The 57,671-nt window shown below is 35.0% G+C and carries 57 protein-coding genes (1 of these 57 cut by a window edge); 31 read left to right on the forward strand and 26 right to left on the reverse strand.

All coding sequences use genetic code 11. From position 1 onward, the window contains the following. The 10 genes from ACI6PB_RS11650 to ACI6PB_RS11695 form a co-directional block, all read left to right on the forward strand. A protein-coding gene (locus tag ACI6PB_RS11650; RefSeq protein WP_051564303.1) for a tyrosine-protein phosphatase crosses the window boundary here: on the forward strand, positions 1-228 show its end. 525 nt of this gene lie to the left of the window's left edge; the window shows 228 of its 753 coding nt (coding positions 526-753); its start codon lies off the left edge, out of view; the stop codon is at positions 226-228. Positions 229-597: 369 nt separating this feature from the next. Next, positions 598-2,052, forward strand: a complete 1,455-nt coding sequence (locus tag ACI6PB_RS11655; protein ID WP_404327458.1) for a BglG family transcription antiterminator — start codon at positions 598-600, stop codon at positions 2,050-2,052. Then, positions 2,045-2,437: a PTS sugar transporter subunit IIA gene (locus tag ACI6PB_RS11660; RefSeq protein ID WP_025086087.1), complete on the forward strand. Its 393-nt coding sequence runs from the start codon at positions 2,045-2,047 to the stop codon at positions 2,435-2,437. The genes ACI6PB_RS11655 and ACI6PB_RS11660 overlap by 8 nt, the downstream gene beginning before the upstream one ends. 2 nt (positions 2,438-2,439) lie before the next feature. Beyond that, complete coding sequence (locus ACI6PB_RS11665; protein WP_025086088.1) at positions 2,440-2,886, forward strand: PTS sugar transporter subunit IIA; 447 nt, start codon at positions 2,440-2,442, stop codon at positions 2,884-2,886. Between the two features lie 35 nt (positions 2,887-2,921). Next, positions 2,922-4,262: a PTS galactitol transporter subunit IIC gene (locus tag ACI6PB_RS11670; protein ID WP_025086089.1), complete on the forward strand. Its 1,341-nt coding sequence runs from the start codon at positions 2,922-2,924 to the stop codon at positions 4,260-4,262. A 16-nt stretch (positions 4,263-4,278) separates the two neighbouring features. Then, positions 4,279-4,572, forward strand: a complete 294-nt coding sequence (locus ACI6PB_RS11675; RefSeq protein ID WP_025086090.1) for a PTS sugar transporter subunit IIB — start codon at positions 4,279-4,281, stop codon at positions 4,570-4,572. 252 nt (positions 4,573-4,824) lie between these two features. Beyond that, a complete protein-coding gene (locus ACI6PB_RS11680) occupies positions 4,825-6,132 on the forward strand; it encodes a zinc ribbon domain-containing protein (protein WP_056955795.1) in 1,308 nt (435 codons plus the stop codon). A 133-nt stretch (positions 6,133-6,265) separates the two neighbouring features. Continuing rightward, entirely contained in the window at positions 6,266-8,221 is a 1,956-nt protein-coding gene (locus ACI6PB_RS11685) for an Ig-like domain-containing protein (protein WP_309510673.1), read from the forward strand. A 263-nt stretch (positions 8,222-8,484) separates the two neighbouring features. Further along, positions 8,485-9,363 carry a hypothetical protein gene (locus ACI6PB_RS11690; RefSeq protein WP_404327459.1) on the forward strand — a complete coding sequence of 293 codons (879 nt, stop codon included), beginning with the start codon at positions 8,485-8,487 and terminating at the stop codon, positions 9,361-9,363. A gap of 279 nt (positions 9,364-9,642) precedes the next feature. Next, positions 9,643-10,338 (forward strand): hypothetical protein, encoded by a 696-nt coding sequence (locus ACI6PB_RS11695; RefSeq protein ID WP_404327460.1) that lies wholly within the window; start codon positions 9,643-9,645, stop codon positions 10,336-10,338. A 425-nt stretch (positions 10,339-10,763) separates the two neighbouring features. Here the strand turns inward: ACI6PB_RS11695 and ACI6PB_RS11700 are convergent, their stop codons facing one another. The 6 genes from ACI6PB_RS11700 to ACI6PB_RS11725 all read right to left on the reverse strand — a co-directional run bounded on the left by ACI6PB_RS11700 (position 10,764) and on the right by ACI6PB_RS11725 (position 17,918). Continuing rightward, the gene (locus ACI6PB_RS11700) at positions 10,764-11,507 is read right to left on the reverse strand and encodes a glycerophosphodiester phosphodiesterase family protein (RefSeq protein WP_025085848.1); all 744 of its coding nucleotides are present in this window, start codon (positions 11,505-11,507) and stop codon (positions 10,764-10,766) included. 273 nt (positions 11,508-11,780) lie between these two features. Further along, entirely contained in the window at positions 11,781-12,941 is a 1,161-nt protein-coding gene (gene nagA, locus ACI6PB_RS11705) for an N-acetylglucosamine-6-phosphate deacetylase (protein WP_025085849.1), read from the reverse strand. 92 nt (positions 12,942-13,033) lie between these two features. Then, positions 13,034-13,924 (reverse strand): DNA/RNA non-specific endonuclease, encoded by an 891-nt coding sequence (locus ACI6PB_RS11710; protein WP_025085850.1) that lies wholly within the window; start codon positions 13,922-13,924, stop codon positions 13,034-13,036. A 109-nt stretch (positions 13,925-14,033) separates the two neighbouring features. Further along, a complete protein-coding gene (locus tag ACI6PB_RS11715) occupies positions 14,034-14,945 on the reverse strand; it encodes an L-lactate dehydrogenase (protein WP_056955797.1) in 912 nt (303 codons plus the stop codon). Between the two features lie 153 nt (positions 14,946-15,098). Continuing rightward, the gene (locus ACI6PB_RS11720; RefSeq protein WP_025085851.1) at positions 15,099-16,154 is read right to left on the reverse strand and encodes a D-alanine--D-alanine ligase; all 1,056 of its coding nucleotides are present in this window, start codon (positions 16,152-16,154) and stop codon (positions 15,099-15,101) included. Between the two features lie 525 nt (positions 16,155-16,679). After that, on the reverse strand, positions 16,680-17,918 hold the full coding sequence (locus tag ACI6PB_RS11725; RefSeq protein ID WP_404327461.1) for a PTS sugar transporter subunit IIC: 1,239 nt from the start codon (positions 17,916-17,918) through the stop codon (positions 16,680-16,682). A 266-nt stretch (positions 17,919-18,184) separates the two neighbouring features. On the opposite strand from ACI6PB_RS11725, the gene ACI6PB_RS11730 reads away from it, so the two are divergent. Continuing rightward, positions 18,185-19,108, forward strand: a complete 924-nt coding sequence (locus tag ACI6PB_RS11730; RefSeq protein WP_373887547.1) for a DUF1002 domain-containing protein — start codon at positions 18,185-18,187, stop codon at positions 19,106-19,108. Between the two features lie 51 nt (positions 19,109-19,159). Here ACI6PB_RS11730 and ACI6PB_RS11735 read toward each other — a convergent pair whose 3' ends face one another. The 8 genes from ACI6PB_RS11735 to ACI6PB_RS11770 all read right to left on the reverse strand — a co-directional run bounded on the left by ACI6PB_RS11735 (position 19,160) and on the right by ACI6PB_RS11770 (position 27,161). Continuing rightward, a complete protein-coding gene (locus ACI6PB_RS11735) occupies positions 19,160-20,824 on the reverse strand; it encodes an alpha-glucosidase (protein ID WP_404327462.1) in 1,665 nt (554 codons plus the stop codon). Further along, on the reverse strand, positions 20,824-21,651 hold the full coding sequence (locus tag ACI6PB_RS11740) for a PTS system mannose/fructose/sorbose family transporter subunit IID (RefSeq protein WP_056954699.1): 828 nt from the start codon (positions 21,649-21,651) through the stop codon (positions 20,824-20,826). Before ACI6PB_RS11740 ends, ACI6PB_RS11735 begins: the two co-directional genes overlap by 1 nt. A gap of 19 nt (positions 21,652-21,670) precedes the next feature. Further along, positions 21,671-22,495, reverse strand: coding sequence for a PTS sugar transporter subunit IIC (locus ACI6PB_RS11745; protein ID WP_309510670.1), 825 nt, complete (start codon positions 22,493-22,495; stop codon positions 21,671-21,673). 28 nt (positions 22,496-22,523) lie between these two features. Next, complete coding sequence (locus ACI6PB_RS11750; protein WP_025086166.1) at positions 22,524-23,015, reverse strand: PTS sugar transporter subunit IIB; 492 nt, start codon at positions 23,013-23,015, stop codon at positions 22,524-22,526. A gap of 12 nt (positions 23,016-23,027) precedes the next feature. Then, the gene (locus ACI6PB_RS11755; protein ID WP_025086165.1) at positions 23,028-23,453 is read right to left on the reverse strand and encodes a PTS sugar transporter subunit IIA; all 426 of its coding nucleotides are present in this window, start codon (positions 23,451-23,453) and stop codon (positions 23,028-23,030) included. Between the two features lie 122 nt (positions 23,454-23,575). After that, positions 23,576-25,603 (reverse strand): PRD domain-containing protein, encoded by a 2,028-nt coding sequence (locus ACI6PB_RS11760; RefSeq protein ID WP_404327463.1) that lies wholly within the window; start codon positions 25,601-25,603, stop codon positions 23,576-23,578. Further along, on the reverse strand, positions 25,587-26,144 hold the full coding sequence (locus ACI6PB_RS11765) for a sigma 54-interacting transcriptional regulator (RefSeq protein WP_404327464.1): 558 nt from the start codon (positions 26,142-26,144) through the stop codon (positions 25,587-25,589). Before ACI6PB_RS11765 ends, ACI6PB_RS11760 begins: the two co-directional genes overlap by 17 nt. A gap of 315 nt (positions 26,145-26,459) precedes the next feature. Further along, positions 26,460-27,161, reverse strand: a complete 702-nt coding sequence (locus ACI6PB_RS11770) for a ribonuclease H family protein (RefSeq protein WP_025085742.1) — start codon at positions 27,159-27,161, stop codon at positions 26,460-26,462. A 62-nt stretch (positions 27,162-27,223) separates the two neighbouring features. Here ACI6PB_RS11770 and ACI6PB_RS11775 point away from each other — a divergent pair, with 62 nt between their 5' ends. From ACI6PB_RS11775 to pcp, 8 genes are all read left to right on the forward strand, one after another. After that, positions 27,224-27,979, forward strand: a complete 756-nt coding sequence (locus tag ACI6PB_RS11775) for an alpha/beta hydrolase (protein WP_056954711.1) — start codon at positions 27,224-27,226, stop codon at positions 27,977-27,979. 37 nt (positions 27,980-28,016) lie between these two features. Beyond that, on the forward strand, positions 28,017-30,776 hold the full coding sequence (locus ACI6PB_RS11780; RefSeq protein ID WP_309510668.1) for a YhgE/Pip domain-containing protein: 2,760 nt from the start codon (positions 28,017-28,019) through the stop codon (positions 30,774-30,776). Positions 30,777-31,121: 345 nt separating this feature from the next. Next, positions 31,122-31,571: a hypothetical protein gene (locus tag ACI6PB_RS11785; protein WP_309510667.1), complete on the forward strand. Its 450-nt coding sequence runs from the start codon at positions 31,122-31,124 to the stop codon at positions 31,569-31,571. Positions 31,572-31,577: 6 nt separating this feature from the next. Next, positions 31,578-32,273 (forward strand): zinc metallopeptidase, encoded by a 696-nt coding sequence (locus ACI6PB_RS11790; RefSeq protein WP_025085738.1) that lies wholly within the window; start codon positions 31,578-31,580, stop codon positions 32,271-32,273. Positions 32,274-32,385: 112 nt separating this feature from the next. After that, on the forward strand, positions 32,386-33,852 hold the full coding sequence (gene cls, locus ACI6PB_RS11795) for a cardiolipin synthase (protein ID WP_056954715.1): 1,467 nt from the start codon (positions 32,386-32,388) through the stop codon (positions 33,850-33,852). 135 nt (positions 33,853-33,987) lie between these two features. After that, positions 33,988-34,644, forward strand: a complete 657-nt coding sequence (locus ACI6PB_RS11800; protein ID WP_309510666.1) for a DUF969 domain-containing protein — start codon at positions 33,988-33,990, stop codon at positions 34,642-34,644. Positions 34,645-34,661: 17 nt separating this feature from the next. Continuing rightward, the gene (locus tag ACI6PB_RS11805; protein WP_404327465.1) at positions 34,662-35,579 is read left to right on the forward strand and encodes a DUF979 domain-containing protein; all 918 of its coding nucleotides are present in this window, start codon (positions 34,662-34,664) and stop codon (positions 35,577-35,579) included. A 15-nt stretch (positions 35,580-35,594) separates the two neighbouring features. Next, positions 35,595-36,242 carry a pyroglutamyl-peptidase I gene (gene pcp / locus ACI6PB_RS11810; protein WP_404327466.1) on the forward strand — a complete coding sequence of 216 codons (648 nt, stop codon included), beginning with the start codon at positions 35,595-35,597 and terminating at the stop codon, positions 36,240-36,242. A gap of 44 nt (positions 36,243-36,286) precedes the next feature. Here the strand turns inward: pcp and ACI6PB_RS11815 are convergent, their stop codons facing one another. Together ACI6PB_RS11815 and ACI6PB_RS11820 are read right to left on the reverse strand one after the other, a co-directional pair. Beyond that, positions 36,287-37,564, reverse strand: coding sequence for an MFS transporter (locus tag ACI6PB_RS11815; RefSeq protein WP_025085733.1), 1,278 nt, complete (start codon positions 37,562-37,564; stop codon positions 36,287-36,289). Positions 37,565-37,709: 145 nt separating this feature from the next. Further along, positions 37,710-37,988: a hypothetical protein gene (locus ACI6PB_RS11820; RefSeq protein ID WP_025085732.1), complete on the reverse strand. Its 279-nt coding sequence runs from the start codon at positions 37,986-37,988 to the stop codon at positions 37,710-37,712. A gap of 152 nt (positions 37,989-38,140) precedes the next feature. On the opposite strand from ACI6PB_RS11820, the gene ACI6PB_RS11825 reads away from it, so the two are divergent. Both ACI6PB_RS11825 and ACI6PB_RS11830 read left to right on the forward strand, forming a co-directional pair. Then, the gene (locus ACI6PB_RS11825; RefSeq protein WP_404327467.1) at positions 38,141-38,785 is read left to right on the forward strand and encodes an endonuclease III domain-containing protein; all 645 of its coding nucleotides are present in this window, start codon (positions 38,141-38,143) and stop codon (positions 38,783-38,785) included. Positions 38,786-38,876: 91 nt separating this feature from the next. After that, entirely contained in the window at positions 38,877-39,875 is a 999-nt protein-coding gene (locus ACI6PB_RS11830; RefSeq protein WP_404327468.1) for an aldo/keto reductase, read from the forward strand. Positions 39,876-40,610: 735 nt separating this feature from the next. On the opposite strand, the gene ACI6PB_RS11835 is transcribed toward ACI6PB_RS11830, so the two are convergent. Both ACI6PB_RS11835 and ACI6PB_RS11840 read right to left on the reverse strand, forming a co-directional pair. Next, the gene (locus ACI6PB_RS11835) at positions 40,611-42,197 is read right to left on the reverse strand and encodes an ATP-binding cassette domain-containing protein (protein ID WP_404327469.1); all 1,587 of its coding nucleotides are present in this window, start codon (positions 42,195-42,197) and stop codon (positions 40,611-40,613) included. Between the two features lie 224 nt (positions 42,198-42,421). Continuing rightward, positions 42,422-42,742 carry a bacteriocin immunity protein gene (locus ACI6PB_RS11840; RefSeq protein ID WP_082604605.1) on the reverse strand — a complete coding sequence of 107 codons (321 nt, stop codon included), beginning with the start codon at positions 42,740-42,742 and terminating at the stop codon, positions 42,422-42,424. Between the two features lie 317 nt (positions 42,743-43,059). Here ACI6PB_RS11840 and ACI6PB_RS11845 point away from each other — a divergent pair, with 317 nt between their 5' ends. Both ACI6PB_RS11845 and ACI6PB_RS11850 read left to right on the forward strand, forming a co-directional pair. Continuing rightward, positions 43,060-43,311, forward strand: coding sequence for a transposase (locus tag ACI6PB_RS11845; protein WP_404327470.1), 252 nt, complete (start codon positions 43,060-43,062; stop codon positions 43,309-43,311). Between the two features lie 17 nt (positions 43,312-43,328). Then, on the forward strand, positions 43,329-44,207 hold the full coding sequence (locus tag ACI6PB_RS11850; protein WP_309511212.1) for an IS3 family transposase: 879 nt from the start codon (positions 43,329-43,331) through the stop codon (positions 44,205-44,207). Between the two features lie 123 nt (positions 44,208-44,330). Here ACI6PB_RS11850 and ACI6PB_RS11855 read toward each other — a convergent pair whose 3' ends face one another. Genes ACI6PB_RS11855 through ACI6PB_RS11865 form a run of 3 tightly spaced genes read right to left on the reverse strand, consistent with a single transcriptional unit; the run spans position 44,331 to position 45,321 of the window. Then, entirely contained in the window at positions 44,331-44,672 is a 342-nt protein-coding gene (locus ACI6PB_RS11855) for a bacteriocin immunity protein (RefSeq protein ID WP_034544572.1), read from the reverse strand. Between the two features lie 24 nt (positions 44,673-44,696). Then, a complete protein-coding gene (locus tag ACI6PB_RS11860) occupies positions 44,697-44,990 on the reverse strand; it encodes a bacteriocin immunity protein (RefSeq protein ID WP_025086400.1) in 294 nt (97 codons plus the stop codon). A gap of 16 nt (positions 44,991-45,006) precedes the next feature. Continuing rightward, on the reverse strand, positions 45,007-45,321 hold the full coding sequence (locus ACI6PB_RS11865; RefSeq protein WP_082603715.1) for a bacteriocin immunity protein: 315 nt from the start codon (positions 45,319-45,321) through the stop codon (positions 45,007-45,009). Positions 45,322-45,998: 677 nt separating this feature from the next. On the opposite strand from ACI6PB_RS11865, the gene ACI6PB_RS11870 reads away from it, so the two are divergent. The 4 genes from ACI6PB_RS11870 (at position 45,999) to ACI6PB_RS11885 (ending at position 48,529) form a co-directional block, all read left to right on the forward strand. Then, positions 45,999-46,808, forward strand: a complete 810-nt coding sequence (locus ACI6PB_RS11870; RefSeq protein WP_404327471.1) for a sensor histidine kinase — start codon at positions 45,999-46,001, stop codon at positions 46,806-46,808. After that, positions 46,805-47,560 carry a DNA-binding response regulator gene (locus ACI6PB_RS11875; protein WP_309510661.1) on the forward strand — a complete coding sequence of 252 codons (756 nt, stop codon included), beginning with the start codon at positions 46,805-46,807 and terminating at the stop codon, positions 47,558-47,560. Before ACI6PB_RS11870 ends, ACI6PB_RS11875 begins: the two co-directional genes overlap by 4 nt. Positions 47,561-47,714: 154 nt before the next feature. Next, positions 47,715-47,912, forward strand: a complete 198-nt coding sequence (locus ACI6PB_RS11880; RefSeq protein ID WP_025085916.1) for a hypothetical protein — start codon at positions 47,715-47,717, stop codon at positions 47,910-47,912. Between the two features lie 320 nt (positions 47,913-48,232). Continuing rightward, positions 48,233-48,529: a bacteriocin immunity protein gene (locus tag ACI6PB_RS11885; protein WP_025085915.1), complete on the forward strand. Its 297-nt coding sequence runs from the start codon at positions 48,233-48,235 to the stop codon at positions 48,527-48,529. A 226-nt stretch (positions 48,530-48,755) separates the two neighbouring features. Here the strand turns inward: ACI6PB_RS11885 and ACI6PB_RS11890 are convergent, their stop codons facing one another. Next, complete coding sequence (locus tag ACI6PB_RS11890) at positions 48,756-49,223, reverse strand: hypothetical protein (protein WP_025085914.1); 468 nt, start codon at positions 49,221-49,223, stop codon at positions 48,756-48,758. Between the two features lie 276 nt (positions 49,224-49,499). On the opposite strand from ACI6PB_RS11890, the gene ACI6PB_RS11895 reads away from it, so the two are divergent. Next, the gene (locus ACI6PB_RS11895; RefSeq protein WP_162200761.1) at positions 49,500-50,903 is read left to right on the forward strand and encodes an Nramp family divalent metal transporter; all 1,404 of its coding nucleotides are present in this window, start codon (positions 49,500-49,502) and stop codon (positions 50,901-50,903) included. A 168-nt stretch (positions 50,904-51,071) separates the two neighbouring features. Continuing rightward, positions 51,072-51,842 carry a DUF475 domain-containing protein gene (locus ACI6PB_RS11900; protein ID WP_404327472.1) on the forward strand — a complete coding sequence of 257 codons (771 nt, stop codon included), beginning with the start codon at positions 51,072-51,074 and terminating at the stop codon, positions 51,840-51,842. Between the two features lie 14 nt (positions 51,843-51,856). On the opposite strand, the gene ACI6PB_RS11905 is transcribed toward ACI6PB_RS11900, so the two are convergent. The 3 genes from ACI6PB_RS11905 to ACI6PB_RS11915 all read right to left on the reverse strand — a co-directional run bounded on the left by ACI6PB_RS11905 (position 51,857) and on the right by ACI6PB_RS11915 (position 54,691). Continuing rightward, entirely contained in the window at positions 51,857-53,260 is a 1,404-nt protein-coding gene (locus tag ACI6PB_RS11905; protein WP_025085911.1) for an APC family permease, read from the reverse strand. Between the two features lie 198 nt (positions 53,261-53,458). Next, a complete protein-coding gene (locus ACI6PB_RS11910; RefSeq protein WP_309510659.1) occupies positions 53,459-54,289 on the reverse strand; it encodes an AraC family transcriptional regulator in 831 nt (276 codons plus the stop codon). Positions 54,290-54,331: 42 nt separating this feature from the next. Next, on the reverse strand, positions 54,332-54,691 hold the full coding sequence (locus ACI6PB_RS11915) for a DUF488 domain-containing protein (protein WP_025085909.1): 360 nt from the start codon (positions 54,689-54,691) through the stop codon (positions 54,332-54,334). Positions 54,692-54,860: 169 nt separating this feature from the next. Here ACI6PB_RS11915 and ACI6PB_RS11920 point away from each other — a divergent pair, with 169 nt between their 5' ends. Together ACI6PB_RS11920 and ACI6PB_RS11925 are read left to right on the forward strand one after the other, a co-directional pair. Beyond that, complete coding sequence (locus ACI6PB_RS11920) at positions 54,861-55,298, forward strand: Hsp20/alpha crystallin family protein (protein WP_309510658.1); 438 nt, start codon at positions 54,861-54,863, stop codon at positions 55,296-55,298. A gap of 88 nt (positions 55,299-55,386) precedes the next feature. Further along, positions 55,387-55,824: an Hsp20/alpha crystallin family protein gene (locus tag ACI6PB_RS11925; protein ID WP_309510657.1), complete on the forward strand. Its 438-nt coding sequence runs from the start codon at positions 55,387-55,389 to the stop codon at positions 55,822-55,824. Between the two features lie 741 nt (positions 55,825-56,565). On the opposite strand, the gene ACI6PB_RS11930 is transcribed toward ACI6PB_RS11925, so the two are convergent. Beyond that, positions 56,566-57,513 (reverse strand): LacI family DNA-binding transcriptional regulator, encoded by a 948-nt coding sequence (locus ACI6PB_RS11930; RefSeq protein WP_309510656.1) that lies wholly within the window; start codon positions 57,511-57,513, stop codon positions 56,566-56,568. Between the last annotated feature and the right edge of the window lie 158 nt (positions 57,514-57,671).

Consider the following 57,671-nt stretch of genomic DNA (forward strand, 5'->3'; position numbering starts at 1 on the left):
ACTAATCTAATGTATCAAGATAGTGACGAAATCGAAGCCACTTTGAATGACGACAATGGTAATCAGGATATCAACAAGATGAATATGACCAAAGGTGATTTAGAGAGTATCACTTCAGTCTTTGAAGCCATTGAACATTATTATGGTAGTTTCGAGAACTATTTAGATAAAGCTTTGGGCATCGACCAAACTAAATTGGCCGAACTCAAACGAATTTATACCGAGTAAAAATTAATCTAATATTGTTTTATATCAAACTAGATTGGCAAGAAGTATTTTGCTTTCGTTATAATTATTAGTGGGAAGACGTAACCTCACTGATTTATCTGACTACAAATCCTACAGACTTCCCACGCATAATCTATCTTTATTTGACTGATACAAAACCAAAACGTCGTTTTCCTCATACATGTACTTGTATGAGGTTTTTTTATGTGCTCTTAGTGGTTTTACCACTTAGAACACATACGTTCCTTAGATTTTTGTCTTTTCGATTAAGAGCATATAAGCAATTCTAGATGTCCGTTCCAATGGACATTCTCTTATAAGATAATTAAACTTATCGTCATATAATTATAGTTAAGAAGGAGGAATACCATGGATCCACTCGCAAAGAAAGTAATTTTGTTCCTTTCTAAGAATACTGGCTATATCAAATCCACAGATTTAGCCAAAGAACTGAATGTATCTACCAAAACAATCTATCGAACTATCAAAAGGATAAATCATGACAGAGAAATCATAACTTCGCAACGTGGTTTAGGTTATACCATCGAACCCGGTAGTGATTCTGAATTGACCGAGAACTTCGATGATTTAAATGAAAACAAAAAGCGAACTTATGCTATTGGAGTCTATATTCTTTTCAATCAACCTACCGGACCCAAATTTTTTAAGACTGCCGATAAATTTTATCTTTCCGAATCGGCTTTAAACAAAGAGATTCAAAAAATAAATTCTAGTATCGACAAATTTAAAATTAAAATCACTCGTAAAAATGGTCACTTAATTGTTATCGGTAATGAAATCGATATTCGTCAGGCATTAAATTTCTTCCTGATTCGTAAAGGAGCCGTCTCTGAAGGTTTCACTTCCATTTCAGAAATTTTTCCTTCCATTAATGATAACGATCGAGGCTTTCTGATTACTCAACTAACTTTGATTCAAGATGAACTTAATGTAGTACTTGTTGATCCTTATACTTTAAATATTTTTTCTCATTTATATATTTTAATGGGAAGAATTAGATCATCTGCTCATGCAAGTAAACCGAAGAAAATCGAAACAACCGATATTAAGTATGATCAATTTTATGAAACGGCTCGCTTAATCATTGAAAATATTTCTCGATACACAAATCGCACAATTGATGCCAGCGAGATCATCTATTTGTCTCAATATCTGTTGTCACTTCGTTACATGCACAGCAATGATATTCAACAAATTAACAACGCCGCGCCTACCACCCAGTTTGAAAAGCCTGTAATTGATTTTGCTAACGAAATTATCAATCATTATCCTTTCCAAAGAATTATCAACAAACAGCATTTATTAACAGATTTATGTGCTCATATCAAGCCAATGCTTAATCGCTTAAAATCAAATTTGGTTGTCGTCAATCCTTTGGTCGATGAAATTAAAGACAGTTATAGTTCAGAATTTCAACAAACCAAGCAAATTGTTGATGACTATACAATGAAGGAATATCAACTGAAATTATCGGAAGATGAAATTAGTTTTATCACTTTATATGTGGTTAAGGCTATTGAAGAAAGCGCTAAAACAAATAAAATTTTACTGATGTGCACTACTGGTATTGGTACAGCTCAATTACTTAGAACTAAATTATTGAACGCCATTCCTAATTTGAATATTACTGATGTGATTTCTTCCTATAGCTATCGTGAGGATATGGATAAATATAACGCCGAAGCCGATCTTATTATCAGTACTGTAGCTATTCCTGAACAGAGCAAAGTTCCTATCGTTGTAGTCAGTCCCCTACTCAACGAATTAGATTTGCAAAGGGTTAAGTCATTTTTAAATGTTTAAGTACAATTATTTTCAACTCGATAATATCAACTCAAAACAAGAGTTGAATCAATTTATCAGTAAAAAGGTAGAAACACTTTACGACATTGGGGCTGAGAGTGTTTTAACTAAGATTATTGAACGAGAAAACTTAGGTTCTGTTGAGATTGGGACCAATTTTGATCTACCACATATCGAATATGATGGTCAGGAACAAGGAATTATTTTAGTGAATTATAAAATAAATAATTATTATGCTACATCTTTGTTTATAATTTTAAATGTTGTCTATCTTGATAAGAATTTGGAAGAGTTCTTAAATCGTATTTTAAATGACGCAGGATTAGATAAATTACGCAACTGTAGAAATATTAATGATCTACAGAGAATTGTAGAGGGGGGATAAAAATGTTTGACGAAGAAATTGTTTTGCTGGACATTACACCAAAAGATAGCACTGAAGCTTTATCGATAGTTTCTGATGAACTAATTAAAAAGAATGTCGTTAAAGAAAGTTACAAGGACGCCATTATTAAACGTGAAGAAGAATTTCCAACTGGTCTAAATGCACCAAGTTGTGGTATTGCAATTCCACATACCGATGCCATCCACGTTAACAAACCACAGATCGCCATTGCTCGTTTGGCTCAACCAGTTAAATTTTTGCAAATGGGAGATGGAGCTGATGTCGAAGCTAAATTAATTTTTATGTTAGCTTTGAAAGAACCACATGCTCAACTTGAAACATTACAAAAATTGATGGCATTAATTCAAAACGAGACTGCTGTAGCTGAATTAATTGCTGCCAAAGATTCAAAAACTGTCATTAACGTATTAAAAGAAAATGATCTTTAATTTTTAGGGTTTAAAAATTATGAGGAGATGTCATTATGGCTGTTATTAAATGGTTATTGAGTGCTGGTCCTACAGTATTCTTACCAATGTTATTATTCGTTTTCGCACTAATTCTTAGAATCAAACCGGGTCGTGCCTTCAAAGCCGCTATTACTGTTGGTATTGGTTTTATCGGTTTGAATTTGGTTATCGGACTATTGACTGATAATCTTGGTCCCGCAGCTCAAGCAATGGTTAAAAACTTTCATCTAAGTTTGAACACTATTGATGTTGGTTGGCCTGCCGCTTCTGCAATTTCATATGGTACTACTTTAGGTAGTTTAGCTATTCCTATTGGAGTTGCTTTAAACGTTGTTCTATTGATTTTTGGACTTACAAAAACATTGGATGTCGATTTATGGAATTATTGGCACATCGCCTTCACTGGTTCACTTGTTTTTGCCGCAACAAAGAATTTTGGTTTAGGCCTGGCCACAATGGTTGTTCACGCAATGTGGATCTACTTCTTAGCTGACCTTGCTGCTCCAACTATTCAAAAACATTATGGCCTTGCAGGTATTTCTTTCCCACAAGGTGCTTCAGCCCCAGGATTTGTTCTAGCTTTGCCAATTAACTGGCTACTAGATCGTATTCCTGGTGTTAAAAATATTCACTGGACTCCTGAAACAATTCAAAAAAGACTTGGTATTTTCGGTGATTCAGCCGTTATGGGTCTAATCATTGGTATCGTTATTGGTGCCCTTGCTCAATACAATGTCACAAAAATTTTGAACTTAGGCATGTCAACAGCTGCTGTTTTGATTTTAATGCCTAAGATGGTTGCTCTTTTAATGGAAGGTCTACAACCTATTTCTGAAGCGGCTAATACTTTGGTTCAAAAGAAATTCCCTGGACGCAGCCTTTACATCGGAATGGATTCAGCTTTGGCTGTTGGTCAAGAAGCCGTTCTATCTGCATCTCTAGTACTTGTTCCACTTTCACTATTAATTGCCGTTATCTTACCTGGTAACAGAGTTCTACCTTTCGGTGATTTAGCAACAATTCCATTTATGGTTGCCGTTATGGCTGCTGTCTTTGGTGGTAACGTCTTTAGAATCGTTATCGGTGGTATTATTGATATCGCCATTTCATTATTAATTGCTTCCTGGGCTGCTCCACTACTTACAATCACTGCTAAATCAGCCCATTTTGCAATGAAAGGTGCAACTTCTATCTCAATCCTTTCCGATGGTGGTACTTGGACAACATTAATGATCGTCGGACTTGGCAAATTGATGACTTGGACAGGTATAATAGGTTTAGGTATTGTCGTTCTTGCCTTAATGATCTGGCTTAACAAGTTTCATGACAAGAAAGTCGCCGCAGAAAATAATTAAAAAGAAGGTTTAAAACATGGCAAAATCACTTATGGTCGTTTGTGGTACTGGTATTGCTACTTCTACCGTTGCTACAGGTAAAATCAAAAGCTATTTGGAAGAACAAGGATTAAGCTCTGAAGTTCACTTCCTACAATCAAAAATTGCTGATGAAGTTAGCGCTATCGGTAATGACGAATATGATATTGTTGTTTCAACAACAATGGTTCCAAGTTCAATCAAGGATAAAGTTATCAACGGTGTTCCTTTATTGACAGGAATCGGTGCTGATAAGGTTTTCGAAGAAATCAAAGCTAAAATTGAGGCTTAATTAGACATAATAATAAAGCATCGAAATCCCATTAAGATTTCGATGCTTTTTATATACTTTCCTTATATCAAAAACAAATATAATATTAGTGATAAGATATTTTTAAGCAAACTTTAACAATATTTTGTATAATTAAGTTTCGGATGTATATATACAACATGTGACCTTTTTGTGAACTTTTATCAAATGTCTTCATATACATAACAGTGTCTTGTATACTTATTTTGTCAACATAATGGAGGAATGCAAATAATGTTTTGTCCAAATTGTGGCCACAAAGTTGAACCAGATCAAAAATTTTGCGATAACTGTGGTTGGGCCCTAAAAAAGAAAAATACTGAAACAACAGAGACTAAAGACGACGACTCAATTCGTTCTCTGTCTGAAATTGAAAAAGAATTAAATCAAGAAGATCCTTCAACTAAAAAAACTGAGGAGAAACCTGTTTTACAACAAGCTCCTGCTCAACAACGAGAATACAGCAATACCAAATCTGAATCCGAAGTTGAGCCTCATAAACAAGAACCTTCCCATTCAGAACCAGAAATGAAAACTTTTAAGCAAGCTGATCGTTCATCTTTTAAGAAGGCAAATGCCGCTGAACCTTTAGATGATCGAACACAAGTTTATAACAAGAATGATTTTAATCCTATTTCTCAAAAGCCATACAAAGCTAATACCTTTGAAGATCCAATTAAAGAACCATTAAGTGATCCTTTCAAACCTACTAAAAGTGAATTACGCGCTGCTAGAGCTAAACAAGCTGCTGAGCAAGATGATCCTAATGACGGCTTTATCCACAACATGATAAAGTTTGCTAAAAATAATGCTTTTGTAAGCATCATTGCCATTATTATCGTAGCAATCCTATTAGTATTCAAACGTAACTATGGATTCATTGCCTTAGCCATTGTCCTTATTGCTTGGTTCTTATTATCTCAATTACGCCATGGTAACGAAACTGGCGCTAATAAAGCTTTAAAGCGTGAAACTTCTTTGAAGAAAAAGGATTCAGATGATCCTGACGACAATTATACTGAGGAACATTACCAAAAGCCTGTTCACAATAAGAGAGATGTTGCGGCCGAAAGACTTAATTCCAATAAGAAGACAACTACTCAAAAGATAATTATTGTTTCTTCTATTATTGGTTTCATTGCATCTATTGGTGGACCATTTTTAAATGGTGTCTCCCTATCAAGTACTATTTCTACAGCTGCTAATTACACGGCTAATATTGGAGCCCAATCAATTTGGATCACTAATGGATTTTCAGCTATCCGTATTATCTGCTTCCTATCACCAATTATTACCCTAATTGCCGCTAACTTTAGAAAACGTGGCACAATCAGATTGGTTAGAATTTTCACAGTTCTACCTACTATCTTATATGCAGCACTTTACGGAGCACTTTATGCTGGCTTGGTAAACTCAACCGCTATTACCGGACAAGTAGCTGTGACAACTAATGGATCATTTGGGACTAGTTTCTATGTGATCTTAGTTACATCAATTGTTTCCCTATTGATGTCATATTCATTACGTCCCAGAATAAAATAAACCCTCAGGGGTTTATTTTTTTATGTTAAATCACATATCAAATTAGTAAAAAATATTTTGTGCAGATCGAATTATTTTCCAATAACCTTTTTAATATAATTATTTTAGATAGTAGTATATTGGAGGTGATTTCGTGAAATTTAATAGACATATCAACAAAAATATAAAAAGGTTTCTTATTTTTATCATGCCTATTTTTATGATTAGCTTAACCATTATCACAACGGAACATCAAAGTCAGGCTGAAGAAGAAACAGTTGTGACCCCCAAATATACTCCTACTAAAGATCCCACTAAATTCATTGGAATATGGCTAACTAGTGGTTACTCCTTGCAACCGAAAGAAAACTACTATACTACTGTTAATAATTCAGTGACTATTAAGACCAATACAGGACGTTCTGTTTGGACGTTATTAACCGGAATTTTTGATTCTGCAAGTTATCAATGGTGGGAGTCAACTGACGGTAAAACTTGGTCAAAAATCAGTAAATCTAATGGTGGTCAAAAGAAAAATTTGGTAGTTACACCAAAAGAGACTGGTTCCATTTGGTACCAACTAGACACCCAATATGCCTTTTTGGGTATCAACAAGAAACATCTTTATTCTAAAGTTGGAGCCATTCATGCCCTACCCGAACCAGTCAATGCAACCAAAGTGGAGGTCTCTGTTGACGATGATTATCTCTATAACACTAGTGACAATCTTTCCAACACAACTTATGCCCATGCTACACCGACTCCAGCTAATGCTACTGGTACAGTTGATTGGTCTGTTGACGATGAGTCCCTGGCTACAGTCGACAGTGAAGGTCTCGTTACGGCTAACAACCAAGACAAAACTGGTACAGTTCATGTTATTGCTACAATGACAAACCCTGATGGAACCAAGTTTCAAGGCTCCGCCCCTGTTGAAATCGGTGGTGGTCTAGAAGATAAAACCGTTAAATCAGGCGAAACAGCCACCTTTACTTTGAAAGGTAATACTGGTGGTGATGGAGACGATGAGGAAAACAACGGATCCGTAACAATCGACTGGTATCGTTATGATCCAAATACTGGGCAAAGAACAAAGGTTGAATCTAATGGTGGCACTAGCTATACCACTCCTGATACAACTTATGCCGATAACGGTTCCTTTTATCAAGCCGTTATAACTTTAAAAGTTAACTTAATTACTAAAACAATCACTACCAACAAAGCTAAATTGACGGTTATTCCTTCTGGAGACCCCGATATTGAACTCACTAATCAACTTACTAATCAAACTTTTACCACCAAAGATAATGATGAGCATAATCTTTACGATGTAGTAAACAGTGATAATATTGTTTACCACGATACCCTCAAAAATAATAGTAACGACGGTCTTTTGAAAAATGGTTTCTACGTAATTCCGATGCACACAGGTACGACAATCAATAGTATTAAAGTAAATGATCAAAAATTAGACGACGATAAATTCTCAATTATTCATAATGATGAAGACGATACCGATGATCTTGTAATTGAATTGGATACCTTAAATATACAAGAAGTCGCAACTATTGATGTCGATACAACAGTTAAAAATGCCACTCAAAAAGAGTCACGTTCTTATATCCCTTATATTTATGGAACCAATAATGATGACAATGTTTATCGTAAAGATGGCGCTGTCGAAACTATCAGTTACACTACTAATAGTCTAGATGCCAATATTAAGGATATCGACTTTGGCACTATCAAGGCTTTTAGCAAAGGTACCTTGCAACATCGTCCTAGTGCGATGAACTCACCTAACAATATTATTGATACTAGTGATCAAAGACGTGATAAAGGTGGACTAAAGGTCTTCGTTTCACAATTAAATGAATTCACAGATGATAATTCTGAAGTGCTACCGGTCAGTTTAAGATATTATGATAATGGCAATTATACTGAAGTTTTGAATAATAAAGTTCAAATATCGCAATCAGATATCGGTCAAGAATTATCCTCAATCGGTTGGAATAAAGACGATGGTTTGCTATTACACGTGAATGATGATCATCTAAAAGCCGGCAAATACAGTACTACCTTAACTTGGTACTTCGAAAACAGCTTATAAATATTAAATAATAAAAAAGCACGGAAAAAATTCCGTGTTTTTTTTATGTCAAAATATAAATATTTTTAATCAATATTTAGTACTAAAAACTTGTAAAAAATGTCTTTATTAAAAATCCAACATTATATAAAATGAGTTGTGGTCTAAAATTACTAAGGAGAAAAACTGTGATACTTTATACGAACTTGAAAATTAAATTGTTAATCAGTTTCATTATAATTTTCACAACTGCTTTTTTCCAAATTACAAATGAGCAAACTATAGTGGCCGAAATTGAAGAAGAGAATCCTCCATATAAATATGAACCTAGTCCCGATCCCAAGAGAATCTTAGGCATAATTAGTGTCAGCGGTTATACCGAACAACCCAACAGCAATTACTATATTACACTTGGTGAAAATCTCCATATTAAAACGGAAGTTGAAAGAACTCCTTGGTCTAATTTTTTACTGGCATCTCGTTACCATTGGTGGCAATCAACTGATGGCACAACTTGGACTGAAGTTGAAAAAAAATTCAATGGTAATTCCTCGCTTAACCTGACCCCTACCAAATTAGGGCGTACATATTATCAACTAAGTACTTCTTATGTCCTTCCTTTTCCACATGTAATTGGAAGTGTTTTTTACTCTAAAGTAGCAACTGTCGATGTTTCTCCTCAACCTATACCTGCTAAGAACGTTAAAGTTCATACCCGAGCTGATTATTTATTCAATATCGATAGTAATATCACTCGTAGTGCTACTTTTGCTTATTCAACTTCTACCCCTTTTAACACTACAGAATCGACAAAATGGTCCGTCGATAAACCTGAGCTGGCAACCGTCGATGATGATGGACACGTCTTTGCTAATACAAGAGGAAAATCAGGTATTGTCAAAGTGATTGCGACTATTAACAATAAAGATAGTACCGTTGTTTCTGATTCTAAAGAAATCACTATTGGCAATGGATTGATAGATAGAGCAATTCCTGAAGGAAAAAAAGCCCGTTTTGAAATTCAGGGATTAAAGGATGACGAACGGGAGGATGAGTTAAGCAATATTACTATCAATTGGTATAAACAGATTAATTCACAACAAATGGAATTAGTTAAATCAAAGTCAAACCCTACCTTTAACGACATTTTTTATGAGACCTAGCGAGTTCATCCTGAAGATGATAACAGTAAATATTATGCCCAAATTGTTGTCAAACAGGCAAAGGGTAATGATGATAGTGTTCTTATTGGACCAGCTACTTTAAAAGTTCTACCACCTAATGATCCTAAAGTTGAAATCTCATCAACTATAACTAACGTAACATTTGATACGAATAATACTGAAACCCAGTTAAACGACGTAACTAATGGTGACTGGATAAATTATTCCGTTAACTTATATAATAATAGCCGGCGTGCTATCCATGATTCTTATATCACTTTGCCACTACATTGGGATACACAAATTGAAAGTATCAAGATCAGCAGTACCGAGATATCTAATTCCGATTATTCTATAAGTACCAACGAAAAGAATCAAATACTAAAAATCAATCTAAATAATTTAGATATGCACCAAGAGAAATCTCTTTTCATCGCTACTACCGTCAAGAACATTAATGATCGTGAATCATTCAATTCACAAATTGAATTTCATGGACTAGATCCAGATTCTGATAAATATGCCAGTCAAGGTGATAAGCTGAATATCAACTATATCAATAATCAATTAACAGCTTCCATCAAGGAATTACATTTTGAACCAATTACCCTTTTCAATCACAATAATTTAAAGTATCGTATCTCTGCCAACAATGATCCTAACGAAGTAGTTTCAATCAATGATCAGAGACGTAAACGTCGTCCTTTGAAGCTTTATTTGAAACAAGCAACCAATTTCATAAATAAGGACAACAGTTTAATCGAGCTCCCTGCTAATCTGCGTTATTACAATGGTAAATCTTTTACATCACTAACTAATAAAACTCTTATTGGCGAAACGACATACGGACAAGTATTCAACTCTATCAAATGGCACAAGGACCAGGGACCGCTTTTGCACATGAATAGCAATAACCCTATTCCTGGAAATTATTCTTCACAGCTTACTTGGCAATTTGAAGATAGTATTACTTAAAAGATTATACGAAAGGTATGAAATACATTGCTTATCTTGGATTAGTTTGCATTCTGTTTATACTTAACAGTAAGAGAAATATAAACGTAGAAGCAGTATTTATATTTCTCGAAGCCTCACAATGTGAGCTTACACTTACCAAAACATCACCGATTTAAAAATATCGTAATCAAGGTAAATGTAATCGAATGGGATAGTAATAAAAAATGGGTCGAAATGGAGATGACACAAAATCAAATATGCAAGAGATTTTGTAATATCCAAAAATGATATGTAATAAACCAAGTGTTTTAAGTAAGTTCTTTACCCTTCTAAGAACTGCAGAATTGTCATTTATTATGATGAATCCTCTGAAACAACAATTTAGTCTAGACAAAAAGGTCTCGTAGAAGTTAAAAGCACTAACTTCTACGAGACTATTTTTATTATTCTTCTAAAAAGCTCATTCTATCTGCAATGTTAGTAATTATTCCATCAACACCCCATTTGAGCAATGTTTGAGCACGATTAATATCATCGATTGTCCAAGCGTTAATTTCATAACCATAATCTTTCATTTGTTTAACTTTAGCTTCGGTTAGTGAAGAACCATCTGGATGAACGATTTTGGCATGGCAAGCTTGCATAACCAGATTCCAATCATCACCAAGTGTTGCTCGACTGAATAGAACAGCGTATTTTAAATCTGGTCTTAACTTATACATTTTTTCCAACATAATTGGATTAAAACTAGAAATAATTAATTCAACATGCTCATCCAATCGATCTAATGATTCAACAAATTTTTCAACTAATTTATCAGCTAAGTAATTAGCGTTGTCCCCTACAACACCTTTTAACTCGATATTGGCATTAATCTTGTGGATATTAAGAAAATCAATTAATTGGTCCAAAGTTGGTATCTTTTCACCGCGAAACTTCTCGGCAAACCAATACCCAGCATCAGCACTAGCTACTGTTTCACTATCAACAGTCTCAATTGATCCAGATTGATTTGTCGTTCTGTTCAATTTGTCATCATGGATGACAAAGATTTTTTCATCTTTAGTGATACTTAAATCAGTCTCGATCCATTTAACATCATGATTTACCACCTCATTGAATGAGGCCATAGTATTTTCAGGTGCTAACGTTGGTATTCCTCTATGAGCAATAATTTTTTTATTCATAGTAATCCTCCCGATATGTAGAGTATACAACAGCCATGCAAGGGACTAAAAAACCGAGGTATCTTGTTGGTTTGCCTCGGCTTTTTGTTTTGGTTCTATTATTTGGTTTTTCCTATTTGGAATAACCAATGTTCTTAATCTTTATAGTAGAAACGAGCTACACAAGGGCAACTCCTTCCGGTTAAGTCAACTATCTCTGCCGGCGCTTCGCCACCGACTGGGATAGTGGCGTTAATCCTCGGGAGCTGACCGCCCTTGTTCCGCTCTCTATCTTTAGGCCTTATATCTTGATACACCGTCAAGGTATGTTTCTGATAATGTCATATCATCATCAAGTACGATGAAATCAGCATCTCTACCGTCAGCGATAATACCACACTTGTCAGCAACCTTTGAACTCTTAGCAGCTGTGTAACTTGCCATTTCTACAGCTTCTTCGTCTGTAGCAATGTTCCAGTCAACAACATTCTTGATAGCTTCGTTCAACATCAAGATTGAACCGGCTAAATTGTGTGTTTCATCTTTTAATCTGGCTGTTCCATTAGCAACAACAACTGGTAATTCACCAAGTACGTAGTCACCATCTGGCATTAAACCAGCACGCATACAATCAGTAATTAGGGCAACGTGTTCTGCACCCTTCTTTTCGATAACAATTCTTGCTGCGAATGGGTTGACATGATGTCCATCACAAATCAATTCATCATCAACTAAGTGCATTGAAAGTGCTGCACCAACCATACCTGGTAATCGGTGATTCAAACCACTCATACCATTATATGTATGTGTAAATCCTGTAGCACCTGCTTCAACACAAGCCTTAGCTTGTTCAAATGTAGCATCACTGTGTCCAAGATATACAGCAACGTTATCTGAAGCAACAGCTTTAGTGAATTCAACTGAACCTTTTCTTTCAGGAGCAATAGAGATCTTCTTGATCATACCGTGAGCAGCTTCTTGCCAATCTTCAAATTCTTCGGCATCTGGATCTCTGAAGTACTTAGGATTTTGTGCACCCTTGTGTTTTTCTGTGTAGAAGGGACCTTCAAAGTGAATACCTTGAATCTTAGCACCAGTAGCTTTCTTGTAATTATCACCAATTGTTTGGCAAATATGTTTTAGTTGGTCATGTGATGCTGTCAAAGTTGTTGGCAACCATGATGTAACACCAGCCTTTAATAGACCTTCTGACATTTCATTCAATTTTTCAAAATCGTCATCCATAACATCATGACCTACAAGACCATGGATATGTGTGTCAACTAGACCTGGAGCGATAAACTTGTCTGAATAATCAACAACTTTACCTTCCGGTTTTTCTTCGTCAGCATGATAGAATTTACCGAACTTACCGTCATCAGTAACTTCTAGATAGCCGCCATTTTCAGTAGTGTTTTTTAAAAAGAACTTCTTAGCATGAATATAATATGACATTATCGAATCTCCTTACTAATTTTGACGTTTTCATTATACCATTGTTTACTGGTCTATACCACAGAAGAAAGACAAATATATCTCCTATTTGTCTAGTGATAATAGTGACGATATTTCTTATAATGTCTGTAATTTTTATGTCTATTATTATAATGCTTATTTTGATAATTATTAGCAACTCCAGGCACTGTGAAAGTCCCATCCACAGTTGACCGTCCTGTCGCATAATCAAAAACAATATTATTCTGAATATTCCACAAATATCGGTTAATTTTCAAACTACCATCGGTCGACAATGCCTGTACCCAAACGCCCCGAGCCATTAGTTCATTACCTCGAAAAATTGGAGTTACTTGATAAATAATTTTTTTATTCTGTGCTAATTTATTACGAACCATTTGTTCAATTTCAGTCATTGTTTTTTGATTTGAAAATTCCGTTTGTGTGAAAAGATTGTAGGGATTATCAATACTACCTAGCTGACCCTGTTGCGTTTGACCGGATTTATTTAAATTGAAAGTCATTGTATAAGCAATTAAATGACCTCTATTTTGTGGAATAACACGTGTCCCGTTGACCGTTTTGGGTTCGTTATGCCAACCAGTCGGGCGCCATGTCTGTTCAGTTCTCGTATTAGATTTACCCAAATTATTACGCGTTAAATACGCTGTTGCCGTTTTAGTTCGATTCAAATTGTCTAATCCACCATAGTCTATATGTGCTTGATCAAAATCATTAGCTTGAATCGTAGTTGGTCGATCATTGTTCAAAATCTTAACTGCTTTATCACCAGATGCATACGTCCAATTACTGATTTCTTTTGCCGTAACATTTCCAGTGGAATCAGAACTAGATTTATCCACATTAGAATTTTTGTTAGCCGTTGTTTCCTGATTATCAACCTGTTTAGAACTGGTATCTGCATTCGTTGAACAGCCAGTCAAAAGCAGTGGTAAAAGTAACAGCAGTAAACCTTTTTTCATAGTTTGTCCCCTTAACAATTTTTTGCAAACCTTATTATATCAATATATGTAAATTATCCCGCCAAAATAAAAAGAGTGCGACATTTTGTCTACACTCTTTCTGCATAATTTATTTTAAATTTTTTTTGATATAGTCGGCGGAATATTGAAGCTTATCTAATTCATCTTGAGGAAGATCCAATTGCAATTGTTTTTCAATTCCATCACGACCAACAATAGCTGGATATGATAGGTAAACGCCATATTCTTCACGATAGTTAGATACAGGGAGTTCGATATTAGCATCATTTAAAATTGCTAACGAAAGTCTTACTGCTGCAGTTGATACACCATAGTTAGTATATCCTTTGCCATCAAAGACTGTGAAACCACCCATTCTTACATCTTCATTAATTTGATCCAAATCAAGACCATTTTTCTCAGCTAATTCTTTAACTGGCTGATCCATAACTTTTACCGTTGACCAAGCTGTAAACTGTGAGTTTCCGTGTTCTCCCAAGTTATATCCTGAAACAGATCTAGGATCAACATCAAAGGCTTTACCAACAGCACGTTTCATTCTAGCTGAATCAAGCAATGTGCCAGTACCAATTACACGTTCTTTAGGAAAATCAAGAATTTGTTGATACATTGATGTCATGACATCATTAGGGTTACTAATTACAACCATGACTCCATGAAATTTAGTTTGTTTAATCTTGTTAGCTACGTCTGTTACAGAGTCACCGGTTGGCTTCAATTCTCCAAAACGATTTGGATGTTCTCCGCCAATTAATTTGATGTGTCCAACGGCTGAAATAATAATATCGGCATCATCCAATTGAGAATAATCATTTACGTAAATATTAGTATGAGTTGGTAGATTAGCCATGGCATCTTCAAAGTCTAAAGCATCAGCTTTAACTTTTTTCTCATTCTTATCGATCAATACTAAGTCATCAACAAAGCCACCTGCAACAATATAATGTGCACATGCGGCACCAACATTTCCCATTCCAATAATTCCAATTTTTCTTGTCATGAAACGTACCTCGCAATCAAATTTTTAAAGAATAGTTCACACGACAATTATACCTTATATTTGTAATCGTTTTAACAAGTCTACAAATCTATCTAACAACAGAAAAAGACTACCTCCGAATTTAGGAGATAGTCTTTAGTTTAAAATTCGTTATTATTTTCTTTCTTCGTAGTACTTAACTTTACTCTTAATGATTCTCTCACAAAGATCGGCATATGAAATACCAGCAGCTTCAGCTTCTCTTGGCATTAATGACAATGGTGTCATACCTGGTAAAGTATTAGCTTCCATGACATACAATTGACCGTCACGTAATAAGAAGTCAACACGACCGTAGTTACTCATACCTAAGGCTTCAAAAGTTTTCTTAGTCAATGCTTGCATATTTTTATGAATCTTATCATCCAAATTGTCTGGAGGAGTAATAAAATGAGTCACATTGTTAGCTTGGAACTTATGTTGGAAATCATACCAACCTGTATCAACAGTAACTTCGACAGCTGGAAGAACCAAACCATCAACGATAGCAACTGAGAATTCGCGTCCCTTGATATACTCTTCAATTAGAACTTCATCATCAAATCTCAAAGCATCAGCAACTGAATCTCTTAATTCAGTAGCATTGTTAACAATATGTGTACCAACACTTGAACCACCGTTAGAAGGTTTTACTACCATTGGATAGTTGAAAGGAATATCCTCTGATAAAATTTTAGCAGTCTTAGTTGTTGTGTATTGAGCAGTTGGAATATTATCTTGTACAAAAATTTCTTTAGAATATTTCTTGTCCATAGCAAGTCCAGAAGCTAATGAACCACTACCTGTATACTTGATATCAAAGACATCAAAGACAGCTTGCATCTTACCATTTTCGCCATCTTCACCGTGAAGTCCCATGTAGACAATATCGGCATGACGACAAATGTTAAGAACATTTCTACCTAATAGACCTTTAGTTCCGTCAGTTCTTAAAGCATTGATCTTTTCATCTGTAAGAACTTCATCATCAATAACTAATTTGCTTTCATTTTCAGGTTCTGTTGTGAAGAGATCATCAATTTTATCCTCTTCAATATCCTTACCTAAGAATGAATCAACGTAAGCTACTTCATAACCTTTACTACGTAGTGCGTTGGTGATTTTAACTCCGGAAGATAAAGAAACATTTCTTTCTGTACTTCTTCCACCTGAAAGAACGACAATTTTCATTGTGTTTCACCTAATCCTTTTTATTTAATTATACTTACTTAAGCGTAATCCTAGAACCTACAGAATAGCATAAACTAGCGGCAAAAGCCATTTTAATTATCAAATAAATAAGAAAAAATTCCATTGACTTGTGAAAGCTTTTTTCTTTAACGAATGTACTTTTTCAGTAACCATTATAAATATAATAATACTAGTTGACATGTTATTACTTTATAGTTGTTTTAGATGTCTTATCTTGTTAATATATTAGTGAAGCAAGGTAAAGAAAAAGACCACTTAAAAAGTGGCCCTTAATCAGTGTCCTTGTCTAATAACAATATTACATATTATTTAGAGTCGGACATTGCCGTGTCCGACTTTTTTGTTTGAATTATTTCTTCAGTTCTTTGATAATTTCTAGTAAAACTACTAGAATCAAAAAAATGGAAATCAATTAATGCTAAAAAGAACGATAATCAGCCTCCTCTGACTGATTATCGTTCTTTTTAATTTGATGACATATACAGATTATTTTTCAACAATCTTTTAATCTGTAGAAGTCTTTTCTTTAGCAAGCATACCTTTTTCAGCAACTTTGAAGAATGGATAATACATTGCTCCGGCTAAGACTAACTCGACAGCTGACCAAACAGCAGCACGCCAATCCCAACCAGTTGCCATTAGTGGTCCGATAATTGGAGGCATTGTCCAAGGTACCATCGCTACTGGCGCATTCATTAATCCTAAATGAATCAAAAGATAACTACCTGTAGCTAAAATCAATGGAATTACGATAAATGGAATCATCGTCAAAGGATTCATAACAATAGGAAATCCGAAAATAACAGGTTCATTGATTTCAAACAAAGCACCTGGAAATGCTACTCGTCCAAGATCACGATAAGTCTTACTCTTTGAGAATAACATCAAAACAACCAAAGTAATTGTGGCACCAGTACCACCAACGTTAACCATCAAACTAGAAAATCCAGCAGCTGTGGCATAAGGAAGTGGTTGATGATGTGCAAAAGCCGTTCCATTAGCAGCTAAAAATTGTAAGAAAATTGGATCAGCGATTCCCTCTAAAGTCATATCAGCATGAATACCACAAACCCAAAGCAAACTTACTAGGAATGTGTAAACCAAAATACCTGGCAAAGTATTCATCGCGAATAGTAATGGATGGAAAATTGATTGAATAACCAAATTAATATCAATATGTAGTGGCATACGGATAAACCAGAATAGAACTAAGATAACAAAACCTGGTAATAATGAAACAAATGAATTCGAGACAGCTGTTGGTACGCCATCAGGTAATTTGATAATAATATTTTTCTTAATAAAGAAGTTAAAAATTGTAACTGATATCATAGCAGTAATAATTGCGGTAAATAACCCAGATGATGAAAAATTATTAGTATCTAATTTGAACTTATCATTAAATGAAACGATGACAAAAGCCATAGTTGAAAGTCCCGCGCCGGAAATAGGATCAACTCCTAATTCCTTAGATAACTCATATCCAATCCCAATTGCAGCTAATAATGAAATAATTCCAAATGATCCATTAACGGCCACACCAATCATATTCATATATGGTTTGATGAAATTAGCCCATGCAGTAATTGGTATGTTACCAACAATTAGGAATACACTACCACTGATAATAGCTGGTAATGTCAAGACTAACCCGTTACGTATGGATACTAAATATTTGTTGTTTCCGACTTTTGACATCGGTGGCATGATTTTATTTTGAAGCCAATCCATAAAGTTTTTCAAAAGCCTGTACCCCTCTTTCTGCCGTAAAATAGTTTTACAACATAGAAAGTATATTCTTGTAAGCGCTATTATTCAATAGGTATATACCATTTTTACTAAATCATTGACATTTTGTCAAAAAATCATTCATTTTTATTAATTTATTCGTCAATATATTAATATATTCATACAAGTATTCAAAAAAATTTTCCATCTTCTCGAATTCTTCATACATATTTGGTTTAATATGATTTAAGGAGGATAAAACCTTGAAAAAGTTAAATATCATTTTATTAGGACTAGTTTCTTTAATCACAGTTGGAATTTTCTCAACTCAGACTGTCAAAGCGGACGATCTAAGTGATCAACCCGTAATGACATTAGGAACTTCATTAACATCAAGTCAACGTCAAGGAACAATTGACGCCCTTTCTTCACAAGTCAGTGGAGACTACAAGACTATTACCGTTACCGGTGATACTCTAGTGAAATATCTCAACCCTAGTGGCAGTAGTTTCACAAGTAGTAGTGGTGTTTGGTCATCGGCCTTGATTCAAAAGACTTCATCCGGTTCTGGTATTAATGTCAAAATCGTTGATTATAATGGGAAGAACAATATTACTACCATTACAGCCGACCAATATCGTAATGCTGCCGTAACTGCCGGTATCAGCGATGCTAACATCTATGTAACATCAGCTACACCAATTGATGGTTCTGGTGCTTTAGCCGGAATCTACGCAGCTTATGCCAATAGTGGCGATACTTTGAATCAAAGCCAAGTTAACGCTGCGCAAAAAGAAATGAATGTTTTAAGTAATATTACCGATGCGAATAAGGGTACTGATGGATATTCTGATAAACAATTGAACAATGCCGTTGCTGGTATGAAATCTGATTTGGCAAATAAAGGCGATAATATCACCGTTAACCAAATCACAACAATTGTTAATAACAACTTGCAAAAGAATAATCTTCAAAATATCATCAACAACAATCAAAAACAACAAATCATTAACTTGATGGTACAAATCAGAGATTCTGGTGCTTTGAAGAATTCAAACTTCAAACAACAAGCTCAAAAATTAAGTAGCGATATCATGAGTAAAGCTAAAAATATTTTCAATAACTTAAATACTCAGGAGAATCGTAACTTCTTACAAAGAATTTGGGACAGTATCGTTTCATTCTTCAGTGGTTTATTTAAATAATCTGTAATACACAAAGAACTCGTACGTAATTTGATAACGTACGAGTTCTTTTTATTTCCTCAAAATTCTGGCTTCATATGGTCTGAGGATTTCTTTGTCCCCGTCATCATAATTAGTTACAACCGTTTTAAAGCCAACGTACTTATTCAATGCATCTACCCTTTGTAAATCACCAGATAGATTAGCAACCACGAGCCATTGTTCATCATCAAGTGTTCTAGTGTACATGAAAATATTTTTATCATCTGGCAATAGCAATTTAAAAGTACCATCTTTTAAAATTGGTTCTTCATGTCGTAATTTAATTAGTTCCTGATAATATTTGAATACCGATTTATCAGATCTAAGATCATCAGAAACATTCAAATCTTTATAGTTAGGATTTAACTTAAACCATGGTTTTCCTTTAGTAAATCCAGCATTCTTACTATCATCCCATTGCATAGGAGTTCGAGCATTATCACGACTAATCTTTCTGGCAGCTTTCAAAAAATCAGTACCACTAATAGTTTTTTCTTGTTTTACAAGTTTGTCATAATTAGTTTTTAACTCTATATCCTCATAGTCTTCTAGTTCAAAAGAAGGATTAGTCATCCCTATTTCTTCACCTTGATAAACAAAGGGAGTTCCTTTCAATCCATGCAATACCGTTGCAAAAGCAGCCGCTGATTCATAACGATACTTAGTATCATTCCCCCATCTAGAAGGAGTTCTGGCACGATCGTGATTTTCAAAGTAAAGTGCATTCCATCCATGACCATCAAGCGTATTTTGCCAATTTGCTAAAGTTCTTTTAAGTTGAACAATATCAACCGGTTGAATAGCCCATCTACCATTTACATCACCCGGTTTACGATCTACATGCATGTGTTCAAAGGTAAATACCATATTCAACTCTTCACGATCAGGTTCAACCAATAATCTAGCATCTTTACTCTTACTATCTGGAGCTTCACCAACACTCATCATAGAAAATGGTTTGAATACTTCTTGATTCATCTCATGGATAAACTCATGCATTCTTGGTCCGTTATTTTGATTACCAACAACATATTCCAAATGATGTGGATTAGGGTTATTAGGAAAGTTCTGATCTTTGGAAATAGAAGTAATGACATCCATTCTCCATCCATCAACCCCATGAGCCTTCCAGTATCTCATAACATCATAGATATCTTGTCTAACCTTAGGATTTTCCCAATTGAGATCTGGTTGTTGTTTACCATAATAGTGAAGATAATATTGTTCACGATTACTATCATACGTCCAAGCTGAACCACCAAAGTTAGATCCCCAGTTATTAGGCTCACTGCCGTCTTCTTTAGGATCTTTCCAAATATAAAAATCACTAAAGTAATTATTTTTTGATTTACGACTTTCTTCAAACCAAATTGATTTATCAGAAGTATGGTTGGCTACCATATCCATAATGATTTTAATATTCTTAGCATGGGCATCCTGAATCAGTTGTTCTAAGTCAGAATTATCTCCAAACATTGGATCTATCTTTCGATAATCAGCTATATCATAACCATTATCAATCTGTGGCGATAAATAACATGGACTTATCCACAAAGCATCGACACCTAATTTTTTTAGATAGCCTAATTTACTGTCAATTCCTTTTAGATCACCAATACCATCATCATTAGTGTCTAAAAAACTCTTTGGATATACTTGATAGATTACTGCATTTTTCCACCATTCTTTATTCATTAAACAACACCTACTAATGCTAACAAGATTGAGATAACAATTGTTCCAAGAATTAACCAGTTAATTGAAACGTTCTTTTTCTTTAGTAGCCAGAAGCATAATAGTGTAATTGCTAAAGGTAAAATACCTATGAAAATTTGGTTCAACATTTGTTGTGATTTAAGAATTGTTTTGCCACCAACAACCATATTCCATTTCAAATCGAATTTAACCATGTTGCTGGTCATGGCACCAACCATCATCAAACCAACAATGCTGGCAGCTTTTGTCAAAATATTAATTAAACCTTTTTCATACAATTCACCGATATAATTTGATCCTAATGTATATCCAAGTTGGCCACCGTACCAACGAACTAACTGTACAGGAATATTGAATAATAGTAAGAAAATAATTGGCGCAGCAATATTACCATTTTTAGCTAAACTAATTGCAATACCAGCAGCAATAACTCTTAAAACGCCCCAGAAAATAGAATCACCAATACCTGCTAAAGGTCCCATCAAACTGGTCTTAATAGCATTAATAGATTCAGCGTTGAAATCGTCACTTTCACTATTCTGCTTTTCCATGGAAGCTGTAACTCCCATAACGAATGGTGCCATGGCTAGATTAGTATTGAAGTATGACATCTGACGAACCATAGCTTCTTTTTTATCTTGCTCTTTCTTGTAGAACTTATTAATGAATGGCAGCATTGAATATTCAAAGCCTGAAGCTCCTTGCTTAGCAGGAGTAACAGCTGAATACAAGGTAAATGAGCGCCAATACATTTGTCTCATTAATTTCTTTTCATCTTTTGACATATCTTTCGATAATTTACTCATAATATCCTTCTCCTAATCATTAACTAAAGAAATCATCATTTTCCTGTTCATCTTTTGTCTCAGTAGTATTTGTATTTGTGGTAGCAGGTCTTGCTGAAACTTTTTCTACAAGGCCATGCAATTGATAGTCTCTTTGCGCAACCAAGATAGCAATAATAGCTCCCATAACAGCTACTGCAATAAGTGGCATCTTCAAATATGCAACAATCAAAAATCCTAAGAAATAAAAGGCTGAGATATTCTTATCCCATAGAATTTTCATCAACATTGCCATCCCGACAGCTGGTAAAACATTACCGGCAACAGTCAATCCGTGAACAATGATAGTAGGAATCATCTTCAAAACTCTTTGTGTAGCTTCTGAACCAAATAGCATTGCGAAGAATGGAATCAATGAATAAAGGAACCATTGCAAAGCCCATAATCCAAAATGCAACCTGACTATCCCTTTTTGATTACCTTTTTCGGCCATGCTGTCGAATTTACTTGCAAATGGGCCAACAACAGCAACATAGATCAAGGTCTTAATTTGTAATCCAATAATACCCAAAGGAATTGCAAGTGGTAGTGCAACTCCTAATCCACCATGCATCATAATAGCGAAGGCTACGGCTAAAGCACTAGCAAGTCCTGGTTCAGCGGCACTAGCACCACCGATATTAACGATACCCATAAAAATAGTTTCTAGAGATGCACCGATCATTAAACCAGTTTTGACATCTCCTAATAATAAACCGACCAATGGTCCAATGACGATCGGTCTTCCTAGCATTGAAAAACCTAATAATTCCTGACCACCTACGGTTAGGAAAACAACTATGGCAACTGCAAATGCTTCATACATGTCTATTTCTCCTCATCTGTGATAATTCCTATAGATTCATTTTCTTGATAAAATCAGTAGCTTTTTCCTTTTTATCAGTTGGTAAGTTTTGTAATGCTGTGTCAGGATAAATCTCAACCAACTTCTTCAAAGACTCAATTTCTGGCTTAGTCAACATTACAAATTGTGTCAAAGTTGTCTTAGGATCGGTTGATGCCTTACCAACATTTCCTAAATTGACGTACTGAATATCTGAAACTTTTTCGGCTAATTTTTCGGCATCATCAACTGTTCTTACTAAAACAAATAATTTCATATTTTGAGCACGTGGATCGTTCAATAGCTCAATAGCACTATCTACGGTTTTGATGATTACCTTAATACCTGATGGAACGGCCATTTTCAAAGCCATTTGTTGTGTCTCATCACTAGCTGTAGCATCGTTAGCAACAACAATTCCATCAATACTCATTTCCTTTGACCAAACCATTGCAATTTGTCCGTGAATTAATCTTTCATCAACTCTCATAATTTTAATCATTATTATTTCCTCCTAATTGAAAAAATCTTCATCATCATTTTTTGAATCATTACTATCTAATTCGACAGTTCCTAAACTGTTTCTGCCAACTTCTACAAGTTTCTTAATATATGTCGCGTTCACGTCTTCTTTGGATAGAATTGCTTCAATTACAACTGGCAAATTAAATCCATAAATAATAAAGACGTTCTTATTAGTTTGTGCTTTAACAGTTAACCTTTGATTAACACTGCCACCCATTAAATCTGTAAAAATAATTACTTTATCATCATCTGCAAATGTATCGAATAATTTATCAATTGTTTCATTCAAATCATCATTCTTTTTTGTATATGCCGAAATATAACTGACATTGTCATTATGTCCGGCGAAAAGTTCAATTGTGTTCTTCATGCCTTCGGCCATGCTGCCATGTGAGGCAACGACTATTTTTTTCATCTCATTACCCTCCTCACTTTTATATAAGCAAGTTACGTGCCAACTTTTATAAAAGCTATTAAATAAAGCTTTTTAATCGTAAAAAAAATAAGTGCTTAATTTTAATTAAGCACTTACTCAAATTAAATATAAAAATGTAATAGTTGATACATCAACGATATTTCGTAGTCATTGACTTGAAAATTATATTTTAATTCAATACCTTTGAATATTGTTTTGGAAACAGAATAAAACTCTTTCTCCTTATCTCCTTCAAACGAAACACTAGGATTCTCTTGTTTACGAGAATTTACTAGCATTCTTTCAATCATTAATGACAAATGCATATACAGATTCAACTTAGTCTTACCATCTAAGGAAATATCATAATATTCTTGGTATCTCTGAGTAATAAGCTGAACTTCATCAATAACAACATCTGAATTAAGGAATTGAAGTCGATCTTTAATACCCTCAATCGTAAAGAATTTCAACATTTTATTCATTAATGCCTCAATATTAGGTTTCTGCTCTCCTGAATTGAGCAACAGCTTTTCAAATCTAGCGTAACCATTTTTCTCCATGATGTCATAAATATTAATGATATCGATATCTAGATTCGTATCAATATCCGTTGTTGTCACAACAAATTTAGTTTTGTCGAAGAATTTTTGTTCATGATTTTCTAAGGTTTGTTTCAAATCTTTATAATCCATTGTTATGATTTCGAACTTGTTAGACAGACTTTCCAACATCATTCTCTTAATTTCTTCTGACAGACCCACACCTGACATGCAAGAAACCACAATATTAGAATTATCAGAAAGCCCTTCATAGTATTGTGTACCACAAGCCTCACCAAATTTATTAGCTGCTCGAGTAATTTCTTTAAATCCGTCATTACGTTGAATTCTTATTCCAACATCAAGAGCCGTGGCTGTTGTAACATTATTAATAACTAATAATTCACAATTAGAATACTTCTTAATCTCTGAAAACATCTGTGTCAATGAGCCCATGTCAAATAGTACAAAAATACCTTTATGATCTCGATCCTTTTGTTGTCTAATATACTTTTGGACATAGTTATTAATTTCATGAATAGAGATATCGATTGGCATATCGAAAGCTTCAAAAATATAGTTACCACACAAATTATTAACCACACTCTGAATACTTGTAGCAGTGCTATCGCCATGGGCCAAGATAATTCCCGTATATTGGATACTTTCGATTTTTTTAATCCTATCTTTAAATAGTAAGACTAACCAAGGTATATTGAACTCTTCAAAGCCTTCATCATCACTGATTTCTCTTAATAACTGCTTATAGACATACATTGCTCGCGGATAAAGTTCCTCAAAATCACTATTAAGCTCAGTCATATTAACTTTTTTACGATCTGTAAAATAGTACAATGACAAGCCAAAACTAATCTGCTTAATATCCGCATCTGATAATTGCAATTTAAGTCCATATCGTTTATTCAGAATTGATTCAATTCCTATTCTCAATTTATAACTAATAGACTGGACCAAGTTTTCATCCATCAAATAATCAAGTTTTCTTAAGAATTTCATCAATAATAAAATTTGATTAGAAATTGTATCCTTTTTGGACGTAGATTCTTTCAATGCCAAGTGTAACTCTTCAATCAAATCTGCTTCAGCATCAACCGAACCAGAATGGTCATTAATGTCAGTATCTTTATCAATAATTATATAATTATCATTTTCTGAAGAAGAACCTATATGAATATCCTTATCTTGATGATTTTCTGTATATGCTGAAGCGCACAATAATTTAACTTCATTTTGCATTGCCCCAACATTACCTGAAGCATCATTTTTCGTTAACTCTTCAATTACCTTATTAGTAATATAGAAACGACGATCAATTCTTATAGCTTCTTCCTTGAAAGCATTCGTAATCAACGCCAATCTTTCAGTCAGCGGACGATCCTTAAATGCTGGTAAAGAAACATGTAATGGAACTCTTCGAACAAAGGTCTTCAAAAGGAAATTATCCAAATCCTCTGTTGTAGCAAATATAAAACGAACATTTACCTGATGAGCATTTTCGTTCTCACCTAAGGGATAAAATTTACCTAAATCTAATAAAGAGAATAACTTCTCCTGACTTTCTTTGGGTAACCTATGTATGTACTTCATCTAAAAAGAAATAACCATTGTCGGCTTGATCTATCAATCCAAGTGTATCTTCATTAGCTCCTGTAAAGGCGCCCTTTTTATATCCAAATAGAACTGAGGAAAGTAATTCTGGATTGTTGGCATAATCTGCAGCATTCAATGTCACAAATTTAGCATCATCAGATATAACCTTCATTTTCTTTGCTTCATTATAAATATCCTTGGCCAAAAAGCTTTTACCGACACCACTAGGACCAGTAATGATCAAGGGAAAACCATTGGGAGGATAAACTATTGATTCCTGACATTTTTTAACAATATCCTTTAGACTTCCAGAATGACCGATTAGATTTTGAAAAGGAACATCATTCTTAGCAATTTTCCATAGTACTGGTCTACCATTTTTTTTGACCAATTTTCCTTCTTTATAAAGTTGAGATAAATAAATACTAATAACATTTCTACTCAATCCTGCTACGTTAGCAATAGTTTTAGTATCGGTCCATTCATCCCCATATTCTTCCTGAATTACTTTATATACTTTATCTACTGATTTTGTCATTGTTCACCTTTTTAAGCACTAAAAAAATAATTAAGCACTATTTATGCAGATGTAAGTGCTTAATTTAAGTTTAACTGTTTATTCTTAATTAAGCACTTATATCTACTTTCAAATAAACATTGACTCAGTTATTATCAAATTTATAATTAATATAATTTAACGAACACCATCCCCTTCAATGAAGGACTTCCTGTGTCTGTGAGAGCTACAAAGTAGTTTCCAAACAAAAAGAACAACTTCCATTAAGTATTCAAAACATATGTTATGTACTTGAATATCTCTTAATAGATGCTGTTCTTATTTATTATTTAGATTCTACATTTTATCCATTGTTTCATTTAACAAAGCATCAACACGGTTGTTCCCTACATTGGTTGCATGTCCTTTAGTCCACTCAAAAGTTTTCTTAGGAACAGTTGGCAAAAGTTGATCCAATTCACGCCACAATTCGACATTTACCGGCGTACTACCGTCAGCTTTTTTAAAACCTCTTCTCTTCCAACCATTAAGCCAATTTTGAGTAATGGCGTTGAGAACGTACTGTGAATCTAAGACAAATATCGCATTTTGTTGGTTGATTTTAAGCTCATTTAATCGTTTAATACTCTGAATTAGGGCCATTATCTCCATGCGATTATTTGTCGCTCCAAATTCTCCACCAGTTCCTTCATATATCTGGCCATTATTGTTGATATGATAAGCCCAAGCGGCTTTATCAGAATCTTTCACATGACCACCTTTAAAGTTACCATGATTTCTGGAACCACCGTCGGTATAAATAACGATGTCAAAATCTTCAATATTGGAAACCTTATTAGTAGATTTTTTTGTTGTTGTTTTTCTACTATTGTTATAGGAATCTTTTCCATCAATAAAGGCTTGTGCTTGTGCCTTATCGGGAAAACTTTTATATCTAGCTCCGGTGAAACCATCGACTTGAGCCTTACAGTCTGCCCAAGTTAGATAAATTCCAGGCTTCTTACCACGTCGTACTGCATAATATTTTTGCAATGTCATACCTCATTTGGTTAATTTTTCTCAATAATAATTATATAATAATATCTTGTTGGGGTGAATTTATGAAAAAAGGGCAATGGCCGATTCTCTACATCCACGGTTTTCGTGGTGGAGACTATACGACTAAGAAAATGATTGAATCTGCTTTAAAATGTAACGGTAAACAGAAGGACCAATTTCTCAAAGCAATCATTGATTGGAAGGGAAAGGTCACATATGAGGGAGTTTGGACTGAGGATGAACATCCTATTGTTCAAGTTGTTTTTCAAAATAAATGGGTTGGCAGTAACCAAATGGCATATTGGTTAACCAAGCTATTATTTAACTTACGCTTAGAACATGAATTCACAACTTATGATGCAATTGGTCATTCTCTGGGTGCTGTTTCATTAGTACTGGTTAATTTGAAAGAAAAAATGCGTCCCTACATGCCGAGGTTGAAAAAATTAGTACTCATTGCTGCACCGTTCAACGGGATTATTGGTTTGGGAGATCTTCCCAACATCAACCGAATCAAACCAAATGGACGTCCGGCTTTTATGAGTCCAACCTACTTTAGAATTTTTATGAATGAAAAAAGTATCTCAGACGATTTACGCGTTTTGAACATTTTTGGAAATGTCGGCGATCACTCTAATAGTGATAAATACATTTCCGTTACATCTGCCAAGTCTATTTCTTACATTCTCAAACCGCGAGTAAAAGAATACACCGAATATCTTATTAAGGGCTCTAATGCAGAACACTCAATGCTTCACGATGATTCAGAGATTCTAAAAATGGTCAACGGGTTTATTTATTATAATCCGCTGTCATAACGTTATATAATTACATTACTACAGTTTTAACAGAGATTTGGAGGGGATTTCTATCAAAGCTTGGGAATTATTTAAATTAGATTTAAAGAGGACATTAAAATCCAAACCCGCAACTTTATTGATGCTGGCTCTGGTTATTTTACCGTGTTTATACTGTTGGTTTAACGTTTGGGCCCTATGGGACCCCTACTCTAACACCAGTGGTCTAAAGGTTGCTGTTTATTCAGACGATGCGCCAGTCGAAGTACAAGGTCAAAAAATTGAAATTGGTGATCAACTAATCGACAACCTTAAAAAGAATCATAAACTAGGTTGGACTTTTGTCAACTCCAAAAAGGAATTAGACCAAGGTGTCAAAGATGGTTCTTACTACGCTGGAATTTACATTCCAAAAACTTTTTCTAAGGACATTATCAGCTTCTTATCTGGAACTATTAAAAAACCGAAGCTGGTCTTTAAGGTAAATCAGAAAATCAATGCGATAGCCCCGAAATTGACTCAATCCGGGGCGACAACTTTACAAAATACAATTTCTTCTGAATTTGTGGGAACTATCAGTAAAACTATTACACAAGCTTTGAACAAGTCAGGAATGGATATTAAAGATAACCTTCCAATGTTAAGACGATTCGAATCCTTATTAGTCACAACTGATGATAATCTCCCCGAATTACAGGACATTATGGACAAAGTTCAAAAGGCTAATACCCTAGTACCTAACTTGAATCAAAAATTGAATCAAGTTAACGACATGTATGGATATTTGCCACTATTAAATGAGGATGCTAACAAATTAGTTAATGTTAATAATATTTTGCCATTAGCCGATGTTGGTGGAACTGCCGCCAAACAACTCAAGAATAAGATTCCTGAAATTCAAAATGCTGGTACTCAAATCAACGAAGTAGATACAGACTTTGGTAAGATTTCCAGCTTAATGAGCTCCAGCATCACTCAAGTTCAAAACGGATTGGAAGTTATTCAGAAGGTTCAAAACGTTATGCCTGAAGTTCAAAAATTAGGTGAAGACGCTAAAAATGCTACTGACAAAACAACTTCTGAACTAATTCCTAAGATTCAACAAGCTTTACCTGTTATCAAAACAACCATCGATACTGGTTTATCAATGGTTTACAACCTTGGTAAGCAAATCAGTACTTCTGCCGAGATGATCAATACTTTAATCGACAAGATCAAAGAAGATCCAACTAATCAACAATTGAAAGAACAATTGAAGACTGTTATTCAAAACATTGCTACTGACTCAACCCATTTGGCAAAAGTCAGTCGTCAAGTTGCTTCGGCTTTAACCGATCTCCAAAACTTCTTCAACCGTCTAGCTGAACAATTAGGTAAAGATAAGTTGACTCTACTCGACAGACCTATTCAACATCTAAATGATTTAGCTACGTTGAACGATACCTTAGCTACAAAAGCTAATGATATTTTGAACAACTATGACAGTTTAGATACTTCTGAATTACAAAGTAAGCTAACCGATTTACAAACACATGCAAATCAAGTAGCTGATGGCGTCAATACAATCAAGAACATCAACATTATGGATTCAGTTTCAACAATCGTTACTGATATCAACAGTTTCTTAAAAGAACTTAGTTCTACACTAGGAACTTTCAATACTGATATTATTCCAACAATTCCAGGACTCTTGAACAATACTGAAGGAATTTTGAACACCGCTTTAAGTTACCTTCAAAAGTATCAAAAACAATTGCCCGCTGTTGGTAATGAAATTCACGATGCTAACCAATTATTGAACGGTAATATGACTAATATCGTTACTGGAATCGGCTTACTAAATGATTTCTATGACAATGATTATCCAACTTTGAAGAACAAATTAGCCAAAGCTACTTTCTTCGTTCAATATGAATTGCCATCAATTGAAAATGAGTTAACTACTACTTTGAATCTAGTTAACTCCAAGACACCAGAATTAGAACAAGCACTATCGACTGCTAACGATTTTGCCGAAAATGATTGGCCACAATTGAAGAAAGATATTCACCATTCCGCTACCTTGTTGAAGAAAGGCAAGAAAGACGTCGACCTCGGAGCTATTATTAGATTAATGAAATCCGATGCCAACAAAGAATCAGATTTCTTCTCTAATCCAGTCAAATTAAAGCAAGACAATCTCTATGACGTACCAAATTACGGATCAGCCAGTGCGCCATTCTACTTAGCCCTCTGTATTTGGGTTGGAGCACTATTACTATCCAGTGTCTTCACTGTCCACTTTAAATTAGACGATAAGCAAAAGTATCTCTATACATTCAAGCAAAGATTCAACGGTCGTTACTTAACTTTTGGTTTCTTAAACCAATTACAAGCAATCTCTGCAGCTCTAGGAAATCTATTTATCTTGCATGCTTATACCAAAGAGAAGATATGGTTAATTGTCTTCTGTATGCTAGTAAGTTTCGTCTTCATTTCGATACTATATTCATTAGTTCAGATGTTCGGAACCGTCGGAAAAGGATTAGGAATTATCATCCTGGTGCTATCGATCTCCGGAGCCGGAGGAAACTTCCCAGTAGTACTATCAGATGGATTCTTCCGAGTAATCAATCCATATCTACCATTTACATATGCGGTAAATCTAATAAGAGAAGCCGTTGGTGGAATATATTGGCCTAATGCAACCAAAGATATTATTATATTGTTAGCATTCGGAATTGGATTCTATCTGTTAGGATTACTATGTACAGAACCATTGAAGCCATTTATGCATCGATTACATAAGAGTGCTAAGAAGAGCATGATTATCGAATAAGAGAGCGGAGCAAGGGCGATTAGCCTCCGAGGATTTACCTAAGTATTGGAATCGCACGCGCACCATGCGGGCAATTTCAATACTGTAGCAAACCGGAAGAGGTTGCCCTTGCGGAGCTCGTTTCAAATAGAGAGCACAGCAAGCCTGCTTAGATTCCGAGCATTTGCAGGACTTTGCTAATTAGCTGCGTAGCAGATAGTTCGTGAAGTCAGGCAAAGCACAAGAATCTGGCCTGCGGAGCTCGTTTCCACTATTAAACATAGAACAATGGTTATTCCAAAAAAGAACCACAATAAGAAAAAGGGAGGATAAGTAATACGATCAACCACCGTATGAAATTTTTTAATGACAAACCAAAAAATGCGCGATTATCGACCTTTTATCACAAATAACTTCTGCTGGGACTTTCCCAGTCGCTTCAATTTAAAAGAAGTTAGCGAGTTTCTAGATGAGGACATCGACCCTACAACCGAATATATCTCTAATACCGCTAAAGTTATCATGAAAAATGATGGTATTTACTGGTTTATTCAAAAGAAGGATGCCAAACAGATTTCAGCTTTGATCAGTCTTAGTGACCTTGATTTGGAGAAACATTCGGCAGCGTTGATGATAACTTTCAAAGATCTAAGTGATGATGAAAAGAAAGAAATCTCGGATCGATTACTCATCTTCTTACGTGATCAAATCTTATTGACAGATATTGAAATTAACGACTTGGATCACCTAGTTCAAGAAAACTTCACAAATAATGGTTATACTATCTTTAACAAAAAGTTATTAAAGAGGAGTTAACAATATATGTATACATATGGTTTCTTTGGTCCCAGCTATCTCCTGATAATTATTGGTCTTGTTATCAGTTTATGGGCATCATGGTATGTAAATCATAATTTCAAGAAGTATGATGAAGTTCCTAGTCACCACGGAACTAGTGGTGCTGATGCTGCTAGATTTATTCTTGATAATGCTGGGCTTCAAAACGTTCAAATTCAAAGAGTTAGTGGTAAGTTAACCGATAACTACAACCCTACTAATAAAACGTTAAATCTTTCTGAATCTACTTACGATTCAACTTCTGTTGCAGCTATCGGTGTGGCAGCCCATGAGTGTGGACATGCCATTCAAGACCAAACAAGTTACGCCCCTATGAGATTGAGATCAGCTTTGGTTCCTGCTGTAAATCTTGGATCCAACTTTTCAATCCCAATTATTCTATTAGGTGTTATCTTGGGCGCAAATCAAACTTTGATTCAAATCGGAATTTGGTTATTCGCTTTAGTTGTTTTGTTCCAAGTAGTTACTCTACCAGTTGAGTTCAATGCTTCAGGTCGTGCCGTAAAGATCTTAAGCTCCAGTACACTCGTCGATAGTGACGAAGTACCAATGGTCAAACAAGTTCTTTTCGCCGCTGCTTTAACTTATGTGGCCGCTGTTATCTCAACTGCCCTACAACTATTACGTTTAATTCTGATTTTCGGTGATAACAGAAATTAAGTAAAAGTCGCGAAAGCGGCTTTTTTTATTACCAAATTATATTCAATAATTAGATTTTATTAGTATTTTGAAGTAAACTTTCTTTATAAATAAATAGAGGGGAATTTATTTTATGATTGATACTTGGATCATCTGGCTAATTCTCATAATTCTAACAGTCAATACTATATCCGCACTTATTACTGTTTTCCATAGACCTCGTAATATCGTTACTACTTGGGCTTGGATTTTAGTTCTTGTTCTACTACCAATTTTGGGGTTCCTTATCTATGCATTTCTGGGACGTGGGATTGCTCAAGAAAAGATATTTAATATCAGTAAACAAGAGCACTATAGTTTAAGCCAACTGAAAAGAATGGCCATTGCTGCTCAAAAGCGTCCTCAGAACGCCTCACGTTATGATGAGACGCATTATGCGGACCATATAATAAGATTCTTCAATGAAACTGAAGAAGCACCGTTAACTCGTCACAACGAGATCAAACTTTATTTTGATGGACAGGAAAAGTTCAAAGGTATGTTCGAGGACATCCGTCAAGCTAAAGAGACCGTTCATGTCGAATACTATGCTTTTATTAAGAGTGACATTGGAGACAAATTTCTTGATCTCTTAACACAAAAAGCTAAAGAAGGATTAGAAGTCCGTATCCTATATGACCCATGGGGTTCTGGTGGAACTAAGCCAAGATATTTCAAGGAATTTCAAGCTGCTGGTGGAGAAGTTTTACCTTTTATCACTTCTAAAAACGTCATCGCCAAAACTCGTTTGAACTATCACTTGCACCGAAAGATTGTTGTTATCGATGGTACAACTGGTTGGATCGGTGGTTTCAACGTTGGTGACCAATACGTCAATACGACTGAAAAATTTGGTTATTGGCGTGATACCCATTCCAGGATTTTTGGTGCCGCTACCCTCTTATTACAAGAGAGGTTTTTCCGTGACTGGAATGCTTCACTAGACCGTAACGCCGAACCATTAGCTTTCTTAGAAAAATACTTTCCATCTGATAAATTTAATTCTGACGCTAACTTACCAATTCAGATTATTTCTGATGGTCCCGATAGCCGTGAAGAGATCTTAAAAGACGGCTTTATTGATATGATTGTCAGTGCTAAGAAGAGTGTTTGGATTCAATCACCTTACTTGGTACCAGACGATGCGATGTTTACCGCTCTAACTATTGCTGCCCGCTCAGGAGTCGATGTCAGAATCATGATTCCATGTATGCCTGATCATCCCTTCATTTATCGTGCAACGCAATACTATGCTAACTTGTTAACCACTTATGGTATCAAGATTTACAGCTACCAAAAGGGATTCTTACATGCTAAGACTTCTGTCTTTGATGGCAAGATTTGTTCCGTTGGCTCAATGAATCATGATTTCAGAAGTTACTCATTAAACTTCGAGGCCAACGCTTTTATCTATGATGCTAAAGTAGCTCACCAAATTGCCCGTTCGTTTGAAAATGATATGAAAGATTCATTATTATTAACACCAGAAATCATTAAAGAACAAGGAATGTGGCTACATTTCAAACAACGATTCTCCCGTTTGTTATCACCTATTCTCTAAATTAAATTACGTAAAGACACAGTCAATATTATTTTGATTGTGTCTTTTTTTATTAGGCTTTTTTTAATTATTCTCACTTTTATCAAATAATCCGTGCTAAAATGAAAAATAAATTTAATAATAGGGGAAAACAGAATGGAATATTTAAAATTAATCGGGATAGTTATCATTATCCTTGGCTTTGCTTTTAAATTAGACACCGTAGCCGTTGTTGTCGCCGCTGCTCTGGCAACCGGACTAGTTTCTGGTATGTCTATAACTCACGTACTGACAATTCTCGGAAAAGGATTCATGGATAATCGTATGGTTTCGCTATTCTTCCTCACTCTACCAATGATTGGCGTTGTCGAAAGCCACGGTTTGAAACAGGCTGCTGTCAATGGTATTAGTAAAATCAAAAACCTTTCCGCAGGAAAAATATTCAATCTTTATTTAGCAATTCGGGAAATTACTGATGCTATGGGTATCGCGCTTTCTGGTCAGGTTCAATTCATCCGTCCTTTGATCAATCCCATGGCTCAGGCTGCTGCTAGTGTCAAAAAACCTTTAACTGATAAACAAGTTGATTTGATCAAAGCTCGAGCTGCCGCAACTGATAACTTTGGTAACTTTTTCTCACAAAATTTATTCATCGCTTCAAGTGGTGTCCTTTTAATGTCTAGTACTATGAAATCACTTGGTTATACTGCCACACCAGCCAACATTGTACTTTATTCAATTCCAATGGCTGTCATTACGTTTTTAATTACCGCCTATTACAACAGACGTTTTGATAAACAATTTGAAATCTAATAAGCGAGGTTAAACATATGAATGTTAATAATATTCTAGAAATCTTCTACGTTCTAATTGGTTTGATTATGGTCTTCGCCAGCATCGAATCATTTCGTGACAAAGATAATTCTGCTCGTATTGGTACTGGATTGTTCTGGTTAATTATGGGAATCATTTTTGCCGTTGGAATATATTTACCTAATCTTGTTATCGGCCTTTTAATTGTTTTTGTTGGTATACTTTCTTTACTCAAACAAATCAAAGTCGGTAAACTCAAAGAAGTTAACAAAGAAGTTGCCGAAAAATCAGCTAAACGTTTAGGAGCCTGGCTCTTTTTTCCCAGCGTTGTTTTAGCTATCTTCTCTATTCTAATTAGTCAATTCACTAAATTAGGTGGTCAAGTCGGAATCGGCATTGCTTCAGTAATTGCTTTGATTATTGCTATGATCATATCTAAAACCGATGCTAAAACTACTTATCATGATAGTGAAAGAATGGTCCGTTCTGTCGGAACCGCTGGTATATTGCCACAATTATTGGCTACCTTAGGAGTGATTTTTACTGCTTCTGGTGTTGGTGATGTCACTTCCAAAGCCATTTCCGGTGTCTTTCCAGCAGGTAATCATCTCTTAGGAGTAATTCTTTATTGTGTTGCTATGGTGATCTTCACCATGGTAATGGGAAATGCTTTTGCTGCCTTTGCTGTTATTACAGCTGGAATCGGTATTCCCTTTGTTGTAGCTCAGGGCGGTAACCCCGCTGTAGTTGCTGCATTAGGTATGACATCTGGTTATTGTGGTACCTTAATGACACCAATGGCTGCTAATTTCAATTCTTTACCTGTAGCATTGCTAGAAATGAAAGATAATCTAGGCGTCATCAAGCAACAATATCCAATTGCACTAACTCTATTAGTCGTTCAAATTATATTAATGTACTTTTTAGCATTTTAAGGAGGAAGTTTTATTATGAAAATTCTTGTAACTGGTTTTGATCCCTTTGGCACTGACAAAATTAATCCTGCTATTGAGGCTGTAAAGAAATTACCCGATACAATCGCTGGTGCTGAAATTATTAAAGTAGAGATTCCAACTATCTTCAACAAATGTGCTGAAGTCGTTCATCAAGCTATTCTTGATAATAAGCCCGATTACGTTTTGGACATTGGCCAAGCTGGCGGTCGTTACGCTTTGACCCCTGAAAGAGTTGCTATCAATTTCGACGATGGTCGAATTAAAGATAATGCTGGTTACCAACCCCGTAACCAACCAATTCATGAAGACGGACAAAATGCCTATTTCACACAATTGCCCGTTAAGGCTATGGCACAGGCCATTATCGAAGCTGGAATTCCTAGTAAAGTTTCCACAACTGCTGGAACCTACGTCTGCAACCACATCATGTATCAAGTTCAATATATGATTGACAAGGAATTCCCTGATTTAAAGGCTGGTTTCATGCACATTCCATTCTTGCCTAATCAAGTTTTGAATCGTCCTGAAACGCCTTCTCTTTCATTAGCTGACGATGTTAAAGGAATCACTGCCGCTATTACAGCCATTGTTGAATGCGATGGTAAAGGTGATATTGAAGTTATCGGTGGTAGTTTGAATTAAAAGCACAAAAAAACGACTAACTGAAATCGAGTTAGTCGCTTTTTTTAATTATTAATAGTGCCTTGATTCTTCAAATAGTCCTTCTTCAAAATTATCCAAATTGTGACTATTGCTAACAATAACATAGCTGCCCCTGCCGCAAAGAATATTATAACGGCGTTATAATGGTCAAACAATACACCAAAGAACATCGTTCCAAGAGGCATCAAGACAGTACTCAAAGTCTCATCTATATTGAACACTCGTCCTTGCATATCTGGTGGTACAGTCTCTTGTAAGAAGGTATCTAGCGGTGTATTCATGAATGTTAACAAACAGCCATTAGTTGCATTGATAATGATAAAAATAATCGTGATGACTTGAGCCTTGAAGTTCGTTATTGTCGATAATCCGACTGATGACACAATAATGGAAAAGACTATCAACGCTACATAAGAAAACATGATTGTATTGAAGCGTAGATGAATTTTGCTTAAAATCAAACCGCCAAGTATCATTCCGACAGCCATCGCGGAATCAGTCATACCATATTGTACGTTTGATAACTTCAACGTCTTAACTAACAAGTATGGATAACCGATATTCATGGACGCAAAGAAAAAATTCAAAGCTCCAGAGGATAAGGTTAAAATAAAAATCAATTTTTGCTTCAACATATAACGGAAACCATCTAAAAAGTTTCCTATTATTGAAGTCTTATTAGCAGTTTCCTCAGAAGCTTCCTCATCCACTATTTTTTCAGTTTTCTTATAGTCAAATTTCAAGACTAAAATTCCCAATAAAGCAATTACTTCAAAAATAATTTCTAAGTCAGCAAATACCACGATATTGACCATTGTATAAAGCATCGCGCCTAAAATTGGTGCCAAGAACTCTGCTAATGAGGTAATTGACTGACTTAATGAATTAACTTTTTGTAATTCATCACTAGGAAAAAGTTGAATTAAGCTGGATTGAATTGTTGTGCTCAGAAGACAATCTGTAATTTCCAACATAATAATTAATCCGATCAGAATGTAAAAGTATCCCGCAGGCCACAAATTGAAACAGAGGCTGAATACTAATAACGAAACACTAGTAACGATTTGTGACACTATCATTATCATTTTATGGGGTACTGTATCAACGATGTATCCGACAAAAGGCATTATAACGACATCAACAAGTGGACCTGTGATCAACGAAACTCCCATACTAAGAGCGGAACCAGTACGTTTCAAAATATAAAGGCTGATTGCAAATTGTAGCATTTCACTACCAAAAGTTCCCGCAAACTTTACTAATAAAATTTTATTTAATTGATTGAAGAGTCTCTTATACATAAGATAGCCTCGAATTTAATTATTAAATTATTTCTAATTAAATTAGTATATCACAATGTTTAATAAACATTTTGCTAAATTCGAAGCAAATCTAGCAAAAAAAAAGTTCTAAGTAAAGAATTTACTCTTCACTTAGAACTTCTTATTACAAATTACTTGATTCATAAACTTCACGAACGACTCTTTGATGATACAAATCATTCCCTTGTCCCCAGAAAATGAAACTTAACGATACGTAGATGATCGCAAGTAGAATATTTGTAGCGTTGAATTGCATTAGGCTAGATAACATCAACCAGATGATGAATCCAATTGATAATACCGGCACAATAGCTCCTAACCATATATGTGAATTATTTGCTAAAACATATTTCTCAAGAATCAAGGAGGCTATTGAACCAATCACAAAAATTGTCCCTAACATAATTACACCCCCTGTAATTAACTCAGCGATAAATATGATAACACAATTTATTTTCTGAAATAAAACCATATGTCTATGAAAACGTCTCCAAGAAGTAATTTCGGACAAATTTAGCTATCAAGTGGATAATAACGTTTAGGGGGATACTCACTTTGTACAAACAAATTACGATATATGATTTATTAGATATTCTGCATCAAAAATTAGGCGAGCAAAACTGGTGGCCCGCTGAAAATACTGAAGAAATGTTAACTGGTATGATCTTGATTCAAAATACTAACTGGAAAAACGCCGATCGTTCGTTAGCTAATCTCAAACAAGCAACCAACTTTGAAGTCGATAAAATGCTGGCTGTACCACAAGACCGGTTGCAAGAATTGATTCAACCTAGTGGCTTCTTTCATAATAAGGCCATCTACTTACGGTCGCTACTGACGGCCTATCGAAATGATTTTGCTGATTGGGAGAAACTCCATACCAACTTATTACGTAAACGATTGGTCGCTCTCAAAGGCGTTGGTAATGAGACGGCCGATGTCTTACTACTCTACTACTTTCATCGTCCAACCTTTGTTGCTGACAATTATTCCATGAAGTTATTCCGTCATTTACATACTTTCACTGAAAAACCAACTTACATGCAATTGAAAAATGCCGTTGAACGAGATTTCAAATTAACATCCAAGCAAGCTGAAGAACTCCATGCTTTGATTGATGAATTTGGAAAACTCAAAAGTGACTTCTTCGACGATTATCAATTACGTTTACCATATTTAACGCTCCATACTAGTAAATAATTCATTTCTTTATATTTTTCTTATCATTGCGTAAACGTTTCCAATGACATATTATTGAGCTAATGAGTTTTTTTTACGAAAGGATGATTCTATGTATAGAGCTTCAGATAGTCGTTATCAAGGAAACCATATTCGCCATGCTGGTAAAACTGGTTTGATGTTGCCACCAATCTCACTTGGACTCTGGCATCACTTCAGTAGTGCTGATCCATTGAGCGAACGTAAACAAGTTATTTTGCACGCCTTTGACAAAGGTGTTTTCCATTTCGATGTTGCTAACCATTATGGCGACGGCACTAAATATGGTTTAGGTAGTTCCGAGACATTGTTGGGGCAAATTTTAAACAGTGACTTGAAACCATACCGTGACGAATTAGTTATCTCAACTAAGGCCGGTTATGAAATCCACGATGGCCCTTATGGTGTTGGGACTTCAAGAAAATCATTGTTACAAGATATTGATGGTTCTCTAGAAAGACTTCAACTAGACTATGTTGATATTTTCTACGCTCACCGTTATGACGATACAACTCCAGTCGAAGAAACCGTCAGAGCCTTAGATGATATTGTCAAATCTGGTAAAGCTCTATATGTTGGAGTCTCCAATTTCGAAGTTCCTGAAATGAAACAAGCTATTAAGATGTTTAAAGAATTAGGCACACCATTTGTTTTGGATCAAATGAGCATGAATATCTTGAATCATCATGTTGAAGATAGTGGTCTAATCGACGTCCTTAAAGATGCTGGTGCCGGTGCTATTGCTTATGGACCTCTATCCGAAGGATTATTATCAGATAGATATCTTAACGGTATTCCTGAAAGTTTCAAGATCCATCCTACTAACGAGGAACTCTTTGCAGATGGTAAAGATGCTCTAGTTAAAAAACTAAATAAGCTTAACGACATCGCTCAAAGTCGTAACCAAACACTTAGTCAATTAGCACTAGCATGGTTATTAAGAGATCCTGTAGTTGCCAGTGTCATCATTGGAACAACTAACATTGATCATTTAGATGACAATCTCAAAGCACTAGATAATCTTGATTTCAGTAGTGATGAAGTATCAGCTATCACAAACATTCTTCAATAGAAAAGAAAAATAATAGCAGGTAATCATAATTTGGTTCTTGCTCAAATTTGGTTAAAGTGTAAATGTGCTTAAATTCCCGTCTTCCGCAAGAATTGGAAATGTGTTGGAACGCTATGGGCATGACTTGAAGCTAATAATTTCACCTTCGGCAAAATTATGGATCTCCAAGATCAGCCTTATTGTAAGCGGCGAAGCCGCTAACAATAACGTCATAGATGAACACATTTCCAATTCTTACTCCAGACTAAATAATATTTCAATTATTTTTCTTGAGCTAAGTATGTTTAACATGTAATTTTGTAAAATAATTTAGTCTAATAAGACGAAACGGCCTCAATTAAGAAATTCAAGTAGAAGATATATCTTGAATACTTAATTGAGGCCGTTCTTTTGATTTAATTTCTATATTCGTAGATTAAAAATACTAAAATATCCACAATACTAGAACTAAGGAACCAATCGGTAGTAAAAAATTTGTGGGCCCTCAGTGGTGCAATTTTACTTAGCTTGCGTAGCAAGGTTAGTAAAAGACCGAGCTTCAAGATCCATGATTTCGCACAAAGTGCGGAATTATTAGCTTGAAGTTGTGTCCACCACGTTCCAGTGGCCCACAGATTTTTTGCGGACGACGGCATATTTCAACCATATTAGTTGGTATTTAGCTACAACCAAATTTAAGAAAGAACCGTAATTTGATTACCTGCTATTATTTGTTTTAAATACAAAAGATTTTTATCACTCAAATTGAATTATACGATCAAACATAGACTTCTCTTGTTCAGAGATTTTATGTGCGACTTCAATAACCGCAATTTGAGGATTTTTCAATATTGTATTGTGGATTGCCAATGACAATTCTGGGTCCAAAGCACTAGTTGCTTCATCTGCCAACAGGATTGGTCGTTTGGAAAGTAAGGCACGTGCAATTTCAATTCTTTGAATCTGACCACCAGAAAGATTGGCTCCATTCTCACCAACTTGATAATCCCATCCTTTTTCCCCAACTAAACTAAATAATCCTGATTTTTCAACCGCTTCTTCCATTTCAGAATCAGTTACTTTTCTCCCCAAAGAAATATTGAATTTCAACGTATCATCAAAAATGAATGGTTTCTGATTTACATAGCTGAAACTGTCGTGAGCTTTTTGCCAATCACCTGTCACATCAATTTTATCAACATAAACTTTCCCATTATTAGGCTTGAGCTTACCTAATATCAATCTCAAAAGAGTAGTTTTACCCCAACCACTAGGTGCCATCAACAAAACTTTTTCATTCGGATGTACTGAAAGTCCCAAATCCGAAAATAAAGTCTTATCTTTAAGTTTATAAGTTAGATTATCAACATCCAATCCCGTAAACTTCGTATTATTAACTGATGCAGGTTTTGCTTCATCAAATTTCAAAGCTTTCTCAACCTTATCCCACATAGGTTTAGTTGATTGAATTGAATTAATCTGTTGAAAAATGTTGACAACTGGATTAACAAAATCATTGGAAAGTTGAACGATCATGACCAAAGTACCAGCACCGATATGACCTTGGAACATCAAAATGGCACCGACTAAGAAAGGAATAATAAAACTAAAAATCTCCGCTACGGCCATAATAATTTCACCTGCTACAGCTTGAGTATAATTCAAACTCTTAAGCGCATTTTCCATTCTCTTAGCACCATCAACGACTCTACCGACGATTGGGATTTGAACATCATACAAATCAGCAGTTGCGGCACCATTTAAACCATCGCTGACATTCTGGGTATAACTAGCATTAGCCTTTTCCCAAGCTTCTGACTTGGATTGAATCTTTTTGGTAAAGAACTTCTGAACAAAACCTGGAATTACCGTTGTAACGATGAATAGTAATGTTAAAATCCAAGAATTAAGTAAACCAACTGTGACTGAGACTACAAAAGACATGAATTCAGTAATTATGGTTAATTCGTTTAATATTTTTAAAGTTTCAATTTGTTTAACGTCATTAGTCATCAGGCTCAGACCATCTTTTTGTGAATCATCTTGCTGTTCAATCAGGTAGGCCATTGTCTTTGCTTTCAAATGTACATTGATGTCTTTGACAATATCAAATTTGAGGTAACGATAGGCAAAATTGAAAAACATAATTAAAATAATTGCTAAAGCACCACTTGCTGCGACGGTTATTAATTGTTTGACACTTCCTTGCCGATACTGTGCCATATTCAACATGATCTTAGTAATATAAGCGATGACCACATTTCCAAAAGCATACACAATCGATAGTAGGAAGTACAAAATCATCTTCCCTTTAGAAGTGAAACGTAACGATAAATTTGCCATAGTTCCCCTTTTCCAAATATCATAACGAGAGATATTCTGCTTTACTTAGCAATCAAGTATTAAAAACATTTAATAATCAATACCCCCACAAATACCAATATATAAATATCATCTTGATTTAATTATATATTCTACTACTGGATAATTAGAATTCAAGTAACCATATTAAATTATTTCTAATTACAAATTGTACAAAAAAAGCAAACCACAACAGGTTTGCTTTTTTAATTTATTGAACCAAAAGTAATATTGGTTGAAATCAATCCATAACCCAGATTCAAATCACGCATTTCTTTTTCACTAGGGTTGTGTAACTTATCTTTTATATATTGGTATAGTGCTCGATTATTCCTAGGCAATCCCATAGGAACGATGTAATTGTCGTGGCAACTTTGGTAAATATCGGCACATACCTCAACTTCTTTTCCACCAGCTAACAACTTTTGAGCAGCTTTCAAAAGTGAATCCTTGTACTCTTTAGGTTGCTCAGAAAGATCCTCATTATATGCCGTATCGATTAGATCGAACAATTCTTGATTCTCCATACTCACATCCCCAATCTTTAGCTTCTAACTATATTATAGACCATACTAAATATTTCTCACGTTTATACGGTTTTTCCCAACGTTAATATCCTTTTAAATCAAGGAATCACTATTTCTACTATAATTAAAACTATTTTGTTTCAAAATTATAGAAAGGACTCTCATGCGTAAATCTCAAAAGATCAACGAAATAAAATCATTAAACAAATTACTCAAAGAACTAAATTCATCTCTACTGGATGTAAGCTGATTCCTGAGACAACTTTTAAGAGAGGGTATAATGAATAAATCGTCTCTCAAAAGGAAGGAATTTTTACATGCCAACTCGTTACGACAAAGAATTCAAACAAAACATCATCAACCTATATAAGCAAGGCGAATCAGCTGCCCAACTGGCCAGAGAATATGGCATTGGCTATTCAACCGTTCATAAGTGGATCCAGGGCCAAACCAAAACTCAATCCGGTAAATTGCCAGACGAAATTAAAGCGATGGAAAAGCGGCTGGCTTCCCTGTCTGAGGAGAACGAAATCCTAAAAAAAGCCCTGGGCTTCCTTGCGCAGAAGTAACCAATATTTTTGATTACATTCACCAAGAAAGCCATCACCACCAGGTAACTAAGATGTGCCGAATCCTCGGTGTTTCCAGAGCTCAGTATTATCGTTATCGATCCCCAAAGCCTTCAAAACGCCGGGCCGAAGATGCGGACTTAAAACAACGGATTCTGCGGATCTTTGCGGAATTTAAGCAGCGATACGGTGTTATGAAGATCCACCATGAATTGAATCTGGAACTTCAACCACTGCAGCGTCGGTGCAGCCCAAGACGGATTTCCCGGCTCATGAAGGAACTGGATATCCACTCCGTTACCGTCAATAAATGGAAAGCGGCTTCGGCTTCCAAAACCAAGGTTGAACAGCGTCCCAACTTGCTTAAGCAGGATTTCTCGACCACTGGTTTAAATCAAAAATGGACCGCTGATATGACCTATATTCAAACGAAGCGTAATGGCTGGTGTTACTTATCAACCATCATGGATCTGCACTCAAGACGAATTATCGGCTATTCATTCTCAAAAAAGATGGATACTGATTTAGTCTTAAAGACCCTGGAAAGCGCGGTTAAAAATCGAACCATTACTGGGGACCTGATTATCCACACAGACTTAGGATCACAGTACACCAGCGATGATTACAACCAACGGTTAACAGAACTACATATCCGCCACTCTTACAGCCGTAAGGGGTGTCCATACGATAATGCACCAATGGAATCTTTTCATGCTTCCCTCAAAAAGGAATGTGTTTATCCAGTGCCGGTCTTTGAGAATTATGAAACTGCCGCTGCTGTCCTTTTTGAATATGTGCATGCTTTCTACAATAGGAAGAGAATTCATAGTTCACTGGGCTACCAGACCCCCTTACAAGTTGAAATCGCAACACTTGCGAGCCAAATGGCCGCCTGATTTAATGCTTTCCAGGGTTCAAATAAGTTATTAATCACGATTAATGATTTATTTGAGCTGTGGAAGGTAAACGCGGTTCTGAATGTCTCTTAAAACCTGTCTCAAATATTGACTTCAATCCAATTAACGACGAGGCATTTTTTCAAACAAACCGTAAAATTGAGATTTATCATTAAAGTTTGCTCGATTTCTACCATTGAGTCCTGATCTCTTTGAGAGGTCGCCCAACTCAATCAAAAGGATATCTTCTTCCCTAGAAAAATGAACTCGACCGAAAGCTTCCATATATATGTAATTTACCAATCTACTTAACCACGCTTCAGGATTATCAACTGTATCCAATTTCATATAAACCTGACTTAATACATCTGTGATATTCAATAAATACGGTGATTGATCTGGATGTGCATGTAAAGCATTATATAACTCGTGAATAACTTTCTTCGTTGTTTTTATATCTAGCATAGACATCTCTCCCCGTGTATGAATTTAGTTAGCGAACCAAGTAAGTATCGACATAAACCCTTTATATTTGTTAGTATCATTTTGCAAAAATTTTGATAGTTCAACAATTGATTTAGGTACTTTTAAGCCATGCGTAAATGTATAAGTACTAATCGCATGTTCCAATTTAGTTGCCACTATATTTTCAGCATCGCCTTTATCTAATTTGAATTGTGCGTTACGCAAAATTTCAGTTAATTCTTCATTGTTTTGTACAGCTTCATCGTTCAATGATGAAGTTATTAAATATTTTAGTTGTGATTCCCGACTTTTTAACATTTATATCCCCCAATTTTTAACTTAAATAACTGCTGTTAAAACCTATATATCCCAAGTTAGTTCCGATAGGTTTCATCTTGATCAAAATTGGATTGACTACATCGTAAAAGTGAGAAGCATCAGGTGTTAATCCCTTATTTTTCAAGTCTAACTGTTGAAAACTTACAATTATTTGATTGAGAACGGCTACGGTGTATCTTCCTTTTTCCAAATCAGCTTTAGCCATGAGTCCAATCTTACGTTCATCGTCAGAAATATTAGGATTCAAAACAAAATCATAAAGCTCACTCAATAAAATCTCTTCTTCTTTTTCATTTTTACTAGGCATAATTGATCCTTTCTTGGTCACTTCTTATAATAATTTTAATTCAGCTTTCAGTTTTTTTGTGAAAAATATCCTCGAATACCGTTATCAACATCCCCAATGAAAAAATTGGTATTGGTCAACTTATCTTTTCATTGTTACGATATAAATATACTTTTTTCACTGGGGAGTGATGAACATTGATTACTGTGGATACTCGATTGTTTATTTTAAATATGTTTATCTCGTATCTCTTTTATTTTTTAGCATTTAATTCTGTTTACGATATGAAATTAATTCCACTTTACAAAAAGATACTCTTTCTTCCCGCCTTTTATTTTGCCGCCATTTTTATTGCCGTATTTGTCAACGACACCGTCTATTTAGTGCTTCTAGTGGTCATTTACTTCTCTTTAAGAAACAAAAATTCTAACAAATATTACCTGGTAAATTCCATATTGCTGGCACTTCTATTCGAATTCACTTCTTCAATAATTGCTTCCGTTATTATTACAAAAATCTATCTTGTTTATAAAATAAACGATTTATTATTAATAACTGGTACGCTCTTGATTCAGTTTATTATTTTGCTAATAATTATTTTTATCTTTAAAAAACTTAAGTTGAATAGTCTCATTCAAAATTTTAATTCACCATCCCTGAGCATAGTTTTAACCTATTCTTCTATGGTCATACTTGCCTTTATGTATTTTATCCAAAAATTCAAAGCTTATTTAGACTTAACAACAGGTATTCTAATTTTTCTGATTGTCCAAGGAATCGCTATTGCCTTCATCTTCATTCATGAGAATGTCCGTCAAAAGGAAGCTTACGAAAAGAAATTGATGGCTGAACAATTAGATAATTTAAGCGATTATACTAAACAGCTTGATAGTGACCAAAAAGAAATGCATAAATTTCGCCATGATTACAAAAATATTCTTAACAGTTTAAACGAAATTGCTATTACCAATAACAACAATGATTTGAAAAGCTCACTAAACGAATTGGAAGGTTACTCAACTAAATACTTCAGTAATATTTCTATGGATGACTTTAAAGATTTGGAATACATCTCCAATCCCTATATTAAGTCACTCATGATCAGTAAATTGAAAACTATTAAATCTAACAATATCGACTGCTATTTTGAATGCAAAAGTGATATCGACAATGTAAGTATCAATATTTTTGACCTCATAAGACTAATGGGAGCTAGTATTGATAATGCCATTGAAGCGGTTAAAGAACAGCCAAATGGCAAGATCCAAATTATCCTGATTAACACTGATGGACAATTAGAAATCTCGATTAAGAACACTATTGTCAAACACATTTCCGTTTCTAAAATTGAACAATATGGCTTTTCTTCCAAGAAGAATCATGACGGGCTTGGTATGATTAACATCCAAGATATTAAAAAGAAGTATAAAAACCTTTTGGCTTCCTACAATACCCGCAATAATTGGTTCAGCATGCAATTTACCATTACAAAATCAGGAGGGAAAAAATGAGTTATCCTATTATTATTTGTGAAGATAATCCAATCGAGCTGAAACAACTCAATACTCTGATTGAAAACTATCTCCTCTTTCATAATAATTTCTTCGAAATTGAACGTACTGCTCAAAGCCCTCGAGATATTCTTCAGTACTTACGAACATCCCAACCTAACCGTGGAATTTACTTTTTGGATATCGACTTACAAGCAAAAATTGACGGTATCGATTTGGCAAAAAGAATTCGAGAATTTGATGTAGAAGCCAATATTATTTTTACTACTACGCATGAGGAGTTAGCACCAGAAACTCTCAAGCGAAAGGTTGGTGCCATTGGTTTTATCGAGAAACAACAAGACCTCGAAGCCTATCGTGACGAAATTTATGACACACTTACTTATGTAGAAAAGCTAATTAAAAAATCATTAGAATATCATCAGCAAAACTTTGTCTTTGAAATCGGTACGCAAATATTTAATTTTAATCAAAATGAAGTTTATTCAATCGAATCGTCCAAAATTCCTCACCAATTAATCTTTATATCCGATAATGGTCAATACGAATTCTATGGCAAACTCAATGATTTAGAAAAGAAATACACTTTCTTATTTAGAATTAGTCGTTCCTGTCTTATCAATCCAATCAACATCAGACAGATTGATTTTCCATCCCGTCAAATTCTATTAAAGAATGGCACTATTAAAAAATTTTCCATAGGGAAAGCTACTAAATTAAAGAAGAAACTGCAATCTATCACTAATATTTAAAGCAAAAGGATTCGAGCAATCACGCTCGAGTCCTTTTATTTTTATCCTTTTCAAGACATAAAACCACCCCATCCAAGATATTTCAACTCTAAATAATCACACAGTTGTTAAAATTATCAGTGTAAAGAATCAATTATGATACGGGGTGAATATTATGAAAAACATATTTAGCACACTATTCATTATTATTGGTATCTGGCAATTTTTCGCAACAACGAATTATTTCAAAACTATCAAAACATCAGGTGGCAAATCCACATCAGCATTTTCACCGATGGCAATTTGGTTCTCATTTATACTTGCAATCACTTTTATCATTTTGGGACTTGGTTCACTCTTTAATTGGCTCTAAAATTTCTTAACAACACAGGAGATATCATGCCGCAAAAAATAATCCAACTAATACTCCTTTTACTACTACCGATATTTATACAGCTAAATGCCTTAACCATGGTCTCAAAATCAGGCAATATCGTCTTTACACTAATTATGTTTGGAGCTATCTTATACGTGTTAATTCGCATTACCAAAAAATACGATTTACCATACCAGCACCTTCCTAACAACTATCTTCGAAAAAACTAAGAATATTTACAGTAATATCCTTTCACATCAATTATTGAATATAATATCGACAACCCTATTTTTCTTATAAAGGAGGTGACAAAACAAATGGCTAAACTAACTTGGTTTGCTGGTGGCAAAGATCGTGGTGATGAAGCAATTGCTATCATCGATGACTTACTTAATAATTTAAATACCGATGCCAACAAACAACCTCTACAAGAGGTACTAATCGAATTCAAAGATGAACTAGAAAAAAGAGGATCCGCCGTTCCCTACATCTTAAGTAGGATGAACATATCAATTTCTAACGCACTTCATAAGAACAAAATTTCATTAACAGAAGAACAACAATCTAAACTACAAAAATTAACTCAATTATCAAATATCAGATATGGCTATTAAAATAAACGACGTCCATTCAGATTAATCAATCCACAAAATTAAAGTGAATTGAGATTCCTGAATAGACGTCGTTTTTTAATTCTAAATTTAGAAGCAGAATCTAGTCTGGAACAAAAAATCATTAGCTTCAAGTCGCGTCCGCTACGTTCCAGCGGCCCACAGATTTTTTGTGGAAGACGACATATTTACCCACTAAAAAAGACCTCAAACGAGGTCTCTTCCATTTCTATATTTGTCCAACTTCAACTGAAACTTCATTGGATAATTTTTTATCTAAGAATTTTTGAATCTCTTTATATGACACATTAAAATTCATTTCCACTTGTTGTGGTCTCTTTGTATTAAAAATGACTGCTACTTTTGGTTTACTACCTTGCAACTCGATTGGTATCAAAGTTACGTGAATGATTTGCGAGTAATCCAAAACACCCGAATAGAATCCGTTGATGACGATTTTCTTCGAACCAATTCCCCCAACACCATTCATAATGTTAAGTAACATGAATAAAGCAACCATGATGATGTAAGATAATTGATTTGTTGGTGAGAAAAGTAGCCAGGCACCAATGAAGGCGGCAAAGATCAGCGATGAAACCTTATAAATTGATTTGATTTCAATTTGGGACTGCCAATACACATTGAAGGCTGCACCAAGGAAAAAGATGATATCAACTATTATTAAAATTACATTCATTTTGACTTTATCCCTTTTCTAAAAAATTTAAAATATTGTTCCTTACTATTTCCATTACATCTATATTGTATCGTAACAGTGTGACAAATACATGAAGTTGCGTATTAGAAACGTAAAATTATGCATTTAAACATAAATTTTTGTTTATTAATAACATTATTGGCACAGAATTATTACCCTAAACCGTCATCTATCCTTTGAAATCACAGCTTTTAATATTATTTTGTTAAGTTGTCCTAATTATTAAGTTTACTGGGTTTAAAAGACACCTCTAACATGATATTATATGTTGAGAATAAAAAGGGGGAGAACAGCTTGAGTGAAAAAAATAAAAAACACGAAAGCCTAATTCATTACGCTAACGGTCCTTCCTTGGAAGAAATTAATGATACCGTTGATGTTCCGACAGACGCAGGTTTCTTTAAAACCTTGTTAGCATATAGTGGACCAGGTGCCTTGGTCGCCGTGGGTTACATGGATCCCGGTAACTGGGTAACATCTATCGCCGGTGGTGCCCAATTTAAGTACAAATTACTATCCGTTATCTTGATTTCTAGTTTAATTGCGATGCTACTACAATACATGTCAGCTAAACTAGGTATCGTGACCGGAAGAGATTTGGCACAACTAACGAGAGATCGAACTAGTCGAGTCGGAGGATTCTGTTTATGGATCATCACCGAATTGGCTATCATGGCAACCGATATCGCCGAAATTATTGGTTCAGCGATTGCCTTGAAATTGCTATTTAATATACCGGTATTATGGGGTGTTATCATCACGGCCTTTGATGTTCTATTACTATTGGTCTTGATGAAACTAGGATTCAGAAAAATTGAAGCTATCGTAGCCACACTTATTATGGTTATTCTATTAGTCTTCTTGTACGAAGTTATTTTGGCTAAACCAGATGTTGGTCAAATGATGGTCGGATTCATCCCCGAACCTAAGATTTTACAAAATCAGAGTATGCTTTACCTATCATTAGGTATTGTTGGTGCGACAGTTATGCCTCATAACTTGTACTTGCACTCATCTATTTCACAGGCTAGAAAATATGACCGTGATGATCCAAAGAGTATTCATCAAGCTGTTAGATTTTCAACTTGGGATTCAAATATCCAATTAACATTAGCCTTTGTCGTTAACACATTGCTATTACTACTTGGTGCCGCATTGTTCTATGGTACAAATAGTGATTTGGGACGTTTCGTTGATCTATTTAACGCCCTTCAAAATCCAAAGGTTGCCGGTGCAGTTGCTAGTCCCGTACTAAGTATTTTGTTTGCCGTTGCCCTATTGGCATCTGGTCAAAACTCAACTATTACTGGTACACTTTCCGGACAAATTGTTATGGAAGGTTTCATCCATATGAAGATGAAACTATGGGCAAGACGTGTTATTACTCGTCTTCTATCCATTATTCCAGTTATCTCGTTTGCCATTATTTTCCACGGTAACGAAGCTAAGATTGAATCACTTTTGACATTGTCACAAGTATTCTTGAGTGTCGCTTTACCATTTTCAATTTTCCCATTGATCAGATTCTCCAGTAACAAGAAACTTATGGGTGAATTTGCCAATAATAAATTTATTGAATATCTAGGTTACTTTGTTGCGGTAGTGCTAACTATTTTGAATATTTGGTTAATCTATACAACATTTGTGCCAACCGCTTAAAAGTTAAAGAGCAGTTTCTTCGAAAATGAGGGAACTGCTTTTTTTATTTACTCCTTATATCAAAATGGAAGTATACTTCCATTTTCTTTTTCAAACCTTAATTGTAAATCGATCCTCTAATCTGGTATCATTTACCCAACAATACAAATAGAAAGCAAGGAATACTGATTGAATGCATTAGTAAATATGTACGGTCCATTCTTTGATCTTCATAACTGGGCAACTGTTATTGAATCGGGGGAAGATTGGTTAGTTATCTTATCATTGGTAGTCATGGAGTGTATGTTGTCAGTCGACAACGCGGTAGTTTTGGCCGCTCAAACACAATCACTGCCTAACAAAGTTGAACAAGAAAAGTCATTATTTTACGGACTATTCGGTGCTTATATCTTTAGATTCTTAGTTATCGGTGTCGGGGTCTACTTGATTAATTTCTGGTGGATCAAAGTCTTTGGTGCCGCCTACTTGTTCTATCTCTTCTTAAATCACTTTTTCTTTAGTAAGAACAAGAAGGTTGAGGTTCCAACAGAACCTAAAAAAGAGAATGTCTTTGAAAAACATCTTCACATTTCCAGATTCTGGCAAGTCGTTATCTCAATTGAATTAATGGATATCGTCTTCTCAATTGATTCTGTTTTGGCCTCACTAGCCATTTCCAGTAACCCGGTTATCGTCTTAATTGGTGGTATAATTGGTATCCTAGCTATGAGAGGTATCGCTGAACTAATCATGGGCTTGATGAGTAAGATTCCTGAACTAAACGGTATGGCTTACTTCTTGATCATGTTCATTTCGGTAAAATTATTCTTGTCGATTCCAGCGATTGACATCGAAATACCTAATCTTGTCTTCGTAGGTGTCTTAGTTGGTGCCATCATCGTTACCCTAATTATTCATATTATCAACAATAACAGAGCTCCCAAGAGCAAGAAAAAATAGCCTCCGTCAGGAAGCTATTTTTTATTTTGCAATTTCGAATGTTTCAAACTGTAAGTGAAGTAAACAACGATTCCAATCAAGATCCAAATTCCAACACTGATTTTAGAAATAGCTGGCAACATCAATAAGAAGTATAAACTAGCTACCCCAGCAAAAATTGGTAGGAATGGATACCAAGGCATCTTGAAACCTGTATTAGGAATGTCTTTACGATGACGTAGAGGAATAATTCCAAAGGAAATAAAGACGAAGGCCAACAACGTTCCAGCATTGATCAATGATGTCAATTCAGTCAATGGCACTAAGCCCGCAAAGAATGCCTGAACTACTGTTGCCACCAGAATGGCATTCTTTGGAACTGAATATTTGAAGTCGACTTGTCCCATTTTCTTAGGTAACAATCCATCACGGCCCAAAGCGTAAACTAGACGAGATCCACCAAAGAACATCGTCAACAATGATGTGAAAATACCGACTAAGGCACCAATGGTAATCAGTTTATTCCAAGTATCCAGATGTACGACTTTCAACGCATAAGCGGCTGGATCATCAACGTTTAAGTCCTTATAATTGACGATTCCGGTTAAAACAAGTGAGAAGGAAACGTACAAGATTACTGCAACAATAACTGTTCCCAGAATTCCTTTAACCATATCCTTTTTCGGATTAATGGTCTCCGCTGAATTGGCTGCCAAAGCATCGAATCCAACGAAAGCAAAGAAGACTGTAGCACAAGCTGTCGAGATTCCACCTAATCCAAAGGGTTCAGTATGGAACTGTTTAGGATAGAATGGTACATAATTGCTAGTCTTAATATAGAAGAAACCGACCACAACGAAGAGGACGATAATCGCTACTTTGATAACAACCGCAACGTTTTCAACTTTCTTAGAAAGACTGGCACCGTGGGAAATGATGATAGCAATCAATAAGACGATCAACGTCGCCGAAATATTGATTCCACCACCTTCCAGAGGACCTGCCGATAAGAACTTAGGTAGATGTACTCCAAAGGCTCCTAAAATATTGTTGTTAAAATATGAAGCAAAACCAACTGCTTCCGCTGAAACAGTTAAAAAGTATTCCAAAATTAAAGCCCAACCTAGAATCCAGCCGACTATTTCACCATAAATAATGGAACCAAATGAATAAGCTGAACCTGCGACAGGCATTGCCGATGAAAATTCAGCATAAGCCATGCCGACTAAGCCAGAGACCAGTGCAGCAATCAAGAACGCTATCGCCACCGCTGGACCAGCGTGTAACGCCGCTTCATGTCCTGGCAAAATAAAAATACCAGTTCCAATTACGGCACCAATCCCAAGTGACAAAAGATCCCTTGCACCCAAACTCTTTGTTAGTCTCGAATCCGCCTTGATGTATGTGTCGACGGATTCCTTCTTAAAGACATTTTTCATAAAAATCTCTCCTTAAATTACACAGAAACAAGTAATTTACATTAAGTTTAAATTCTACTACAATTTTTTTCATAAAAAAAGATGATTTGTACATAAATCCTATACACACGTCTAATTATCGTTTACACATCGAAATAATTATGAGGCAAACAAAAAATGTAGGAAGCATTAGTAAGAATGCCCCCTACATTTTTATTATTACTCTTTTCCATCAATACGATATTTCGTTGGTGCATAGCCGGTATACTTTTTAAATGTCTGGCTGAAATAGCTCAACCTAGTAAAACCTAACGCATCTGAAATCTCATTAATACTGTCATCCGATTCCTTTAACAGAATCATAGCCTTTTGAATCTTTCGGGCATTCAAATATACCGAAAAACTCAAACCTGTTTCCCTCTTAAACAGTTTGCTGAAATAATAATCTGACAAATAAACTTTTCCCGATACTTGATCGAGTGTTAAACGTTTATCTAAATTACTATCAATAAACTCAATTGCTGCAATAATCGATTCATTTGATGTTGATAAATGTCTGATTCTCTTCAATGCACCACTCTCATTATTATCGAGATCATCAATCGCTTCATCGACGTCCAATGAATACTTAATTATGAAATCACCAATCCCTTTCTCTTTGATGATCAATTTAGATACACTCTCAAATAAGTATTTTAAATACTCAACTTGTTGCTGTAATTTTTGAATTACTATGATGTTACTCGGATCAGTATTTTTTACAATGTCCTGAGCGACACAAATCTTTCCTACCCGTTGATTGATTATAGCAACACGCAACGGTGCGTCAGCATATTCCATGCCATACTTATATTTGCTGATGCTCAACTTAGATAAGTCCCTAGCTTTATTTATTCTAGTTAATTCACTTTTCTCTGTTAGCTTACCAAAAATTCCAGCCTGTAAATGATCCTCATTGTTTAACACAAATATAGCTATATCATTAGTCTGTGCATACGCTTGCAACAGATGGATCAATAGCTTATCACTACTAGATAATAAAGACTGCAAGTCAAATTCTTCCATAATTGTTAGCCAACCAATCTACAGTACTTAAATATTTGAATTTAGATATTCCATTAGCACTACAGCGTCATTATGTTCTTCATCTTTTGCACTATATAGTATTAGTACATCTTGTGTTTGAAGAGCCTCTTTTACGGACTTTAGAAATTCTTTGGTATATGGATTATTGTTAATCTCATCCAAATATTTATTTTTGAATTCTAAGTATTTTTCAGGATCATGTCCAAACCACTTACGCAATTCTGCTGATGGGGCTATCTCTTTTGCCCATAAATCAAGGTCTGCACGTACCTTAGACATTCCTCGTGGCCAAAGTCGATCTACCAGCACCCGATACCCTGATGGTAAATTTTTGTCATATATACGTCTCATAACTAATTTAGTCATCTTAACATCCTCTTCTTTACCATGTTAATTGTATCACATAATTTACAGTTATATTTTACTTACTTTTTGCAAAATTTAGTACTCGTCAATTAAGAGTGCTAAATTCTTGAACTTCCATAATTCAGGTTTTATACTGTATTTGTAATCAAGGGAAAGGAAGTAATGATATATGGCAAATGAAATTATGGATCGTAATAATTTAATGAGAAACTTATTTAACGGTGACTCTTGGATGAATAATTTTCCATCTATATTTGACAATAATTTCCCAGAAGATTCAACACTAAAGACTGATATTAAAGAAAATAATCAAAATTACGAATTACACGTTGATCTTCCCGCAGTTGATAAGAAGAATATTGATATCACTTACGATAACAATATTTTAACTATCAGTGGTCACCGCGATAGTTTTACCGATCACAACGATAAAGATGGCGACGTAATTATGTCGGAGCGCTCAAGTGGTCATTTCATGAGACAATACAGATTGCCACAAGTCGATCAAGATAATATCAAAGCTACATATAATAAAGGTGTTTTGGAAATCACTCTTCCAAAGATGAATAAGGAGATTAATTCTGGACATCATATCGATATCGACTAATGCTTTACGCTTATTTTTTTGGAGTTTCATTAGCACTCAACTTCATCGAGTGCTAAAAATTTATTCTATTAAAAAGGAGTAATTATTTATGACAAATGAAATTATGAATCGTAACAATTTAATGAGAGACTTTTTCAATGGAGACAATTGGATGAACAGTTTTCCATCATTGTTCAAAGATAGTGCTTTAGAAGGTTCTAACTTAAAGACTGACATTAAGGAAACTGATAAGGGTTATGAAGTACATATTGATATGCCTGCTTTCGATAAGAAGAATATCGACATCAATTACCAAGATAACATTTTAACCGTCAGTGGTCGTCGTGACAGCTTCAATGATCATAACGATAAGAACGGTGACATGATTATGTCCGAACGCTCAAGCGGCCGCTTCATGAGACAATATCACTTACCAGCAGCTGACGTTGAGAACATCAAAGCCAACTATGACAATGGTGTCTTGAAGGTTAACCTTCCTAAGTTAGAAAAGAAAACTAGCTCAGAACACCATATCGATATTGACTAATGTATATTCATTTAGGTTTTACAATACCTAAGAAACGAAACAGGATTTAGTCCGGAACAACAAGAAAATTGGCTCAGCCATGAGATTTATCTTAGCACTTTATTGCTTAGATAAAGGCCGAACTTAGAGATCCATTATTTTGCACGAAGTGTGAAATAATTAGCTCCAAGTCGGCCCATGGCGTTCCAGCCAAATTTTCTTGTTGTGGAGGACGGCATCTTACCATCATTTCCACCTAAAAATGGTAAATTTATATGAATTCACAAAATCTTCACATTTTATAAATATTTAATTCATAAAGGTTGAGTATTATATAAATTGTAGATGAGAGATATAGATAATCCCTTTTCTCACCCCCCTATAACATATATATATTTAATCCCCTAAATAAAAAGTACCTTTCCCCGAGGTACTTTTTTTATTGTCTTTTACGTGCCAGTTAGTAGTAGTTAGTCGTAAAATACGATATACTATTCTTTGCAGAGTAGTTTTCTGCTCTCATGGGATGTAACTTTTAAAGTTACAAAAGGACAAAGAATTTATAAAAATATAAAAGACTTATCAACTATGGGCTATCCAAAAATGTTTTATAATTTTCAAACAACTATAATTTCCTGATAAGCCAGTAATATATAAACTGTAGATAAGAGCCAATACTCTTTTCTCATCCCCCCTATAAACAATATTTAATCCCCTAGAAAAACACCCTTTCCGAAAAAAGGGTGTTTTTTATTTGCTGCTTTATATCAATGCTCCTCGTAAAATAAATTCGGCAGGAATTAACTTCTTAACAATTTTCTTTTCAAAAAGAGACCAAAAAGCATATTCTCCAATTTCATTCAGCTTATGATCAATGGTCGAGAAATTCATCAAGTAACTATAATCTAAGTTTTCCTGACCTATAACAGGAACATCAATCTGCATTTTCTTCAACTGATAAATAATTCCAGCTGCAACTTGGTCTCCATTGGCGAAAACTGCATCTAGATTTGGATTTTGGGCAGTTAATTCCTTAGCCGCTTGAATTCCATCTTTGAAAAATTGCATGTTTCTAACTAATAGTTTTTCTGGACACCTTTTTTCAAACACTTTGTAATAAGAATCCACTGTTGATTTAGCGCTTCGACTTGTTTGTTCGTTACGACTTATCGTAACGCCTATATTTTGAAATTTTAATTTCTTTAATAATTCAAAAGCATCTACATAAGATTTTTCCCGATCAGTATAAGCACATGAAATCGGATAATTCAGGGTATCTTCGCAGCAAGTAATCGAGCCATACTTTTGATATTCGACAATAGTCTCAAATGGAATAGCTCTAGAGGTAAAAATCAATCCATCAAATGCTTGATGCTTTAACATTTCTAAACATTTGATTTCACTTTTAACATTATAATGTGAAGGCAATAATGTAACCTGATAATTTTCTTTGAACGCTGCCTGAGTAATAGCGGAAACTAATTTTTGAAAATAAGGATGATTACTATATGGCATAACGACGCCAACACGGTAAGTTTTGCCGGTACTTAAGGCTCTGGCAATATCATTGGGATGATAATTCAATTCCTTCATTGCCTTGAGAATCTCTTCTTTGGTTTCCTTAGCAACATAACTTTGATTATTAATAACCCTCGAAACGGTTGAAACTGAATGTCCTGACATCTTTGCAACATCTCTGATATTTGACATTTTGAGCACCTCTTTTAATTGTTAGCTTGCTACAACAGTTATAAAATAATATTTCTAAAAAAATAGAACTTCACAAAATCTTCACATTTTCAATATAATTGGTTCACACTTATTGTTTATAGTATTACTTGTAGATGAGAGATATCTCATCTCATCCC

Source organism: Companilactobacillus paralimentarius (assembly GCF_963227125.1).
GTDB classification, from domain to species: domain Bacteria; phylum Bacillota; class Bacilli; order Lactobacillales; family Lactobacillaceae; genus Companilactobacillus; species Companilactobacillus paralimentarius.

Coding starts and splice junctions, on each gene's coding strand:
- ACI6PB_RS11655 (WP_404327458.1), top strand. CDS start 598: ATGGATCCACTCGCAAAGAAAGTAATTTTGTTCCTTTCTAAGAATACT.
- ACI6PB_RS11660 (WP_025086087.1), top strand. CDS start 2,045: ATGTTTAAGTACAATTATTTTCAACTCGATAATATCAACTCAAAACAA.
- ACI6PB_RS11665 (WP_025086088.1), top strand. CDS start 2,440: ATGTTTGACGAAGAAATTGTTTTGCTGGACATTACACCAAAAGATAGC.
- ACI6PB_RS11670 (WP_025086089.1), top strand. CDS start 2,922: ATGGCTGTTATTAAATGGTTATTGAGTGCTGGTCCTACAGTATTCTTA.
- ACI6PB_RS11675 (WP_025086090.1), top strand. CDS start 4,279: ATGGCAAAATCACTTATGGTCGTTTGTGGTACTGGTATTGCTACTTCT.
- ACI6PB_RS11680 (WP_056955795.1), top strand. CDS start 4,825: ATGTTTTGTCCAAATTGTGGCCACAAAGTTGAACCAGATCAAAAATTT.
- ACI6PB_RS11700 (WP_025085848.1), bottom strand. CDS start 11,507: ATGAATAAAAAAATTATTGCTCATAGAGGAATACCAACGTTAGCACCT.
- nagA (WP_025085849.1), bottom strand. CDS start 12,941: ATGTCATATTATATTCATGCTAAGAAGTTCTTTTTAAAAAACACTACT.
- ACI6PB_RS11710 (WP_025085850.1), bottom strand. CDS start 13,924: ATGAAAAAAGGTTTACTGCTGTTACTTTTACCACTGCTTTTGACTGGC.
- ACI6PB_RS11715 (WP_056955797.1), bottom strand. CDS start 14,945: ATGACAAGAAAAATTGGAATTATTGGAATGGGAAATGTTGGTGCCGCA.
- ACI6PB_RS11720 (WP_025085851.1), bottom strand. CDS start 16,154: ATGAAAATTGTCGTTCTTTCAGGTGGAAGAAGTACAGAAAGAAATGTT.
- ACI6PB_RS11735 (WP_404327462.1), bottom strand. CDS start 20,824: ATGAATAAAGAATGGTGGAAAAATGCAGTAATCTATCAAGTATATCCA.
- ACI6PB_RS11740 (WP_056954699.1), bottom strand. CDS start 21,651: ATGAGTAAATTATCGAAAGATATGTCAAAAGATGAAAAGAAATTAATG.
- ACI6PB_RS11745 (WP_309510670.1), bottom strand. CDS start 22,495: ATGTATGAAGCATTTGCAGTTGCCATAGTTGTTTTCCTAACCGTAGGT.
- ACI6PB_RS11750 (WP_025086166.1), bottom strand. CDS start 23,015: ATGATTAAAATTATGAGAGTTGATGAAAGATTAATTCACGGACAAATT.
- ACI6PB_RS11755 (WP_025086165.1), bottom strand. CDS start 23,453: ATGAAAAAAATAGTCGTTGCCTCACATGGCAGCATGGCCGAAGGCATG.
- ACI6PB_RS11760 (WP_404327463.1), bottom strand. CDS start 25,603: ATGAAGTACATACATAGGTTACCCAAAGAAAGTCAGGAGAAGTTATTC.
- ACI6PB_RS11765 (WP_404327464.1), bottom strand. CDS start 26,144: ATGACAAAATCAGTAGATAAAGTATATAAAGTAATTCAGGAAGAATAT.
- ACI6PB_RS11770 (WP_025085742.1), bottom strand. CDS start 27,161: ATGACATTGCAAAAATATTATGCAGTACGACGTGGTAAGAAGCCTGGA.
- ACI6PB_RS11775 (WP_056954711.1), top strand. CDS start 27,224: ATGAAAAAAGGGCAATGGCCGATTCTCTACATCCACGGTTTTCGTGGT.
- ACI6PB_RS11785 (WP_309510667.1), top strand. CDS start 31,122: ATGACAAACCAAAAAATGCGCGATTATCGACCTTTTATCACAAATAAC.
- ACI6PB_RS11790 (WP_025085738.1), top strand. CDS start 31,578: ATGTATACATATGGTTTCTTTGGTCCCAGCTATCTCCTGATAATTATT.
- cls (WP_056954715.1), top strand. CDS start 32,386: ATGATTGATACTTGGATCATCTGGCTAATTCTCATAATTCTAACAGTC.
- ACI6PB_RS11800 (WP_309510666.1), top strand. CDS start 33,988: ATGGAATATTTAAAATTAATCGGGATAGTTATCATTATCCTTGGCTTT.
- ACI6PB_RS11805 (WP_404327465.1), top strand. CDS start 34,662: ATGAATGTTAATAATATTCTAGAAATCTTCTACGTTCTAATTGGTTTG.
- pcp (WP_404327466.1), top strand. CDS start 35,595: ATGAAAATTCTTGTAACTGGTTTTGATCCCTTTGGCACTGACAAAATT.
- ACI6PB_RS11815 (WP_025085733.1), bottom strand. CDS start 37,564: ATGTATAAGAGACTCTTCAATCAATTAAATAAAATTTTATTAGTAAAG.
- ACI6PB_RS11820 (WP_025085732.1), bottom strand. CDS start 37,988: ATGTTAGGGACAATTTTTGTGATTGGTTCAATAGCCTCCTTGATTCTT.
- ACI6PB_RS11830 (WP_404327468.1), top strand. CDS start 38,877: ATGTATAGAGCTTCAGATAGTCGTTATCAAGGAAACCATATTCGCCAT.
- ACI6PB_RS11835 (WP_404327469.1), bottom strand. CDS start 42,197: ATGGCAAATTTATCGTTACGTTTCACTTCTAAAGGGAAGATGATTTTG.
- ACI6PB_RS11840 (WP_082604605.1), bottom strand. CDS start 42,742: ATGGAGAATCAAGAATTGTTCGATCTAATCGATACGGCATATAATGAG.
- ACI6PB_RS11845 (WP_404327470.1), top strand. CDS start 43,060: ATGCCAACTCGTTACGACAAAGAATTCAAACAAAACATCATCAACCTA.
- ACI6PB_RS11855 (WP_034544572.1), bottom strand. CDS start 44,672: ATGCTAGATATAAAAACAACGAAGAAAGTTATTCACGAGTTATATAAT.
- ACI6PB_RS11860 (WP_025086400.1), bottom strand. CDS start 44,990: ATGTTAAAAAGTCGGGAATCACAACTAAAATATTTAATAACTTCATCA.
- ACI6PB_RS11870 (WP_404327471.1), top strand. CDS start 45,999: ATGTATTTTATCCAAAAATTCAAAGCTTATTTAGACTTAACAACAGGT.
- ACI6PB_RS11875 (WP_309510661.1), top strand. CDS start 46,805: ATGAGTTATCCTATTATTATTTGTGAAGATAATCCAATCGAGCTGAAA.
- ACI6PB_RS11880 (WP_025085916.1), top strand. CDS start 47,715: ATGAAAAACATATTTAGCACACTATTCATTATTATTGGTATCTGGCAA.
- ACI6PB_RS11885 (WP_025085915.1), top strand. CDS start 48,233: ATGGCTAAACTAACTTGGTTTGCTGGTGGCAAAGATCGTGGTGATGAA.
- ACI6PB_RS11890 (WP_025085914.1), bottom strand. CDS start 49,223: ATGAATGTAATTTTAATAATAGTTGATATCATCTTTTTCCTTGGTGCA.
- ACI6PB_RS11895 (WP_162200761.1), top strand. CDS start 49,500: ATGATATTATATGTTGAGAATAAAAAGGGGGAGAACAGCTTGAGTGAA.
- ACI6PB_RS11905 (WP_025085911.1), bottom strand. CDS start 53,260: ATGAAAAATGTCTTTAAGAAGGAATCCGTCGACACATACATCAAGGCG.
- ACI6PB_RS11915 (WP_025085909.1), bottom strand. CDS start 54,691: ATGACTAAATTAGTTATGAGACGTATATATGACAAAAATTTACCATCA.
- ACI6PB_RS11920 (WP_309510658.1), top strand. CDS start 54,861: ATGGCAAATGAAATTATGGATCGTAATAATTTAATGAGAAACTTATTT.
- ACI6PB_RS11925 (WP_309510657.1), top strand. CDS start 55,387: ATGACAAATGAAATTATGAATCGTAACAATTTAATGAGAGACTTTTTC.
- ACI6PB_RS11930 (WP_309510656.1), bottom strand. CDS start 57,513: ATGTCAAATATCAGAGATGTTGCAAAGATGTCAGGACATTCAGTTTCA.